Annotated in this window: 45 protein-coding genes, 2 rRNA genes and 2 pseudogenes (2 of these 49 running past the window's edge); 22 read left to right on the top strand and 27 right to left on the bottom strand. The window is 60.7% G+C overall.

Going from position 1 to position 56962, the window contains the following annotated elements:
• Positions 1-504, top strand: partial view of a PTS transporter subunit EIIC gene (locus ACTG1P_RS09160; RefSeq protein ID WP_440001070.1) — the end only. The gene continues 924 nt to the left of window position 1, outside the view; only the last 504 of its 1428 coding nucleotides appear in the window; its start codon lies off the left edge, out of view; its stop codon occupies positions 502-504.
• 1 nt (position 505) lies between these two features.
• On the opposite strand, the gene ACTG1P_RS09165 is transcribed toward ACTG1P_RS09160, so the two are convergent.
• On the bottom strand, positions 506-1378 hold the full coding sequence (locus ACTG1P_RS09165) for a LysR family transcriptional regulator (RefSeq protein WP_440001071.1): 873 nt from the start codon (positions 1376-1378) through the stop codon (positions 506-508).
• A 100-nt stretch (positions 1379-1478) separates the two neighbouring features.
• Between ACTG1P_RS09165 and ACTG1P_RS09170 the strand changes: the two genes are divergently transcribed.
• From ACTG1P_RS09170 to ACTG1P_RS09185, 4 genes are all read left to right on the top strand, one after another.
• Complete coding sequence (locus ACTG1P_RS09170; protein WP_440001072.1) at positions 1479-2495, top strand: zinc-binding alcohol dehydrogenase family protein; 1017 nt, start codon at positions 1479-1481, stop codon at positions 2493-2495.
• Positions 2496-3032: 537 nt separating this feature from the next.
• A complete protein-coding gene (gene prmA, locus ACTG1P_RS09175) occupies positions 3033-3911 on the top strand; it encodes a 50S ribosomal protein L11 methyltransferase (protein ID WP_440001073.1) in 879 nt (292 codons plus the stop codon).
• A 202-nt stretch (positions 3912-4113) separates the two neighbouring features.
• Entirely contained in the window at positions 4114-5091 is a 978-nt protein-coding gene (locus ACTG1P_RS09180) for a D-2-hydroxyacid dehydrogenase family protein (protein ID WP_440001074.1), read from the top strand.
• Positions 5092-5157: 66 nt separating this feature from the next.
• Positions 5158-5712 carry a sugar O-acetyltransferase gene (locus ACTG1P_RS09185; RefSeq protein WP_440001075.1) on the top strand — a complete coding sequence of 185 codons (555 nt, stop codon included), beginning with the start codon at positions 5158-5160 and terminating at the stop codon, positions 5710-5712.
• 381 nt (positions 5713-6093) lie between these two features.
• Here ACTG1P_RS09185 and ACTG1P_RS09190 read toward each other — a convergent pair whose 3' ends face one another.
• Positions 6094-6642: an NAD(P)H nitroreductase gene (locus ACTG1P_RS09190; RefSeq protein ID WP_257123640.1), complete on the bottom strand. Its 549-nt coding sequence runs from the start codon at positions 6640-6642 to the stop codon at positions 6094-6096.
• A gap of 114 nt (positions 6643-6756) precedes the next feature.
• Positions 6757-8784, bottom strand: coding sequence for an NADPH-dependent 2,4-dienoyl-CoA reductase (locus ACTG1P_RS09195; protein WP_139432475.1), 2028 nt, complete (start codon positions 8782-8784; stop codon positions 6757-6759).
• A 208-nt stretch (positions 8785-8992) separates the two neighbouring features.
• Here ACTG1P_RS09195 and sppA point away from each other — a divergent pair, with 208 nt between their 5' ends.
• Positions 8993-10837 (top strand): signal peptide peptidase SppA, encoded by a 1845-nt coding sequence (sppA, locus tag ACTG1P_RS09200; RefSeq protein WP_069526535.1) that lies wholly within the window; start codon positions 8993-8995, stop codon positions 10835-10837.
• Between the two features lie 91 nt (positions 10838-10928).
• Here sppA and ACTG1P_RS09205 read toward each other — a convergent pair whose 3' ends face one another.
• The 9 genes from ACTG1P_RS09205 to ACTG1P_RS09245 form a co-directional block, all read right to left on the bottom strand.
• Positions 10929-11849 carry a L,D-transpeptidase family protein gene (locus tag ACTG1P_RS09205; protein ID WP_005338927.1) on the bottom strand — a complete coding sequence of 307 codons (921 nt, stop codon included), beginning with the start codon at positions 11847-11849 and terminating at the stop codon, positions 10929-10931.
• A 511-nt stretch (positions 11850-12360) separates the two neighbouring features.
• Positions 12361-13602 carry a tetratricopeptide repeat protein gene (locus ACTG1P_RS09210; protein ID WP_440001076.1) on the bottom strand — a complete coding sequence of 414 codons (1242 nt, stop codon included), beginning with the start codon at positions 13600-13602 and terminating at the stop codon, positions 12361-12363.
• An 11-nt stretch (positions 13603-13613) separates the two neighbouring features.
• Complete coding sequence (locus ACTG1P_RS09215; protein WP_005343441.1) at positions 13614-14249, bottom strand: energy transducer TonB; 636 nt, start codon at positions 14247-14249, stop codon at positions 13614-13616.
• A 16-nt stretch (positions 14250-14265) separates the two neighbouring features.
• On the bottom strand, positions 14266-14673 hold the full coding sequence (locus tag ACTG1P_RS09220; protein WP_005338933.1) for an ExbD/TolR family protein: 408 nt from the start codon (positions 14671-14673) through the stop codon (positions 14266-14268).
• Between the two features lie 67 nt (positions 14674-14740).
• Positions 14741-15268, bottom strand: a complete 528-nt coding sequence (locus ACTG1P_RS09225) for a MotA/TolQ/ExbB proton channel family protein (RefSeq protein ID WP_005338936.1) — start codon at positions 15266-15268, stop codon at positions 14741-14743.
• 10 nt (positions 15269-15278) lie between these two features.
• Complete coding sequence (locus tag ACTG1P_RS09230) at positions 15279-16652, bottom strand: MotA/TolQ/ExbB proton channel family protein (protein WP_440001077.1); 1374 nt, start codon at positions 16650-16652, stop codon at positions 15279-15281.
• A complete protein-coding gene (locus tag ACTG1P_RS09235; RefSeq protein ID WP_440001078.1) occupies positions 16649-17413 on the bottom strand; it encodes a DUF3450 domain-containing protein in 765 nt (254 codons plus the stop codon). Before ACTG1P_RS09235 ends, ACTG1P_RS09230 begins: the two co-directional genes overlap by 4 nt.
• A 108-nt stretch (positions 17414-17521) precedes the next feature.
• Positions 17522-20077, bottom strand: coding sequence for a TonB-dependent receptor (locus ACTG1P_RS09240; protein ID WP_440001079.1), 2556 nt, complete (start codon positions 20075-20077; stop codon positions 17522-17524).
• A gap of 425 nt (positions 20078-20502) precedes the next feature.
• Positions 20503-20802, bottom strand: a complete 300-nt coding sequence (locus tag ACTG1P_RS09245) for a hypothetical protein (protein ID WP_440001080.1) — start codon at positions 20800-20802, stop codon at positions 20503-20505.
• 15 nt (positions 20803-20817) lie between these two features.
• On the opposite strand from ACTG1P_RS09245, the gene ACTG1P_RS09250 reads away from it, so the two are divergent.
• From ACTG1P_RS09250 to ACTG1P_RS09270, 5 genes are all read left to right on the top strand, one after another.
• Positions 20818-21843 (top strand): ABC transporter permease subunit, encoded by a 1026-nt coding sequence (locus ACTG1P_RS09250; protein ID WP_031227629.1) that lies wholly within the window; start codon positions 20818-20820, stop codon positions 21841-21843.
• A gap of 100 nt (positions 21844-21943) precedes the next feature.
• A complete protein-coding gene (locus tag ACTG1P_RS09255; protein ID WP_440001081.1) occupies positions 21944-22987 on the top strand; it encodes an ABC transporter permease in 1044 nt (347 codons plus the stop codon).
• 149 nt (positions 22988-23136) lie between these two features.
• Positions 23137-24954, top strand: coding sequence for an extracellular solute-binding protein (locus ACTG1P_RS09260; RefSeq protein ID WP_440001082.1), 1818 nt, complete (start codon positions 23137-23139; stop codon positions 24952-24954).
• A 31-nt stretch (positions 24955-24985) separates the two neighbouring features.
• On the top strand, positions 24986-26044 hold the full coding sequence (locus ACTG1P_RS09265; RefSeq protein ID WP_440001083.1) for an ABC transporter ATP-binding protein: 1059 nt from the start codon (positions 24986-24988) through the stop codon (positions 26042-26044).
• On the top strand, positions 26041-27087 hold the full coding sequence (locus tag ACTG1P_RS09270) for an ABC transporter ATP-binding protein (RefSeq protein WP_440001084.1): 1047 nt from the start codon (positions 26041-26043) through the stop codon (positions 27085-27087). The genes ACTG1P_RS09265 and ACTG1P_RS09270 overlap by 4 nt, the downstream gene beginning before the upstream one ends.
• 81 nt (positions 27088-27168) lie before the next feature.
• On the opposite strand, the gene ACTG1P_RS09275 is transcribed toward ACTG1P_RS09270, so the two are convergent.
• A complete protein-coding gene (locus ACTG1P_RS09275; RefSeq protein ID WP_139409491.1) occupies positions 27169-27780 on the bottom strand; it encodes a YitT family protein in 612 nt (203 codons plus the stop codon).
• 242 nt (positions 27781-28022) lie between these two features.
• Between ACTG1P_RS09275 and ACTG1P_RS09280 the strand changes: the two genes are divergently transcribed.
• Positions 28023-29402 (top strand): UDP-glucose dehydrogenase family protein, encoded by a 1380-nt coding sequence (locus tag ACTG1P_RS09280; protein WP_440001085.1) that lies wholly within the window; start codon positions 28023-28025, stop codon positions 29400-29402.
• Positions 29399-30412, top strand: a complete 1014-nt coding sequence (locus tag ACTG1P_RS09285; RefSeq protein ID WP_440001086.1) for an NAD-dependent epimerase — start codon at positions 29399-29401, stop codon at positions 30410-30412. Before ACTG1P_RS09280 ends, ACTG1P_RS09285 begins: the two co-directional genes overlap by 4 nt.
• Positions 30413-30418: 6 nt before the next feature.
• Here the strand turns inward: ACTG1P_RS09285 and ACTG1P_RS09290 are convergent, their stop codons facing one another.
• The 4 genes and pseudogenes from ACTG1P_RS09290 to xapA all read right to left on the bottom strand — a co-directional run.
• Positions 30419-31330 carry a DMT family transporter gene (locus tag ACTG1P_RS09290; protein ID WP_440001087.1) on the bottom strand — a complete coding sequence of 304 codons (912 nt, stop codon included), beginning with the start codon at positions 31328-31330 and terminating at the stop codon, positions 30419-30421.
• Positions 31331-31386: 56 nt separating this feature from the next.
• Positions 31387-32190 (bottom strand): deoxyribose-phosphate aldolase, encoded by an 804-nt coding sequence (deoC, locus tag ACTG1P_RS09295; protein WP_440001088.1) that lies wholly within the window; start codon positions 32188-32190, stop codon positions 31387-31389.
• Positions 32191-32252: 62 nt separating this feature from the next.
• Positions 32253-33512, bottom strand: coding sequence for a NupC/NupG family nucleoside CNT transporter (locus ACTG1P_RS09300; RefSeq protein ID WP_029301694.1), 1260 nt, complete (start codon positions 33510-33512; stop codon positions 32253-32255).
• A gap of 25 nt (positions 33513-33537) precedes the next feature.
• Positions 33538-34344: pseudogene (gene xapA, locus ACTG1P_RS09305) on the bottom strand (xanthosine phosphorylase); the annotation flags it as partial.
• Between the two features lie 352 nt (positions 34345-34696).
• On the opposite strand from xapA, the gene ACTG1P_RS09310 reads away from it, so the two are divergent.
• The 5 genes from ACTG1P_RS09310 to ACTG1P_RS09330 all read left to right on the top strand — a co-directional run bounded on the left by ACTG1P_RS09310 (position 34697) and on the right by ACTG1P_RS09330 (position 38664).
• Complete coding sequence (locus ACTG1P_RS09310) at positions 34697-35629, top strand: LysR family transcriptional regulator (protein ID WP_440001089.1); 933 nt, start codon at positions 34697-34699, stop codon at positions 35627-35629.
• Positions 35630-35711: 82 nt separating this feature from the next.
• Complete coding sequence (locus tag ACTG1P_RS09315; protein WP_440001090.1) at positions 35712-36317, top strand: DUF2076 domain-containing protein; 606 nt, start codon at positions 35712-35714, stop codon at positions 36315-36317.
• 204 nt (positions 36318-36521) lie between these two features.
• Positions 36522-36710, top strand: coding sequence for a hypothetical protein (locus tag ACTG1P_RS09320; RefSeq protein WP_440001091.1), 189 nt, complete (start codon positions 36522-36524; stop codon positions 36708-36710).
• Between the two features lie 155 nt (positions 36711-36865).
• Entirely contained in the window at positions 36866-37720 is an 855-nt protein-coding gene (locus tag ACTG1P_RS09325) for a lytic transglycosylase domain-containing protein (protein ID WP_440001092.1), read from the top strand.
• Between the two features lie 107 nt (positions 37721-37827).
• Positions 37828-38664 carry a phosphorylase family protein gene (locus tag ACTG1P_RS09330; RefSeq protein ID WP_429098013.1) on the top strand — a complete coding sequence of 279 codons (837 nt, stop codon included), beginning with the start codon at positions 37828-37830 and terminating at the stop codon, positions 38662-38664.
• 75 nt (positions 38665-38739) lie between these two features.
• Here the strand turns inward: ACTG1P_RS09330 and ACTG1P_RS09335 are convergent, their stop codons facing one another.
• Positions 38740-39249: a YgjV family protein gene (locus tag ACTG1P_RS09335; protein WP_440001093.1), complete on the bottom strand. Its 510-nt coding sequence runs from the start codon at positions 39247-39249 to the stop codon at positions 38740-38742.
• Positions 39250-39306: 57 nt separating this feature from the next.
• Complete coding sequence (locus ACTG1P_RS09340; RefSeq protein ID WP_440001094.1) at positions 39307-39882, bottom strand: Crp/Fnr family transcriptional regulator; 576 nt, start codon at positions 39880-39882, stop codon at positions 39307-39309.
• A gap of 242 nt (positions 39883-40124) precedes the next feature.
• Between ACTG1P_RS09340 and ettA the strand changes: the two genes are divergently transcribed.
• The 4 genes from ettA to glnE all read left to right on the top strand — a co-directional run bounded on the left by ettA (position 40125) and on the right by glnE (position 46855).
• Positions 40125-41792, top strand: a complete 1668-nt coding sequence (gene ettA / locus ACTG1P_RS09345; RefSeq protein ID WP_005338959.1) for an energy-dependent translational throttle protein EttA — start codon at positions 40125-40127, stop codon at positions 41790-41792.
• 93 nt (positions 41793-41885) lie between these two features.
• A complete protein-coding gene (locus ACTG1P_RS09350; protein ID WP_440001095.1) occupies positions 41886-42215 on the top strand; it encodes a hypothetical protein in 330 nt (109 codons plus the stop codon).
• Between the two features lie 264 nt (positions 42216-42479).
• Complete coding sequence (locus ACTG1P_RS09355) at positions 42480-43823, top strand: NCS2 family permease (RefSeq protein WP_323874617.1); 1344 nt, start codon at positions 42480-42482, stop codon at positions 43821-43823.
• A 158-nt stretch (positions 43824-43981) separates the two neighbouring features.
• Positions 43982-46855, top strand: a complete 2874-nt coding sequence (gene glnE / locus ACTG1P_RS09360) for a bifunctional [glutamate--ammonia ligase]-adenylyl-L-tyrosine phosphorylase/[glutamate--ammonia-ligase] adenylyltransferase (protein WP_440001096.1) — start codon at positions 43982-43984, stop codon at positions 46853-46855.
• Between the two features lie 90 nt (positions 46856-46945).
• Here glnE and ACTG1P_RS09365 read toward each other — a convergent pair whose 3' ends face one another.
• The 8 genes and pseudogenes from ACTG1P_RS09365 to ACTG1P_RS09400 form a co-directional block, all read right to left on the bottom strand.
• Entirely contained in the window at positions 46946-49138 is a 2193-nt protein-coding gene (locus tag ACTG1P_RS09365; RefSeq protein ID WP_440001097.1) for a glycoside hydrolase, read from the bottom strand.
• 108 nt (positions 49139-49246) lie between these two features.
• Positions 49247-50080, bottom strand: a complete 834-nt coding sequence (locus ACTG1P_RS09370; protein ID WP_440001098.1) for a DUF2861 family protein — start codon at positions 50078-50080, stop codon at positions 49247-49249.
• Entirely contained in the window at positions 50077-50724 is a 648-nt protein-coding gene (locus tag ACTG1P_RS09375; protein ID WP_040067997.1) for a response regulator transcription factor, read from the bottom strand. Before ACTG1P_RS09375 ends, ACTG1P_RS09370 begins: the two co-directional genes overlap by 4 nt.
• Entirely contained in the window at positions 50721-52103 is a 1383-nt protein-coding gene (locus tag ACTG1P_RS09380) for a DUF3404 domain-containing protein (RefSeq protein ID WP_440001100.1), read from the bottom strand. The genes ACTG1P_RS09375 and ACTG1P_RS09380 overlap by 4 nt, the downstream gene beginning before the upstream one ends.
• 145 nt (positions 52104-52248) lie before the next feature.
• Complete coding sequence (locus tag ACTG1P_RS09385; protein ID WP_440001102.1) at positions 52249-54411, bottom strand: AsmA family protein; 2163 nt, start codon at positions 54409-54411, stop codon at positions 52249-52251.
• A 132-nt stretch (positions 54412-54543) separates the two neighbouring features.
• A pseudogene (locus ACTG1P_RS09390) lies at positions 54544-55049 on the bottom strand (NUDIX domain-containing protein).
• A gap of 183 nt (positions 55050-55232) precedes the next feature.
• Positions 55233-55347 (bottom strand): 5S ribosomal RNA (gene rrf, locus ACTG1P_RS09395).
• A gap of 78 nt (positions 55348-55425) precedes the next feature.
• A 23S ribosomal RNA gene (locus ACTG1P_RS09400) occupies positions 55426-56962 on the bottom strand (it continues 1353 nt past the right edge of the window).

Consider the following 56962-nt stretch of genomic DNA (forward strand, 5'->3'; position numbering starts at 1 on the left):
AGTTACTTCTCCGCCGGTCTGCTGGATCTGGTGCTGAGCTATCAATCCGGTGAGCACAGCTTCTGGCTCATTCCGGTCGGTATTCTGTTCTTCGTCGCTTACACCCTGCTCTTTTACCAACTGCTGGAGCGCGCTCCTCTCAGCATGCCGAGCAAGCCTATCGCGGTGGAGCATCCGCGCCTTGCCAGCGTCGCCCCCTCCGATCCACAGATGCTGGCGATCCAATTTCTCAAGGTGCTGGGCGGCATGGACAATCTGGTGGCGATGAGCGTCTGCCTCACCCGCCTCAGCCTGCGGGTACGCGATATTTCGCTGGTGGATCAATCCCGTCTGCTGAGCCTGGGTTGTCTCTCCTGGGTCCAGCTCAACGACCACCAACTGGTGTTAGTGCTGGGCCCCAGTGCCAACCTGATTGAAGGGCAGATCCGCATGCTGGCAGAGCGCCAGTCGGTGCCCCTTGGCCTCAAACCCAATCAGGAATCGGCCAGCCAGAGCTGTTGGTAACTCAGGCGAACGGCAGCCGCTCGGCCACGAAATCCATCAAGGTGCGCAGGGCGGGAGCCAGATGCTCCCGACTCGGATAGATAAGGTAAAACGGGTTGGCCGGAATGGGCTGATCCGGTAACAACTTATGCAGCCGCCCCGCCACCAAATCCCCTTCACAAACATGGTGGGGCAACAGGGCAATCCCCCCTTCGTTGATCGCCAACTCCCGCAGCGCCAACAGGCTGTTGCTAATGCAAGCCCCCTGCGGCCGCCAGCCCCCCTCCTGCAATGGCCATACCGGCATGGCCGAGTGCACCAGACAAGCATAACGGCCCAGCTCGCTCAGCTGTTGCGGCATGCCGTGGGCCGCCAGATAGCCGGGCGCCGCCACCAGATAACGCGCCACCTGACCGATGCGCCGGCAGATCAGGCTGGAGTCTTTCAGCGGCGCCGCCCGCAGCGCCAGATCGTAACCTTCCCCCACCAGATCGAGCTGCTCGTCACTCAGGGTCAACTCCAGTACCACCTCGGGGTAAAGCGCACGAAACTCGGCGAGGATCCGGCCAAGCAGCAGGGTACCGGTCGCCTCGGGGGCGGTGATCCGCACCCGACCTGCCGGGGCCGAGCGCAACCTTGCCATCGCCAGATTGGCGCTGCGGGCCAGCGTCAGCAGCCCCTGACAATGCTCCACATAGACCTCCCCCTGCGGGGTCAGGCTCAACCTGCGGGTGGTGCGCTGCAGCAACCGCACGCCGAGCTGAGCTTCGAGTCGCGAGATCTTCTGGCTCACCGATGACTTGGGCATACCAAGCAGCTCGGCGGCCCGGGTAAAGCTCCCCTGCTCCACCACGGTGGCAAACAGTCCCATCAACTCCAGATCGACATTGTTCATATATTCAAACAGTATTTACCGATTACCCATCTTAATCTTGATAATCAACCAGACTAGAGTGAGTGGCAATCCCGAACACAGCGATTTGAAAGGAAAAACCATGAAAGCCATTGCTCTGACTCACTATCTGCCAAGCGACCACCCCGACTGCTTTATCGCCGCCAACCTGCCCGATCCGGTTCCGGGTCCGCGGGATCTGCTGGTGCGGGTCACCGCCACCTCCGTCAATCCGGTAGATACCAAGGTGCGTTCCCCCAAGGCCAAAATTGAAAGCTCGCCCCGGGTACTGGGCTGGGATGCGGTGGGGGAAGTGATCGCCACCGGCAGCGAAGTCACCCTGTTCAAGGCGGGCGACCGGGTCTGGTATGCCGGCGATATCAGCCGTCCGGGCAGCAACAGCGCCCTGCAACTGGTGGATGAGCGCATCGCCGCCATCGCCCCCACCAGCTTGAGCGATGTGGAGGCCGCCGCCCTGCCGCTCACCGCCATCACCGCCTGGGAGACCCTGTTCGAGCGCTTCGCTCTTACCCGCGAGAGCCGTGGCAAACTGCTGATCATCGGCGGCGCCGGTGGCGTGGGTTCCATCGCCATCCAGCTGGCCCGCCAGCTCACCGGCATGGAGGTGATTGCTACCGCCTCCCGCCCCGAGAGCCGCGAGTGGTGCCTCGAGATGGGGGCCCATCAGGTCGTAAACCACCATAAGTTGCAGGAGGAGCTGACCGCCCTTGGCATCACTCAGGTCGATGCCATCTTCTGCACCAACGCCACCGCCGAGCACTGGGCCACCATGGCAGGGCTGATCCGCCCGTTTGGCCATATCTGCACCATCGCCGAATCGAGCGAGCCGTGGGATCTCTCCCTGCTCAAGAGCAAGAGCGTCACCTTCAGCCAGGAGTTCATGTTCACCCGCTCTCTGTTCCAGACGCCGGACATGATCGAACAGCACCGCCTGCTCGGCCGGGTGGCGGCACTGGTCGATGAAGGGGTATTGCAGACCACCCTGACCAAAACCATCCCGTCACTGACCCCGGTCACGCTGGCTCAGGCCCATGCCGAGGTGGAGGCGGGCCGTATGGTAGGCAAGCTGGTGATCGACATGAGCGACTTTGCCAACTAAGCCCTCAAACGCACCATGATGGGATAAGTTCACCAAGGAGATGCCCCAAACGGGCACAACCAGCGGCACTCATGACTGCCTGTGGCAGGCCAACGTCCGACAATCAGCCAAAAAAGAGGCCATTTCGCGAGAAATGGCCTGAATACCTGAACATTGGGGTAACAATCACACACATATCCTTATGCAGGACATATTCGTCTTTGCATCTGGCATGCCAACAGCAGCATGAATGCGCCAAAACGGCGTCAGCCCGTCCTTGAGCAAGGTGCCAACCTTGCTCTTTTTTTATCTGGCAGACTGTTTACCAGGCAAACAAGTGCAGATAAAAAAATGCCACCCGAGGGTGGCAGTGAAAGATGACGGAACTTGAGCAAAGCGTTCAGCGAAAACCGGTCGTCTTCGCCTGCATAGAGCAATACAGGAACCGTGCCAATCCGGCAAAAGCCCCCGTATCCCTCCACGTCATGGGCAAACCACGACAGCACTGCCCCATGATGGTAGAATCTCGCGGTTTCACATTTATGAAGAGTCGACGCCATGCCCTGGATACAAATTCGAATCAACGCCACTGCCAAGACCGCAGACAAGGTGAGCAACATGCTGCTGGGGCGTGGAGCCCAGGCGGTGACCTTTATGGATGCCAAGGATGTGCCCGTCTACGAACCCATGCCCGGTGAAACCCCGCTCTGGGGCGAGACCGAAGTGATGGGTCTGTTCGATGCCGAAACCGATCCGGCCCCCACCATCGCCTTCTTCCAGCAGATCTTCGGCGAAAACGTCGGCTACAAGGTCGAGCAGCTGGAGGACAAGGACTGGGTGCGCGAGTGGATGGATCACTTCCACCCCATGCAGTTTGGCGAGCGCCTCTGGATCTGCCCGAGCTGGCGCGATGTGCCGAACCCCGATGCAGTCAACGTCATGCTGGATCCGGGTCTGGCCTTCGGTACCGGTACCCACCCCACCACCGCCCTCTGCCTGCAGTGGCTGGACGGGCTGGATCTAACCGGTAAAACCGTGGTCGATTTTGGCTGTGGCTCCGGCATTCTCGGCATCGCCGCCCTGAAACTGGGTGCCGCCCGCGTTATCGGTATCGACATCGACCCGCAGGCCATTCAGGCCAGCCGCGACAACGCCGCACGCAACTGCGTCGCCGACCAGATTGAGCTCTATCTGCCAGCCGACCAGCCGCAAGATGTCGAAGCTGACGTAGTGGTCGCCAACATCCTGGCCGGCCCGCTGCGCGAACTGGCTCCGCTGATCGCCGGCCACGGCAAAGCGGGCAGCCTGATGGCCCTCTCCGGCGTGCTGGAGAGCCAGGCCCCGGAGCTGGAAACTATCTACGGCCAGTGGTTCGAGATGGACCCGACCGCCGTCAAGGAAGAGTGGTGCCGCCTCTCCGGCCGCAAGCACGGCTAAGCGTGGGCAACATAGACGCCAACCTCATGCCATCAGGGCTCCCATTCGGGGGCCCTGATAGTTTTGGCCTGCCGGGCTCTTCCCGGTCCGTGGACATGGGCTTGATCGTCCTCCCTTCTGATTGTGTTCGTTTGAAAACAACAGACACCTTTTATTCCGGTAAGATAGCGGTCCGAGCCAACGCAACCGAGAAGGATTTCTTATGCGGATTGCCATTCTGGATGACTATCAGGATCAGGTGCGCCACCTCCCCTGCTTTGCCCTGCTGGCGGGTCATGACGTCACCATCCTCAACCAGAGCGAACCCGATACAACGCGCCTTGCCGCCCTGCTGGAAGGAATGGAAGCACTGGTGCTGACTCGCGAGCGTACCCGTATCGACGAACAGCTGCTGATACAGCTTCCCACCCTTAAACTCATCAGCCAGACCGGCAAAGTCAGCCAGCATATCGACCCGGCACTATGCCAACAGTACGACGTTGCCGTGGCAGAAGGAATCGGCAGCCCTATTGCTCCCGCCGAGCTCTGCTGGGCGCTCATCATGGCAGCCTCCCGCCATATACCTGCTTACAGCCAGGCGTTAAGCCAAGGCCAATGGCAGCAATCTGGTGACCTCGGTTTGGGACGCACACTGCATGGGCTGACGCTCGGCATCTGGGGCTACGGCAAGATAGGCCAGCGGATCGCCCGCTATGGCAAGGCATTTGGCATGTCGGTACTGATATGGGGCAGTGAGGCTTCGCGCAGGCAGGCCGAGCTGGATGGCTATGCCTGCGCCTCCAGCAAGGAGGCTCTCTTCAGTCAAGCCGATATCCTCACGCTGCATCTGCGCCTGAGCGAGACAACCCGCGGCGCTGTTACCCGCGCAGATCTGGCCCGCATGAAAGTTGACTCTCTGCTGGTCAATACCAGCCGTGCCGAACTTATCGAGCCGGGCGCCCTCTATGCAGAGCTCAGTAACCATCCTGGGAAACGGGCCGCGCTCGATGTATTTGACATCGAGCCGGCGACACAGGAAAGCGAACCCCTGCTGCGCCTGCCCAACGTCTTGGCGACGCCTCATCTCGGCTATGTGGAGCAAAACAGCTACGAACTCTACTTTCGCGTGGCGTTCGAGAATGTGCTGGCCTTTGCCGAAGGCAAACCTGCCAACCTGGTTCTGCCCATATCGGGTGGGTGATCACGTTACTTCTGCAGTATTGGCGCCAATATCCAAATCCCTGGCAGATAAAGGAAAGCAACCTTCATGAGCGAAAACCAGAAGATGATTAGCTGCCAACCTTACAACTGCATGGCACCCGAGTTGGCCCAGTTGCGCCGGGAGGCGGCACGGCGCTATCGCCATTTCAATCAGGCGGAAGAGGAGACAGAGCAGCGGGCACTACTGGCGGAGCTGATTGGCGAACTGGCAGAGAATGCCTTTATCTGCCCACCCCTCTACTGCACCTATGGCCGCCACATCCACCTAGGCAAGGACTCCTACATCAATATGGGGGCGACCCTGCTGGACAATGCCCCCATTCGCATCGGCGCCCATGTGATGATTGGGCCAAACGTGCAGATCTATACCGCAGCCCATGCGCTGGAGGCCGACGAACGGATTCAGGGCACTGAGACGGCGCTGCCGGTCACCATTGAAGACAAGGTCTGGATTGGGGGCGGCGCCATCTTGCTGCCCGGCGTAACCATAGGACGGGAGGCGATCGTCGGCGCAGGTGCTATCGTGACCAGAGATGTTCCGGCCGGAGCTCGGGTAGTCGGCAACCCGGCCCGGATCCTGCCAGCCAAAAACAGGGCATAAGGCTGCCAGCCGGGCTGCATGATGATGCCGCCATCGGCGCACCGCCGCCCCGACACCCCATAAAAAATAAAGCCCAATGTCACGAAGACGTTGGGCTGTTAAAAGGTGCTACGGAATTGCGACTCTCATCGCAGAAAAATTAGAAGGAGTGCCCTTCTAAACTGGCAGGGAGATATTAGCGAATGCGCAAACGTTTTACATAGTAAAATACAACTGGATTGCGAGGTACATCGCACTATTTAAATAATTACCTGCTATGGCGCGCGAAGCCTCTTTGAGCCATTTATTTTCCCCAATTTCTCTGGTTACTATTCACGGTTAAACAGAAAAGCCCCGATTTCTCGAGGCTTTGCTGCTCTCAACCGCAACGTGGCCGAAAAGTCAGAAACGGCGGACAAACTCATCGAGCGGCAGCTCGCGCAGTTTGCGTGCTTCCAGCATGGGAGTACCGAGATAGAGGAAACCCACCAGCTGATCCTCTGCCGCCAGTCCCAATCCCTTGTTGATCTGCTCATCGAAGATAAACCAGCCGGAGCGCCAGATACCGTTGAAGCCCTGTGCCTGCGCCGCCATCTGCATCGCCATCAGGGCACAACCGGCAGAGAGCTCCTGCTCCAGTTTCGGCACCTTGGGGTGATCCTGATAACGGGTTGCCACGGCGACGACCAAGGGCGCCCGCAGCGGCGCTTCGCTGCACTTCTTGATGCTCTCTTCATCTTCGCCACGAGCACGGGCCACCTCGGCCAGCAGCTTGCCCAGCCGCTCGCGCCCCTCTCCTTCAAACAGAATGAACTGCCAAGGGGTCAGGGTGCCGTGATCCGGCGCGCGCAGGCCCGCCTTGAGGATATTGTCGAGCACCTCACCGCTCGGGGCGGGATCGGCGAGACGGCCACAGGAGTGGCGATTGAGCAACAGGGTGAGGGCATCCATGGGCAATTCCTTCTCTGGGGCAATGATGGCGCTACCTTAGCACAGCACAGAATGAAGAAAACCCCTGAGGCTCAGGGGTTTATCGCACTAAAAAGGGCAAAAGGACACAGTTGGCTAGATGACCGCAGCCAGCTCGGCCCCTTGCCGAATGGCGCGTTTGGCATCCAGCTCGGCAGCCACGTCGGCTCCGCCGATGATATGCACCGGCTTGCCTGCCGCCTGCAACCCGGCCTGCAGCTCCTTGAGGGGCTCCTGCCCGGCGCAGACTATCACCTGATCCACCGGCAGACACTGCTTGGTCTCGCCCACCTGAATGTGCAAGCCCTCGTCATCGATCCCCAGATATTGCACCCCGGAGAGCATCTGCACCTTGCGGTTCTTGAGCACGGTACGGTGGATCCAGCCGGTGGTCTTGCCAAGTCCGTCACCCACCTTGCTCTCCTTGCGCTGGAGCAGCCAGATCTGGCGCTCGGGGGCGTCGATTTCAGGAGCCGTGAGGCCACCGCGCTCGCCAAGCTGTTTGTCGATGCCCCACTCCTTGAGCCAGTGATCACGGTGCCCATCGGCATCCATCTCCACTTTCTTCTCTACCAGATACTCAGCTACATCGAAGCCGATGCCGCCGGCACCGATCACCGCCACCTTCTGGCCGACCGGTTTGTGATCCCGCAATACATCGAGATAACTCATCACCTTGGGATGTTCAATGCCCGGAATATTGGGGGTGCGCGGACGAATACCGGTAGCGAGGATCACCTCGTCAAAACCGCCGCCGAGCAGGCTCTCGGCACTCTGGCGCTGGCCGAGATAGAGCTCGACGCCGCACTTCTCCAGCCGTTTGGCGAAATAGCGCAGGGTTTCGTGAAACTCCTCCTTGCCCGGGATCTGCTTGGCGAAGTTGAACTGGCCGCCGATTTCGCTGGCCTGATCGAACAGGCTCACCTGATGACCGCGCTCGGCAGCGTAACAGGCGAACGCCAGGCCAGCCGGGCCCGCCCCCACCACCGCCAGCTTTTTGGGCTGGGGCACGCGGCCAAAAGTCAGCTCGGTCTCGAAACAGGCGCGAGGATTGACCAGACAGGAGGCTCGCTTCTGCTTGAACACATGGTCAAGGCAGGCTTGATTGCAGGCGATGCAGGTGTTGATCTCGTCCGCCCGGTTCTCGGCCGCCTTGATGACAAATTCGGGATCAGCCAGGAAGGGGCGCGCCATGGAGACCATATCCGCCTCGCCACCCGCCAGAATCCGCTCGGCCACCTCGGGGGTGTTAATCCGGTTGGTAGTGATAAGCGGCACCTTGAGATGTTTTTTCAGCTCGGCAGTGACCCAGCTGAAGGCGCCGCGCGGCACACTGGTGGCGATGGTGGGAATACGCGCTTCGTGCCAACCGATACCGGTGTTGATCAGGGTCACCCCCACAGCTTCCAGCGCTTTGCCAAGGGCGATTACCTCTTCCAGGGTTGAGCCCTGCTCCACCAGATCCAGCATGGAGAGGCGGAAGATAATGATGAAATCGGTGCCGACCCGCTCGCGGATGGCGCGGACAATCTCCACCGGAAAGCGCATCCGGTTTTCGCTGCTGCCGCCCCAGCCATCGGTACGTTTGTTGGTACGCTCGCAGATGAACTGGTTGATGAGATAGCCTTCCGAGCCCATCACCTCGACGCCGTCATAACCGGCCGCCTTGGCCAACGCTGCTGTAGCCGCGAAGTCGCGAATGGTGCCGCGGATCTGCCGCTCGCTCATGGCGCGCGGTTTGAACGGGGAGATGGGGGCCTTGAGGGCGCTCGGGGCCAGACTGAAGGGATGATAGGCGTAACGACCGGCATGGAGGATCTGCAGCGCAATCTTGCCCCCCTCCTGGTGCACGGCGCTGGTCACCTTCTTGTGCTTGCTCACCTGCCAGGGGAAGCTCAGCTGGGATCCGTGAGGTACCAGCCGACCGCGCAGATTGGGGGCAATGCCGCCGGTGACGATAAGGCCAACGCCACCGCGGGCGCGCTCGGCATAAAAGGCGGCCAGCTTGTCAAAACCGCCCTTCTCCTCTTCGAGGCCGGTATGCATGGAGCCCATCAACACGCGATTGCGCAGCTGGGTAAAACCAAGGTCGAGCGGGGTCAGCAGGGTCGGATAGCGGCTCACGATGCCTCCAGTTAATTTTTTGTTATCAAACTGAGGCTAGAGTAAAGAATCGAAAATTCTTTTTCAAACAAATGTTTGGACAATTTTTCAGCGAACAGCCGTGCCCTGAACGAAGATAGGCGGGATCCGCCAGTAGGAAATGGCAATTTCGCCCGTAACTGGTTAATAATGGCTCTTCTCTACCCATTAACAGGGCGATAACGCGACTATGTCTATTTTCAAAGGTCTGGGTTGGTTGTTCCGCAGCCTGTGGCGCCTGCTCAATTTCACCCGGCTGATGCTGGTCAATCTGCTGTTTCTCATCGTAGTGCTGGTCATCGTCTTCAGCGTCAGCCAGAAAGAGGCCCCCAAGGCGCCCATCGAAGGGGCGCTGACCCTCAATCTCAACGGCGTGCTGGTGGAGCAACGCTCCCAGACAGATCCCACCGTACAACTGCTGCGCCAGATGGACAGCAGCGACGAGCAGCCGAGCGAGATCGTCCTCTCCGACCTGCTGTGGGCCATCAAGAGTGCCAAGGATGACGAGCGCATCAAGGCGCTGGTGATCAAGCCACAAGGGCTGCAGGGAGCCAACTTCACCAAACTGCAGGAGGTGGCGAGCGCCATCGACTCCTTCCGGGAGAGCGGCAAACCGGTGATCGCCATGGCCGACTTCTACACTCAGGGGCAATACCTGCTGGCGGCCCACGCCGATCACGTGCTGCTCAACCAGAGCGGCGCCGTGGTGATCGAGGGGCTTGGGGTCTACCAGACCTACTTCAAATCGGCGCTGGAGAAGCTCAACATCACCCCGCATGTATTCAAGGTCGGCACCTACAAATCCTTCGTCGAACCCTATACCCGCGACGAGATGTCCCCCGAGAGCAAAGAGGCGAATCAGCGCTGGCTGGATCAGCTGTGGCAATCCTATGTGGCCGATGTCGCCGAGCAGCGGGAGATCGAACCCGATGCGGTCGCGCCGGGCAAGGATCGCTTCCTCGAGCTGCTGCGCAAGGCCGGTGGCAATGCCGCCAACTACGCCCTCGACAACGGTCTGGTGGATCAGCTGGCCACCCGCGACGAGATGACCCAGGCGGTCATTAAAGAGGTGGGTGAAGCGGACGATCACGGCTGGAAAGGGGTCGGCCTGAAAGAGTATCTGGCTGCCATTCCGGAACAATATCCCCAGAGTGGCAAGGATGAGGTGGGTCTGGTGGTCGCCAGCGGCGCCATCATGGATGGCGTCCAGCCTGCCGGAACCATAGGCGGTGATAGCCTCTCCGACCTGCTGGCCGATGCCCGCCGCGATGACAAGGTCAAAGCCGTGGTCCTGCGGGTCGACAGCCCGGGCGGCAGCGCCTTCGCCGCCGAGCAGATCCGCGCCGAGCTGCTGGCCCTGAAACAGGCTGGCAAACCGGTAGTGGTCTCCATGGGCAGCTATGCCGCCTCCGGTGGCTACTGGATCTCCGCCGATGCGGACAAGATCTTCGCCTCCCCCACCACCCTCACCGGCTCCATCGGGGTGTTCGGCATGTTCGCCACCATCGACAAGGCATTGGCCCAGTTTGGCGTGCATACCGACGGGGTCGGCACCACCGATTACGTCGGCGTAGGCCCGACCCGCGCCCTGCCGGATCACGTCGGTCAGGCTATCCAGCTGAGCGTGGAAGATACCTACCAGCGCTTCATAGGTCTGGTCAGCAAGGGCCGCGGCCTGAGCCCGGAAGAGGCCGAGAAGGCGGCCGAAGGTCGGGTCTGGACCGGCGAAGATGCCAAGGCCCTAGGTCTGGTGGACGAGTTCGGCAATCTGGATGACGCCATCAAGGCAGCAGCCGAGCTGGCCAACCTCAAGGAGTGGCAGGTAACCCCCATCGAGCAGGAGGAGTCCACCAAGGACAAGTTCCTGCGCCAGCTGTTTGACAGCAGTGCCCAAGTGCTGGCCCCCCAGTTGCAAAGCTGGCTGCCGGCTGGATTTGGCAAGGCATTGGTGGAAGTGAACCGCAGTCTCGACCCGCTTACCCGCTTCAACGATCCGCAAGGCACCTACGCCTTCTGCCCGGTCTGCGTGCAGTAAGCAAGCTGCGAATGCCCCATCAAAAACGGCGACCAGATGGTCGCCGTTTTCTTTATTCAGCCAGTGCGCGCGGCACCGCCAACTTGCTCAATCAGGGATTGAGGCGGGTCGGCATACCGGTACGCTGTTCCAGCACCTGCTTGACCACGTTGGAATCAGACTCGGCGTGAGCGATGAAACGGGTGATAGCCGGAGTCATCGGGAGCGGCACGGAGGCGGTGGAGTTGAACTCCTCCTCGGTGCGCGACAGCGGCTCGTGCACTTCCATGTAGCGACCGCCATCCGGCTCGACCGTGGTCTTGACCGGCTGGTTGACGAACTGGACGCGGGTGCCGACCGGCACGTTGTCGAACAGATACTTGATGTCGTCAGCGCGCAGACGCACGCAGCCGCTGCTCACCCGCAGACCAATACCGAAGGTGGCATTGGTACCGTGGATGGCATAGAGGTTGCCAATGTAGAGGGCGTGCAGACCCATGGGGTTATCCGGACCGGCTGGCCAGACTGCCGGCAGAGTCTTGCCCTGGGCGGCATAGCGACGACGGATGTTCTCGGTCGGGGTCCAGGTCGGGTTAGCGCGCTTGCGCTCTACCTTGGTGATCCAGTTTTCCGGGGTGTTTACCCCCAGCTGACCGATGCCGATGGGCAGCACTTCCACCACGTTCTTCCCTTTCGGGTAGTAGTAGAGACGCATCTCGGCAACGTTGATGACGATCCCTTCGCGGGGCGCGTTGGGCAGGATCAGCTGGTGGGGGATGATCAGGGTGCTACCCGCTTTCGGCAGATAGGGATCAACGCCCGGGTTGGCTTCCATGATGTTGGTCAGACCCAGCTGGAAGTCAGCAGCGATCTGCTCCAGCGGACGGTTGTCCGCAGGCACCACGTATTCCTGATTTTCACCGATCAGGCGGCTGTTGGCCGCAGGCAGACGGTACTCGACGGCGGCAGCCTGCTGGCTGACCAGCGCAAAAGTGCATAAAAGGGCCGAAGCGGCAGTGCGAAGGGGATTCATAAAATTCCTGTGTGGTTTCCTGTACCAAATGGGCCGGGGGCCGTCTCATCCTCGGTCTGCCGGTGGCGGGTCAACCTGCCCCACGACGCCAATAACCGAGCGCGCATTCTTTCCTGAGTCGGCCAAAATTTCAACTTCCATATGTTGCTTTTCTTGTTAAAAGTAGCCGTTTTCGGTGTGACGCTTATCAACAAGGCAAAAGCCACACTGGCAAGTCGCAGCAAAGAGAAAGATGAATAGCACTGCCCGCCTGTCAGCGGGCCACCCGAGCTCCCGTCAACCACTGCGCAGCGCCCCCTTGCTTCACGGTTGCAGCCCTAGCTAAAACGTTTGTCTCAGTCGGGGGGATAGACCAATGTCGACGGAGGCTCTTTATTGGCATGAAGAGGGATAAAACCGCGCATCGGCCACCAGCCAGTACCGGTTTCAGCTATAAAAAAACCGCTCCGAAGAGCGGTTAATGGAGCCACCAGGCAACCATAAAAGGGACTACAGGTAGTTGTCATTGGAATTACTGGACGGCTGCCTCTCCGGTGCCACTCTGCTCTTTGAGGAAGCTGATCCAGGGGGATGCCCGACCGCTTACGTTGCCATTCTGAGCCGCCTGGGTGAAGGCGTTGAGGGCCTCCTTCGGCTTTTGTTGCTCAAAATAGGCGACCCCGGTCAGGAACTTGAGATCCGCCCGCTGTTCACCGCTGGCGCCCGGAGCCGGCTTGGCGGCCAGCGCCACCAGATCCTGATAGCGTTTGCTCTGGATCATCATGCGCGCCATTTTCAGCTGCAATTCGGCGCTCGGGGCCAGCTGGTAGGACTTGGCCAGGGTGTCGATGGCCGGATCCAGCTCCTTGGCCTGATGCCAGTAGTTGGCCAGGGTCTTGTAGTTGCCAGCGCTCTGCTCAATCACCCCATCCTTCATCCCCTTCTCCATCACCCGTGCGGCGCGATGGGGAATGCCGGTGAAGGCGAGGTAGTTGGCGAGGCGCTGCAGCTCGGCGGCCTCGGTCAACATGCCGAGGTTGTAGGCCGACTCCAGCGCCGCCAGCGCCTTGGCATCGTTGCCTGCCTGCATATGCATGGCCGACAGCTGGGTCCAGTACTTCTTCTTCTCCGGGAACATATTGACCAGAGAGGTCAGCACCTCGGTCGCCGGTTTGTACTGTTTCAGCTCGTAGTGAGCGCCCATCTTCAGCAGATACCAGGACTCCGGCGCTTTACCTGCCGACAGCTTGATCGCCTGATCCACTGCCGGGATCGCGTCACGGTACTGCTTGAGCTGCACGTGTGCGTTGGCTAGCGTGATATAGGCATGGGAGTTGGGCTTGTCATCCTTGCCCTGGTTGGCAAACCACTCCTTCATGGTCTTGATCGAGCCCTGATAATTACCCTCAGCCATATAGAGCTGGGCCAGGTTGTAACGCACCTGCTGGGCCACCGGTGGCGGCAGGCCGCCTGTCGCGATGGCCTCGGCAAAGTACTTGGTCGCCTGACCGTATTTCTCCTGCTGGGCGGCTACGAAACCGAGAGTCTGCAATATGACCCCCTTGTCGTAGACCCGCTCGCCCGCACCGGAGAGCGCGTCTTGCAGCTTGGCATTGGCCTCGCCGTATTTCTTCTCGGTGATCAGCTCCTGCGCCTTGTTGACCGCCCGATAGGCCCGATCCGACAGGGCCGGCTGCTCGGCGGCCCAACTGGCGGTGCTGAGCAGCACCGCCATGGCGACCGGGGCGAGGATCATCTTCTGTAACTTGTTCATCGCCACCTTCCTTAGTTGACCGCAAACTCGATCTCTTGCTGCATCCGGCTCGCCTGCGGCTTGCCATCCACCATGGCCGGTTTGAACGTCCACTTGGCGATGGTTTTGCGCGCTTCTTTGCCGAGGTCATAGCTGCGCGGCTCTTCCTTGACGATCCGCACGTTGCTGACGGTGCCGCGCTCGGTGACGGTGAACTCCACCAGCACCTTGCCGGAGGCCAGCCCCGCCAGCGCCGCCTTGCGGGGCATCATGGGCTCGAAGGTTGCCAGCGGAATGGCACCATTGTTGCCACCGACGCCGCCACCACCGCCGCCGGTGCTATAAGCACCCAGCGCGTTGCCACCACCGATGTTGACCGGGATGTCGAGCTTGGGCATGTCCATCGGCGCGCTCTCCATCTTCGGCCGATCCGTGCTGGCCACCTCCATCTCGGGAGGCGGTGGCGGACGCTTGGGCGGCGGCGGTTTGGGCAGCTCCCGCTGTTTCTCTTGCAGGGTCTCCTGGGGCTTGAGGCGGATGAAATCGGTCATGGTGACGTCATCCTTCTCCACCAGCTCCCGGTGATCCGGTGTGATCAGCTTGTTCATTCCCAGAAACAGAAAGAACACCACCACACAGGAGACCGCCAACGATATCAGGTATCTCATAGGTCTCTCTCCGGCATCAGCTGCTCTTGTCTGCCGCGATGGAGATGTTCTGGACACCGGCCATGCGGATCTGATCCATGACCTGCACCACCAGACCGGAACGGGATTCGTTATCGGCCTGGATCACCACGGCGCTCTCCGGGTTTTCGGCCCGCAGCCGCTCGATGTTGGCGCGCACCGCCCCCACCTCGACCACCCGCTTGTCGACCCAGACCTGACCGTTTTCGCGCACCGCGACCATGATATTGCCCTTCTTCACCGTCTCGGCCGTGCTGGCACTGGGACGGTTGATCTCGACACCGGACTCCTTGACGAAGGAGGTGGTGACGATGAAGAAGATCAGCATGATGAACACTATGTCCAGCATGGGGGTCAAATCGATAGCCGCCTCGTCAGCACCGCTGTCGCTGTAACGTTTTCTCATAGCAGAAACTCCTTGCTTGTTCTGTGCCCCCGGCAGGCCATGCCTCGCCGGGGGTATGCATCCTGCATCAACCGTGTTTCAGGTTGTCTTCCAGCTTTTGCACCGCCAGTTTGGCCTTGTGATCGAGCTGGTTGACAAAAAACAGGCCGGAAAGGGCGGCAATCATGCCCGCCATGGTCGGTACCGTTGCTTTGGAGATCCCCGATGCCATCGCCCGCGGCGAACCGGTGCCGGTGATGGCCAGGGTATCAAACACCTGCACCATCCCCACCACGGTACCGAGCAGCCCCATCAACGGGCAGAGAGCGATCAGCACCTTGATGACCGGCATCCCCTTGTCCACCGCCATGGCAACCCGTGAGACCAGCTCGCGCCGGATCTGCTTGGCAGACCAGGAGAGATGATCGGTGCGGGCCAGCCAGGTGGCCTTGGTCTGCTTAACCTGCTTGGGGTAAACCGCCATGAAGTAGAACCAGCGCTCCAGCAACAGGGCCCACATCATCAGGGTCAGGAAGAACAGGGCGACCAGTACATCGCCCCCCAATCCCAAAAACCGGCGGACCGACTCGACTTCTTCAATCAACCAGAACCACATGGGTGACTCCTTACGCTGCGGCTTTGGATGCGTGCAGACGTTCCTGATAACGGGCGACGAAACCGGCGCTCTGCTCTTCCAGCACCTGGATCAGACGACGGCTCTGGGTCTGCACAATGGTGTAGAGGAACAGCATGGGCACCGCGACGACCAGACCCTGCATGGTGGTCACCAGCGCCTCGGAGATACCGCCCGCCATCAGCTTGGGATCGCCAGTACCGAACAATGTGATGGCCTGGAAGGTGGCGATCATCCCCACTACGGTGCCGAGCAGCCCCAGCAGCGGCGCGACGGAAGCGATCAGCTTGATGATGCTGATACCCTTCTCGAACTTGGGCACGTTGCGCAGGATGATCTCGTCGAGCTTGGACTCCAGATCCTCGATGTTGTCACCGCGATGGCTCTGGTAGGCCCCCAGCATGTCACCAATGGGGTTGCCCTTGATGATCTGATCGGATTTCAGCTGCTTGCGCATGGACGAGCCGATCAGCGACAGCCGGATACCGCAGAAGATGGCCAGCAGGGTACCGAGCACGCCGAGCACCATGATGACGTAACCCACTTCACCACCCTGATCGATCCGCTCCTTGAGAGTCGGTGACTGCACCAGCAGGGAGAGGATCACGCCGCGAGACGGGTCGATAAAGATGGGTTTGACCCCGTCACCGCCCTGTTCAAACTCGGCGATCGGTTCCAGCACGCTCTTCTCCGGTTGACGGGAGAGCTGCTCGAATTTACCGGTCTCCGGCACGAAGGTGAGGTACTTGCCTTCGGAGACAGTGTTGAACTCGCCGATCTGGGTGACGGTCTTCTCGGCCTGGTTGCCCTCACCGTAGACCACGGTCGCCGGGATCTGGCTCACCTTGCCACCGTCCACCATGCGGCTGAGGGTGGTGGTCCAGAACGCTTCCAGATCATCGCTGGAGGGGAGCTCTTTACTCTCGGCCAGACGGGTCAACAGGGCGGATTGCTCCGGATGCTCGACCCGACGAGCAGAGGCGTTGAAGATCCCCTTGAACTCACCGGCGAACTGACGCAGCACACCAAACATCTCGCCCATGTTGCCAGAACGCTGGCGCAGGGTTTCGGTCAGTTCGGTCAACTGCTTGTCGTTGGCATCAAAGGTCGCCTTGAGCTGCTCGCCCTTGGCGGTTTCGGCTGCCAGCTCGGCCTTGGCCTTGGCCAGCAGCGCCCCCTGCTCGTTCTTGTCAGCCAGGAAGCGGGCTTCCCGCTCCTTGTTGAGTTGGGATTCGCTCAGGCTGGAGGCCTTGACCTGGTTCAGCAGCGCATTGAGATCCACCGGTTTTTCGGCGGCGGTCACCGGCAGGGTGACCAGGGTTGCTCCCGCAATCAGGGAGGCAATAGCAAGTTTGATTCCTTTCATGATGCTTTCTCCGCAGTTTGAACCGGCAGCTTGATCAGCGCAGGAGGCGCCTGCTTCTTGGCGATGCGAAGGCCCTGTTCAACCGCACTGCGATACTCCTGGGGCAACTCTTCCCACTGACGGGTCTTCTTGTTCCACATGCCGGTCTCATTGCCATCCGGGGACTGGTAAAGCAACGCGATACGGCCAACCCGCAGGAACTCGTAGGTCTTCTCGCTGCCATCCTTGTCCAGGCTCGCCTTGTAGGATTCGATGGTGCGGCTGAAGCCCTCCTCGATCTGGTAAGCCTCCAGGATCTTGCGGTATTTCTCGGAGATGGTGACATCGGCCCGGTTCATCAGGTCGGTCAGGGCCGCCATGCGGTCCTCGCGCTCGACCTTCTGGAACGGCAGATCCAGCGCCACAAACTGCTCGAGGGAGTCGATCATCTTGAGCATCAGGGGCACCACTTCGGTGCTGGTCTGGTCGATCTGGGCGATCTGCTTTTGCATCGACGCCAGCTCGGCGCTCTGGGACTCGACCATCTTGCTCACCTGCTCGTTGTAGGTGCGCAGACTGTCAACCTGACGCAGGGCAGCCTTGTACTGAGCCAGTGCGGATTCGGCAGATTCGGCATAGCTGTCGATCTTCTGCTGGGAAACTTTGGATGCGTTGTCGGTGGCGGCTTGAGCGTCCACGGCCTGACCGGCAGTGGCGGCACTCAGATTGAAGCTGGTCAACAAGGCGGCCGAAACCAGGCTGCCAAGGAGCGCTTTCTTCATTGTAATGGTCCTTGTCTTCATAGGATTACCCTATCTCCGTAACTTCCTTGGACGTTGGGCACAGCCGGCCCGACCGGGCCGGCTGAGGTTGTATATCAACGGGGTTGATTAGAACTTCTGGGTGTAGTCGATGTAGTAGACGCGACCGTCGATGCCGTAGAGGTATTCATCGTAAGTGAAACCATCGTTGGACAGAGAAGGCCCGCGGTTGAACATGTTCTTCACACCGGTCTGGATCTTGGCATTCCAGCTGGTATCAACCGCCACGTTCAGGTTCCAGATGGTGTTGGAAGCGATATGGCCCTCTTCCTTGTCATCCACATAGTCCTGACTCTGGGAGTCGATATAGTTGGTGCTCAGGTAGGTATCCAGATTCCACAGCTGCGGGAAGTTGGCACCGATCCCGGAGTTGAAGCGGAAGTCGGGTTTGCCATTCCAGCCCTTCTTGTCGACCATTGGGCCACCAGCAAACAGACCTTCCTCATATTTCAGGATGTAGCTGCTGCCAAAGTCGTAACGCAGGGTGAAGGAGTTGAAGTCGTACTTGTAGTCCGCCTTGAAGTCGATACCACTGGTCTTGAGCTGCCCCAGGTTGACCATGCCGGCATAGACCTTCTCGACATCGCCGTTGGCATCACGGATGACGTTCGGGTTGCTGCCGGTGTTGAGCTCCTGATAGAACTGGGTCTGGGTGGTAGCCAGCTGGATCACGTCATCAATCTTGATGTAGTAGTAATCGAGCGACAGGTTCAGGTTGTCCAGCGGGTTGTAAGCAGCACCGATGGTAAAGGTGTCAGCCGTCTCTTCCTTCAGGTTCTTGTTGGATTGACGTGTTGTCTCGTACTGCGCTTCGGAACAGTTGGCAATGCCATTGGCCTGGCAGTAGACATAGTCCTTGGCAAAGTCCGCTGACTGGGCATCAGCCGCGTAGAGATCGTTCAGACCCGGCGCGCGGAAAGACTGGGACCAGGAGGTACGGAACATCAGCTGGTCGAGCGGTTGATAACGCAGACTCGCTTTGGGCGAGAAGGCGCTGCCAAAATCGCTGTACTTGTCATAACGACCCGCCAGGTTCAGTTCGATCTGCTCGGTGATGGGGATCAGGCTCTCGATGTAGGTGGCAAACACATCGCGCACACCACCACCGGAGTTACCGGATGAACCCAGTACGTTACCCGCTTCGGACTGGCTGTCATAGGTATCGGAGTAAACCCAATCGTTATACTCGGCCCCAAGATACCAGCTGACCGGGCCAGCGGGCAGTTCGCCCATATCCCAACCTACACCACCGTACCACTGGAAGAAGTCCATCTTGGAATTGCGGCTGGTGGTATAGGAGAGATCCTTGGTCGCCGCATCAGAGAAGCTGCCATTAACAAACTTGCCGGTATTGACCTGAGTTTCCACGGCAGGTGCCAAGACATAACCATTGCCGGTGCTCTGGTTATCTGTTTTGGAATACATGTAACCGGCGTTCCACTCCAGATCGCCTACTGCTTCGGTCGGCACCACCCCTTCAAAACCCAGGTTCAGGGTACCGGTCAAGTCAGTCACATCGTTGTCACGGGGGCCGACGTTGTTGAAGCGGTAGTAAACAGTCGCGGCCTTGGCGGTGCTGAAGTTGTTGGCAGACAGGACTGCTGCGCTGTCGGGGGTAGAACCATCCACGGTGAAGGCACCAGCGGCTGGCGCGAAACGACCAAAACTGGTGACGCGAGAACCAATCATCTGTGGTACGAAGTCCACATTGTCGTTGATATGGTAGCGCCCGTTCAGATAGACGGTATCGCGGGTACGAGAGGCAGTCTTGGCAGCGACTTGAGCAAAGTCGAAGCGGCAAGCCGTGCCCTTGGTGACGAAACCGGCGCCAGTACCTTCACAGTCAACTCCATTCAGGGTACGGGTAACGGTCTTGCCGGTCGTGGCATCCACTCCCTTGATATTGCGGCCATAGAGACTCGGTGCAGTTGCCCCCTCTTTCGCCAGATAGTCGCGATCCTTGTAATAGATCTCGTCTTTCACATCGTGCTCGTAGACCATCATCAAGGAGCCTTTCTCACCCGAGATGCCGCTAACGATGGAACCACTCTGCTCGTCACCACCCTCTTCGGTCGGTGAACCAACGCGCCCCTGGAATGACAAACCTTCAAAACCCTCTTTGAGGATCACGTTGATAACGCCGCCGATGGCATCAGAGCCATAGAGTGCGGAGCCACCATCCAGGTTCACTTCCACCCGCTCAACCGCCGCCATGGGGATAGTGTTGAGGTTGATGGCGGTGCCGCCCATAGAGGGAGAACCGGCGATACGCTTGCCATTAAGCAGCACCAGCGTGCGATCTTCACCAAGGCCACGCAGCCCTACTGTGGCTTGTGACTGGGCAGAACTACCGGAGGATGGGGAGAAACCACCGAAGGAGTTGTAGGAGGCCTGTTTCAGATAATCGGCCACAGTCTGCTGACCAGACTGTTCAATTTGAGCCTTGCTGACAGAGACAACCGGAGTTGCCCCCTCAACATCAACACGGGAGATACGGGAGCCAGTGACTTTGATTTTCTGCAGTTTTTCGACGTTCTGCCCTTCTTCGGCAGATACGGATGGGGCCGCCGCAAGGCTCGCCAAGGCGAACGCAATCGCAGCAGAGATTCTGCTCTTCCTAAGCATCGCTTATATCCTTCCTGGTTGTTTATTGTTTGCTTCCTGATACCGCCCTCTTTGGAGCGATGTGTAAGGCTTATCAATCTTTGACTAGCGGCGTCAATGGAGCAGGGGGGCGGCGAGGTCGAACGCAGAATAAGCGAAGTGTATTAATTTTGACCGGCACAATTAGTGAATAATTCCGTAAAAAACAACCAGAGCGATGTAAAAATATTGTTAAATGGCGTAAATGGCGCTGAATTAAAATTTGATGAACTTATTAGTTAGTGTGCTGTCTTTTTATATCTTATTTCGATTTATCGACCTTAATAAGAATAAAACACTAACTTCATCACTGGTGAACCGCACCTTTTTGGTAGTGGGGATAGATATAGGTGCCGAGATGATATCGTTTTCCTTCAGCTTTACCAGCCAAGCAAAAATCACAAAAATCAATATGTTAAAATTAAATCAAGCCTGGATAAACAGCTGTTTATGTTTTTTAAAATTATGTTGAACGGTAGCGTTTTGTTTTGATTTTCACTTTTCAGATAAAAAACATCATTTTTCGGCGTTTTTGGTTTCAGCGGGTCATTTGTCCCAGTTTTCCATTTCCTTGTACTTGATTTTTGTTGCAGAGCTTTTACAGTGGCCAAGCGGATTGTCTGCTGTTTGGCAACCAATCCAGCGCGTAATGCCAGGAAGGACAGGCCTGTCACCGGATTTGACTGGTCGCAAAAAAAGAACAACAAGGACGAGGTTCTACCATGCTGTCGTATTTCCTACGCCGGATGCTGTTGATCATCCCGACGTTTCTCGGTATCACCCTGCTCGTCTTCACCATCACCCGTTTCGTGCCGGGCGGCCCGGTCGAACGCATGCTGCTGCAAGCCCAGGTGTCCCAGAATGAATCTGGCCGCTCCAGCGGCAGCAAGGGGGCGCAGGCCCTCTCCGATGAACAGATCGAGGAGCTCAAGGCCTTCTATGGCCTCGACAAGCCGATGCTGGTCGCCTACTGGGAGTGGCTGCAGAAGCTGGCGGTGCTGGATCTCGGTGAATCAACCCGCTACTACGAGCCGGTGTGGGATCTTATCAAGGAGCGGCTGCCCGTCACCGCCTTCTTCGGACTGGCGACCTTTCTGCTGAGCTATGCGGTCTCCATCCCGCTCGGGGTGGCCAAGGCGCTCAGGCACAACAGCCGCTTCGACTCGTTAAGCTCCATGCTTATCTACATGGCCTATGCCCTGCCCGCCTACGTGGTGGGGATCTTCCTCATCACCGTGTTCGCCTTCCATCTGGAGTGGCTGCCAATGGGCGGTTTTCCGGGGGACGATTTTGAGTACATGGAGAGCAGTTGGGATCAGATCCGCACCGTCTTTGCCCATGCCCTGCTGCCGCTTATCGCCTACGCCATCGGCGATTTCGCCATCCTCACCATGACCATGAAAAACAGCCTGATGGAGAACCTGTCGGCCGATTATGTGCGTACCGCCGTGGCCAAGGGGTTGCCGTTTCGCAAGGCGGTCACCGACCACGCCATGCGCAACAGCCTGATCCCCATCGCCAGTCACCTGGGGTCCGTGCTCACCGTTTTCTTTGGCGGCTCCTTCCTCATCGAGACCATCTTCAACATCGACGGCATCGGCCTGCTCGGTTACGAGGCGATCGTCGAGCGGGATTACCCCACCGTGATGGGCATTCTGGCCATCACCTCCATGCTGATGCTGATAGGCAATATCGTCTCCGATATCTGCGTTGCCCTGGTAGATCCGCGCGTGCGGTTTGGAGATTGAACATGAACCAGACCTCTATTGCCATGCCGATGCTGATATCACGCCATATCGTCTCCGATATCTGCGTGGCCCTGGTAGATCCGCGAGTACGGTTTGGAGATTGAACATGAACCCTGTCACCTTAAAAAAACTCAAGCGCTTCAAGTCGATCAAGCGCGGCTACTACTCCTTCATCATCTTCACCACCCTGGTACTGCTCTCCCTGCTGGCAGAGCTGCTGGTCAACAGCCGGGCACTGATGGTGAGCTATCAGGGCCAGCTGCATTTCCCCACCTATGGCGATGTGATCCCCGGTCAGCAGTTCGGGCTCGATTACCAGTACGAGACCAACTACCGCCAGCTCAAGGCCAAATTTGCGGCAGAGGGCCAGGGCGACTGGGTGCTGCTGCCGCCGGTACCCTGGAACCCCTACGAGCAGGATTTCAAGGAGGATGCCTACCCGCCCTACGCCCCCAGCGCTGCTGAGCGCCACTTCCTCGGCACCGACACCAGCGGACGCGACGTGCTGGCGCGGCTGGTCTACGGCTTTCGCATTGCCATCGGCTTTGCCTTTATCGCACTGGCGGCCAGTTATGCCATCGGAGTCACCATCGGCTGCCTGATGGGTTTTCTCGGTGGCCGCTTTGACCTAATCCTGCAACGCTTTATCGAGATCTGGTCCCAGGTGCCGTTTCTCTACGTCATCATGATCCTGGTGTCGCTGGCCAAGCCCAACTTCGGCCTGTTTGTCGCCATCAACGTGCTGTTCGGCTGGATGGGGATCACCTGGTATATGCGCACCCTCACCTACAAGGAGCGGGCTCGGGACTATGTGATGGCGGCGCGGGCACAAGGGGCGACCACCGGGCGGATCATCTTCAACCACATCCTGCCTAACACCCTGATGATGATCGTCACCCTGGCGCCGTTTGCCGTGGTGGGCAATATCTCCACCCTGACGGCGCTCGACTATCTGGGCTTCGGGCTGGCTCCGCCAACCCCGAGCTGGGGAGAGCTACTCTCCCAGGGCATCAACAATCTGGATGCCATCTGGATCGTCAGCTCAGTGGTGGCTGCGGTGAGTCTGGTGCTGATCATGGTCTCCTTTATCGGTGAGGCGATCCGCGAGGCGTTCGATCCACGCAAATTTACCCGTTACCAATAAGCCAGCCGATGCCAGCGCATCGGCAGGCGTCGGGTAACGAACAGTGATTAATGAAGGACGGGCCGCCGCCATCGGCGGTCCCGGGAGCAAGGGATAATCCCGTTATCAATCAAGACCCCCAGTGCAGGGGCCAGACCTGGAAGTCAAACATGAAAAATAAAATCAAATGGATAGGTGCTCTCTTTGTGCTGGTAAACGGATCCTGGGTCTGGGCGGCCAGCCTGCCCGCGGATCTCAAATGGGAGACCAACGACACGGATCCGGTGTTCGCCTCCCCCAAGGCGCTGTCGGGCGGCAGCCTCAATATGTTTGTGGAGAGCTTTCCGCTGACGTTCCGCACCGTGGGGCCTGACTCCAACGGATCGTTCCGCTCCTTCATTCTCGATAACCAGTTGCGACTCATCAGCTTCCACCCCAATACCGGCAACCCCATCCCCTCGCTGGCGACCCACTGGGCCATCGCGCCAGACAGCCAGACCGTCTACTTCAAGCTGGATCCCCGCGCCAAATGGTCGGATGGCAAGCCGGTCAATGCCGATGACTACACCTTCGGCTACGAGATGATGCGCTCCAAGCACATCAAGGGGCCCTGGTTCAACAACTACTACACCACTGAAGTGGTCGCGGTAGAGAAGATCGATGATCACACCATTATGGTCAAAGCGGGCAACCGCAAGGCCAAGATGGACCTGCTCAACACCACCGAGCTGTGGCCCCAGCCCAAGCACTACTACAAGCTGACCCCCAACTGGGTGAAGCAGTACAACTGGGCCGTGGTGCCCATCACAGGTCCCTACGTGATCAGCGACGTCAAGAAGGGCAAGTCGGTCACCTTCAGCAAGCAGAAGGATTGGTGGGCAAAGGATGATCGCTACAACCAGCACAGATTCAACATCGACACCATCAAGGTGCAGGTGATCCGCGACCACAACATCGCCTTCCGCCACTTCCTGAAAGGGGAGATCGATACCTTCGAGATGATCCTGCCCAACTGGTGGCATGAAAAAGCGGTCACCCCGGAGTACAAAAAAGGCTACGTGCAGAAGGTGATGGCCATGACCGACACCAAACAGGGCGGTCAGGGGGTGCACCTCAATGTGGCCAACCCCAAGCTGGCGGACGTGAACGTGCGCCTCGGCATCCAGCACGCCTTCAACATCGACAAGATGATCGAGACCGTGCTGCGCGGCGACTATGACAGAGCCACCACCTTTGACTCGGGTTTTGGCGAGTTCACTGACATCACGTTGCCTGAGCGGGCTTATGACATCGGCAAGGCGCGGGAGTACTTTGCCAAGGGCGGCTACAACAAGCCGGGGCCGGACGGCATCCTGCAAAATGAGAAGGGAGAGCGGCTGACGCTGGCGCTCACTTACACCAGTCAGGAGCACTCCAAGCGACTGACCGTGCTGAAAGAGGAGGCCAAGAAGGCGGGTCTGGATCTGGAGCTCAATCTGGTGGATGGCGCCACCGGCTTCAAGGTGATGCTGGAGAAGAAACACGAAGCGGCCTGGCTCGGTTGGGGCGGCGGCGGTCTCTATCCGCAATATTGGGAGTTTTTCCACTCCGCCAACGCCAACAAACCGCAGACCAACAACCTGTTCAACGTGGCTGACAAGGAGCTGGACGCGCTGATCGATGCCTACAACGTCGAATTCGACATGGCCAAACGGGCCAAGCTCTCCCAGCAGATCCAGCAGCGCATCTATGACCTCGCCATCTTCGTGCCCGGGGTGCAGCTCAACTATGTGCGGGCCAGCAGCTGGCGTTATGTGATGCTGCCGGAAGTGCCTGCCACCAAGAACACGCCGGATCTGCTCTACTGGCCGATGGATGGTTATCCTCACAGTAGTGGCGGTCTGCTCTGGCTAGATCCCAAGGTGAAGGAAGAGACCCGCAACGCCAAGGAGGCAGGGGAGGCTCTGGCGCCCATCAACCTGCTCGACAAGACCTATGCACGTCATTGATATTCAGGCCATTGCGAAGGGAGCAGCCGTTATGCCCAACACCCAGGCCCCCATTCTTGACGTACCGGATAACGGGGGGGAGTTCGCCGCTGATCACGGCCAGCACCAGGCCCCAATCCTCGAAGTACGCGATCTTGAGGTGGAGTTCGCCGTCGATGACGGCAAGATCAAGGTGCTCGACGGGGTCAGCTTCAAGGTGGCACCGGGTCAGACGCTGGGGATCGTCGGCGAGTCCGGCTGTGGCAAGAGTGTCACTTCACTCGCCATCATGGGGCTGCTGCCCAAGCCCCACGGTCAGGTAGTCGCCGGTTCCATCCGCTTTCAGGGGGAGGAGCTGCTGTCACTTGCGCCGGATCAGATGTACAAGGTGCGCGGCAACCGCATCTCGATGATCTTTCAGGAGCCGATGACTGCCCTCAACCCGGTGCAGACGGTGGGGGAGCAGCTGATGGAGGTGTTTCGCCTCCATCGCCCCGAGTATGACAAGGCCCAGCGTAAAGCCGCGGCCATCGCCATGCTGCAGAAGGTGGGGATCCCAGAACCGGCCCAGCGCTTTGCGGTCTATCCCCACAACCTCTCCGGCGGCATGCGCCAGCGAGTGATGATCGCCATGGCGCTCTCCTGCGAGCCAGACCTGCTTATCTGTGACGAGCCGACCACGGCGCTGGATGTCACCATTCAGGCCCAGATCCTCGAATTGATGAAAGAGCTGCAGGCCCAGACCGGGATGGCCATCATCTTTATTACCCACGATCTGGGGGTAGTGGCGGAGCTGTGCGACGAGGTGGTGGTGATGTACGCCGGGCGGGCAGTAGAGCAGGCCGACGTGTTCGAGCTGTTTGACCACCCCCGTCACCCCTATACCCACGGCCTGATGAGCTCGATCCCGCGCCTTGAGGATGAGCCCAAGAGCCTGCTCAAGACCATCAAGGGACAGGTGCCAGCCCTGCACGAGATGCCCGCTGGCTGCCGCTTCTCCAACCGCTGCCCCAATGCGACCGATCTCTGCATCAGCGCCACTCCGGCGGTGGAGCAACTCAATCCGCGCCACCATGTCGCCTGTCACTACTGGAAGGAGTTGACCGTATGAGCACTCTGTTATCGGTCAGGGATCTGAAACAGCATTTCCGGCTGGGAGGCGGGTTCCTGCGCAAGCAATATACGGTTCACGCGGTGGATGGCATCAGCTTCGACCTGAAACAGGGGGAGACGCTGGGGCTGGTGGGTGAGTCGGGCTGCGGCAAGTCCACCCTCGGACGCAGCCTGCTCAAGCTGTTCGAGCCGACCGCGGGCACCATCACCTTCGAGGGGCGCGATATCACCGCCCTCAGCCCGAAGGAGATGCGCTCCCTGCGTCAGGAGATGCAGATGGTGTTTCAGGATCCTGCAGAATCTCTCAACAGCCGTCACACCGTGGGCCAAATTTTGGAGGAGCCCTTTATCATCCACGGTAAAGGCAACACCGAGCAGCGGCGCGGGTGGGTGCAAGAGCTGCTGGCAAAAGTGGGCCTGCCGGGAAGTGCGGTGGATCGCTACCCCCACGAGTTTTCCGGCGGTCAGCGCCAGCGCATCGGCATCGCCCGCGCCATCGCCCTCAAGCCCAAGCTGCTGGTGTGCGACGAGGCGGTCTCGGCCCTCGATGTCTCGGTGCAGTCCCAGATCGTCAACCTGCTGCTCAGCCTGCAGCGGGAGATGAACCTCTCCATCATCTTCATCGCCCACGATCTGTCGGTGGTCAAACACATCTCGGATCGCATCGCGGTGATGTATCTGGGACGGATCGTCGAACTGGCGGATGCCCAGTCGCTCTATCTGGCGCCGCGCCACCCTTACACCCAGGCGCTGATCTCTGCCATTCCGGTACCGGATCCACGCAGGCGCAGCCAGCGCATCCTGCTGACCGGCGATGTGCCCTCCCCCATCTCGCCGCCAAGCGGCTGCCACTTCCACCAGCGCTGTCCCCATGCGACCGAGCTGTGCAAAAGCAAGGCGCCAAGGCTTGAGGCGTGTGATGAGGCCCATCATCAGGTGGCCTGCCACACCCCGCTCGCCGTCGGTAGTCACGCCATCAGCGGCAGTTCCATCAGCAGCAACGCTACGAGCGGTGACAGCAGGCTGGAACAGGCGAGCTAGGCGCAGCGAACAAACGCCAGGGTAGAAACAGACGAGGCGGCCATCAGGCCGCCTCGTGCTATCGGGTCAATCTGCCAACCGTCAGGCGATCTGGTAGCGCCCCGGCTTGTGGTTGAGTGTCAACACCAGATTACAGATAACCGCCGCCACGATGGAGAGGGCCAGAATCCAGGGTTGCACCACGAAGAACGAGGCGATGACGATGGCGCAATCGAGCCCCATCTGCAGCTTGCCCGCCCTAATGCCAAAGCGATCCTGAATAAAGAGCGCCAGAATATTGAAGCCCCCCAGACTCGACTTGTGGCGAAACATGATAAGCAGCCCCATACCGATCAGGGTGCCGCCGATCAGCGCCGCATAGAGGGGCTCTATCTTGCCGATCTGCAACACCCCGTTGAGGTGATCGGTCATGTAGGAGACCGCCGCCACCGAGACGAAGGTGTTGAAGGTAAAACGTGGCCCCATCCGCAGCCATGCCAGCGCATAGAAGGGCAGGTTGATGCCGAAAAACAGCAGGCCGAAGCTGATTCCGGTCACCTTTTGCAGCAGCAGCGCCAGCCCGGCAGTCCCGCCGGTGAGCAGGCCAACCTGATGAAACAGAAAGATGCCGAGGGAAACAAAGCCGGCCGCCGTCAGCAGGGCCAGCACATCCTCATAAATAGGATGGGCAGTGCGAATCGAGGTGTTGTCCATAACCTGTATCCAAGCGAAGTAAAGAGAGAGTGTCTGTCGCCTGCCGTTGCGGGCGGGCTGCGAGCCCTGTCCACAGGGCTTCGTTATGGGGTCCAGTCTATTTTTTGTGAAAAGGATCACAACAGTCAGGCTGAACGCCCCATTCTGGTGCCTGTCATCTAGCATTGACACTCGCTGCACCAAGATGCAGCATGCCGCGGTTTAAGCGCGCCATCCCCCATTCACAGCACGAGGCACTTTTCATGAAGGTCACCATTTTTGGCACAGGCTATGTCGGGCTGGTGCAGGCCGCCGTTCTGGCCGAGGTGGGCCATCAGGTCTGCTGCGTGGATGTGGATGACGAGCGGATCGCCGCCCTCAGGCAGGGGCAGATCCCCTTCTATGAGCCGGGGCTGGCCCCGCTGGTCGAGAGCCATCTGGCCAGCGGCCGCTTGAGCTTCACGGTCGATCCCGCCATTGGCGTGGCACACGCCGACCTACTGCTGATCGCCGTGGGTACCCCGGCTGACGAGGATGGCTCGGCCGACCTGCAACATGTGCTGGCGGTGGCCGACACAATAGGCCGACTGATGAGCAGCCCCAAGCTGGTGGTGACCAAGAGCACTGTGCCGGTCGGCACGGCGCAGCAAGTAAGAGAACACATTGAGCTACAGTTGGCCGAACGTGGGCTAACCCTCACCTGCGAGGTGGCGGCCAACCCCGAGTTTCTCAAGGAGGGAGCGGCGGTCAACGACTGCATGCGGCCGGATCGCATCATCATCGGCTGTGACAGTGAGCGGGCACTTGAGCAGTTGCGCGCCCTCTACGCCCCCTTCAACCGCAATCACGACCGGATCGTGGTGATGGATCTGCGCAGCGCCGAGCTCACCAAATACGCCGCCAACGCCATGCTGGCCACCAAGATCTCCTTTATGAACGAGATGGCGGCCCTCGCCGAGCAGCTGGGGGCAGATATCGAGGCGGTGCGCCAGGGGATGGGGGCCGATCCCCGCATCGGTTACCACTTTATCTACCCGGGCTGCGGCTATGGCGGTTCCTGCTTCCCCAAGGATATCAAGTCGTTGCGCCATACCGCGGCGAGTGTCGGCTGCGACGCCCCGCTGCTGGCAGCGGTCGAGCAGGTCAACCAGCGCCAGCAACAGAAGATGGCGCAAACCCTGCTGACCCGCTTTGGCCCGGACCTGCGCGGCCGCCCCTTCGCCCTGTGGGGGCTGGCGTTCAAACCCGGCACCGACGATATGCGCGATGCGCCGAGCCGCCCGCTACTGGCCGCCATCTGGGCTGCCGGTGGCCGGGTACAGGCCTTTGATCCCAAGGCGATGGCTCGCGCCCGTGAACTTTACGGCGAGCGACCGGATCTGCTGCTCTGCCCGACTCAGGAATCTGCATTGGAGGGGGCCGATGCCCTGCTCATCTGTACCGAGTGGCAGGCGTTTCGCGCCCCCGATTTCCAACAGCTAAAGGCCCTGCTCAACAAGCCCGTCATCATCGATGGCCGCAACCTCTATGACCCGCGCCAGCTCAGCGAGCTCGGGTTTGACTATCACGCCATCGGGCGGCCACATCTTCCCGCCAAAAAGCAGCCTGCCAACACCAGCTGCAACCCGGAGACTCAACCATGATCTATCTGGTCACCGGCGTCGCCGGCTTTATCGGTTTTCACGTGGCCAGCCAGTTATGCGCCGCAGGTCATCAGGTGGTGGGCATCGACAACCTCAACGACTACTACGAGGTGAGTCTGAAAGAGGCGCGGCTGGCAAAGCTGGCCAGTTTCCTCAATTTTCACTTCGAGCGGCTGGATCTGGCGGATCGCGAGGCGATGGCGACCCTGTTTGCCAGCCACGGTTTCGAGAGGGTGATCCATCTGGGGGCGCAAGCGGGGGTGCGTTACTCCATCGATAATCCGTTCGCCTATGCCGACAGCAACCTTACCGGCATGCTGACGGTGTTGGAGGGGTGTCGTCACCACGGGATTCAGCACCTCATCTACGCCTCCTCCAGCTCGGTCTATGGCATGGGGGATCAGATGCCCTACTCCACCGCGCAGAAGGTGGATCACCCCGTCTCCCTCTACGCCGCCACCAAGAAGAGCGGTGAGTTGATGGCCCACGCCTATTCGGCGCTCTATGGCCTGCCCACCACAGGGCTGCGCTTCTTTACCGTCTACGGCCCTTGGGGTCGCCCCGACATGGCCATCATCAAGTTCACCCGCGCCATCCTCGCGGGCGAGCCAATCGACGTCTATAACCACGGCGATCTAAGCCGTGACTTCACCTTTATCGACGACATAGTCGCGGGGATCCTCGCCGTGGCAGACCAGCTGCCCCGCCCCAATCCCGATTGGCACGCCAGCGAGCAGAGCCCGGCCGAGAGCGCAGCTCCCTACCGCATCCTCAATATCGGCAACGGCCAGCCGGTGCGGCTGCTCGACTTTATCGAGGCACTGGAAGAGGCTATCGGCAAACCCGCCATCAAGCGGATGTTGCCGATGCAAGCAGGCGACATGCACGCCACCTGGGCCGACAGCGAACCGCTACACACCCTCACTGGTCTGCGCCCCGCTACGCCCCTCAAGCAAGGTGTTGCCGAGTTCGTCCGCTGGTATCTCGACTACTACCGGCCCGACCGCTGACCTGCTTCAGGCGCGACGTGCCTGCCGAACAGGCACCAGTACCATGACTGCCATGGTCAGCAGCACGCCGAACACACCCCAGCCCACCTGCCGCCAGATAACCACCTCCCCGCTCAGCATGCCGGTCAACAACACCAGTACCGGGATCAGGTAGGTGTAGGCCGAGACCTGCTCCGGCTGCAGCACCACACTCCCCTGCTGAAACAAAAAGAAGCTGAGCGCCGTGGCAAACAACGCCAAATAGGCAAGACCAAGCCAGAGCGTCAGTGACACCTGCTGCCAGTCGGTCGCCAGCAGCCGCGGCGCTGCCACCAGAGTGAGCAACAGGGTGGCGCAGATCAGAGTCCAGCAGGTGAGATGGGCAAACGACTCCCCCCGGTAATAGCGCTTCACCACTATGGGGTTGAGGGCCATCCCCACACAGCCAAGTAGATAGATGCGATTGCTGGGGGTGAGGCTCAGACTCGCCAGCTGGCTCAACTCACCGCGAAAGATGATGAGAGCAGCCGCCACCATTCCCCCCAGCAATGCAAACGCCATCGACCAACCGATGCGGCGTTGTAACATAAGCATGCTGGCCAGCGCGCTAATGAGGGGAACCGTGGTGTAGAGCGCGCTGGCATCGAGGGCGCTGGTCTCCTGCAGCGCCACGAACATGGCGACGAAGTAGCAGAGGGCCGGCAGCGAGATGAGGGTATAACGCCCCAGATCCCGCAGCGAAGGCAGCACCAGACGACGTTGGCAAGCCAGCAGAGTCACGAAGGTAAGCGCCGCCAGCAAGTAGCGCGCCCAAGTGACCACCAGAGGGTCCAGCACCGCGGTGAGGGCACTACCGATGGGAAAGGAGAGACTGATGAGCAGGGTGAACAACAACACCTTGCCGTGAGCCTGCACGAAATGAAAACGGGGATGGGACATGGCATGCACCTGTGAAAAGGGGCGCCCCGCCGGGCGCCGCACTGGATTGGAATGATTCAATAACTACCGTCGGCAGCAACCGGCGTCTTGCCCTCGATAGTGGCCAGCAACTGGCCAAGCAGGCTGGAGGCACCGAAGCGAAAGCGCTCGGCAACCAGCCACTGATCGCCAAAGAGTGCGGCCGCCATGGCCAGATACTCCGCCGCCTCCTGCGCGCTTTTCACCCCGCCTGCCGCCTTGAAGCCCACCCGGTTCTGCGCACCGCGCTCGGCGATGGCTGCCAGCATGGTGCGGCACGCCGCAGGGGTGGCATTGACCGGCACCTTGCCGGTGGAGGTCTTGATGAAATCGGCCCCCTCCTCGATGGCAAGCAGGGAGGCGGCGCGGATAAGCGCGGGCTCCTGCAGCTCGCCGGATTCGATGATCACCTTGAGCAACCGCGTTCCGCATAATGCCTTGCAGCCGCGCACCAGCGCCCGGGCGGGTGCCTCGTCCCCCGCCTTGAGCGCACGCCAGGGGATCACCAGATCGATTTCGTCGGCGCCATCGAGGAGGGCTGCGCGGGTCTCGGCCAGCACGCTGGCCAGCTCATCGTCACCATGGGGGAAGTTGACCACGGTGGCGACCTTGATTGCGGGAGTGCCCTGCGCCGCCAGGGTGAGCCTGGCCAGCCCCACGAAACGCGGATAGATGCAGACCGCAGCGGTGTTGCCGACGGGGGTCTGCGCCTGGTGGCAGAGGGCGATGATGCGCGCGTCGTGGTCATCGTCATTGAGGCTGGTGAGATCCATCAAGCGGATGGCCCGGCTGGCGGCCTCGGTGGCGGCGCAGGCAGGTGCAAAAGCAGTAGCTGGAATCATGGAAGGCTCCTGTCGGGATAAGAAAGGGGCGCCGCAGCGCCCCGGGATAAAGGATGGGACGCTCAGGCCAGGGAGAAGAAGATCCCGGCGATGGCGGCGCTCATCAGGTTGGAACAGGTGGCAGCCAGCACGGTACGCAGGCCGTAGCGGGCGATGAAGTCGGTGCGGGAGGGGCAGAGGGTGCCCAGGCCACCGATCAGGATCCCCATGGAGGCCAGGTTGGCAAAGCCGCACAGGGCGAAGCTGATGATCACCTTGGACTTCTCCTCCAGCACCTGCAGGCCGGCGGCGGTCACAGTGCTGGCGTCTTTCAGGTAGGGGGAGAGGTCGCTGTAGGCCACGAACTCGTTCACCACCAGCTTCTTGCCGATCATGGCGCCAGCGATGCCGATGTCCGCCAGCGGCACCCCGAGCAGGAAGGCGAGCGGCGAGAAGATCCAGCCCAGGATGAGCTCGAGTGAGAGCGGCATGCCCACCATCTCCCCCACCCCGCCCAGCAGGGTGTTGACCAGGGTCACCAGCCCTATCATGGCGATCAGCATGGCGCCGATGGCCGCCGCCAGCTTGAGGCCGCTGCTGGCCCCCTCGCCTGCCGCCGCCAGCACGTTCTCCGGCTTCTTGCCGTCAAACTGGATGCTGTTGTCGAACACATAGTCCGGCTGGCTGGTTTCGGGGATGATCAGCTTGGCGAACAGGATCCCGCCCGGCGCCGCCATGAAGGAGGCGGCCAGCAGGTACTGCATGTCCACCCCCATCATGGCGTAGCCCGCCAGCACGGTGCCGGAAACCGAGGCCATGCCGCCGCACATGACGGCGAAGAACTCCGAATCGCTCATCTTGGGCATGTAGGGTTTGACCACCAGCGGTGCCTCGCTCTGACCGACGAAGACGTTGGCCACCGCCGACATGGATTCGGTCTGGGAGGTGCCGAGCAGGCGGGCCATGGCGCCGCCGATGAAGCGGATCACCAGCTGCATGATGCCGAGGTAGTAGAGCACGGCGATCAGCGCCGAGAAGAACACCACCAGCGGCAGCACGTTGAGGGCAAACACGAAGCCGATGCCGTCCACCGAGAAGTTGACCAGGTTGCCAAACAGGAAGTGGATGCCCGCCTTGCCGCTTGCCAGCACGGCGTCGACCCCGTGGGCCATTCCCTCCAGCGCCCGGCGCCCCAGCGGTACATAGAGCACCAGGGCACCGATGGCGACCTGCAAGGCTAGCGCCAACCCCACGGTGCGCAGGCGAATGGCCCTGCGGTTGGTCGATGCGAGCACGGCGATGAGGATCAGCGCCGCCATACCGAGAAATCCTGCTGCAAACATAACTGACCTCCTGGTCGTTCCCTGCTTACTGGAAGTGGTGCTTGATAAAGGCGTTGATGAGGCGGATGAAGTCCGTTTCCGCCAGCTTGGCGCACTTGAGGGTCTGCTCATGGGAGAGCTGCACGTCGCCAAGCCCCTCCGCCATGTTGGTGATGGCGCAGATGGCCAGCACCGGCAGCGCACAGTGGGCGGCGCTGACCACTTCCGGTACCACCGACATTCCCACCACGTCGCCACCAATGATCTGCATCATGCGGATCTCGGCCGCGGTCTCGAAACAGGGGCCGCTGTAGGAGACGAACACCCCCTGATTGACGGCGATCCCCTCCCGCTCGGCCAGCGCCAGCGCCTCGCTGCGCAATCCCTTGTCATAGGCATTGGCCAGGCTGAAGAAGCGCGGGCCGTAGGCCTCGTCATTGGCGCCCGTCATGGGAGTGCCCGGCATGGTGTTGATGTGATCGTTGAAGATGACCAGGGAGCCGACCCCGATCCGCTCCGGGCGCAGCGAGCCGGCCGCATTGGTCACCAGCAGCAGCTCGCAGCCCAGCTGCTTGAAGGTGCGCACCGGGGTAGTCATCACCTTCATGGTTTCGTGTTCGTAGTAGTGGCCGCGCCCCTTCATGCAGACCACATCCACCCCGTGCAGCTTGCCGAGCACCAGCTCGCCGCTGTGGCCGGCCACCGTACTGACCGGGAAGCCATCCAGCTCCTCGTAGGGAATGGTGGCCTTCTCCTCCAGCGCATCGGCCAGCACACCGAGGCCGGAGCCCAGGATCATGGCGGCACGGGGGGCGAAACCCGGCTTGCGGGCGAGAATGGTGGCGACGGCGTTGAGTACCGGATTTGTTGCATGAGCTGCACCTCTTGAGGCTGTAAATGGGACATGGCGCTCACTTTAGGAGAGGTATTGGGCGATAAAAATCTCTAAAATCGGCCTGACTATCCTGATTTTCAGCACAATTTCCTGTCGGGAAATGGCTGCAAACCGCAGGAATCGGCATGAATGGCGCTGATTGGCCCCGTTTTGCCGCCAACCAGCCCCGGCACGATCAAAACGGGCCGGCAAAGGTGTGAGCCGGATCGACCATCCGCCGCGCAGCGGCGCTGCTGCTATCCGCTCGGACAGTGAAAACTTTGACGGGGATCGCCCCCCCGGCTCTCTATCAGCAACCGAAGGAGGTCACTTGGCCCTCGACTGTCACTGGCGCGATCGCGTCACCCTCAAGATGCTGCGTTACTTCCATGCTGTGGCCAGTCATGGTCACTTCAGCCGGGCTGCCCAGCAGCTCAATGTCTCCAAGTCACCGCTCAGCGCCCAGATAAAGGAACTCGAATCCCTGCTGGGGCTGGCACTGTTCGAGCGCCATACCCGCCAGGTGAGCCTCACCGCCACCGGCCGTCTGCTGCAAGCCGAGTGCACTTTGCTGTTTGACGTGCTGGAAAGTGGCCTTAACCGGGTGGTTCAGGCGGGGCGCATGGAGCACAACCAGATCCGCATCGGACTGGTCAGCTCCATCTTCTGGGCCGGCTTTGGCGAGGTGATCCGCCAGTGCCACCAGCGCTACCCCGAGTTCGAAATCACCTTCACCGAGCTCTCCCCCGAGCTGCAGAAACAGGCGCTCACGCGCAAGGAGATAGATCTCGGCCTCGCCCGCTTCGCCGACACCGTCAACATCCACCCACTGCTGGCCGAGACTGTCTATCGCGAATCCATGGTGCTGGTAGTATCGGACGAGCATCCGCTGCGAGATCGCAAACTGGTCTCCTTGCCCGAGCTTGCCGGGGAGCAGTTCGTGCTGATGAGCCGCACCAACTCCTCCTCTACCGACCTCATCATCAACGCCTGCCTGGTAGAGGGTTTCTACCCCCACCTCAATCAGGAAGTGGTTGAACCCAACACCCTGATGGCGGTGGTGGCCACCAGCCAGCAGGTGGCGTTGGTGCCTGCCAGCTACGCGCGCCAGAAGTGGCCCCACGTCCGCTTCATCCGCCTCGAACAGGCGATCCCCGCCGATCTCTGTGTGCTCTGTGCCCCGCCCGGTGACGGGCAATCAGCGGCGATCCGCCACTTCATCGACACCATGAGCGAACAGATGAATCTGCCTTCCGGTCATTGATGAGTTAATCCGGTACCACTGGCTTGCCACGCGCTTTAGGATGGCTGAACGCACTGTCTGCGCACCATAGCGAGGATTTGAGATGCAATCACAGGAACAGGGTCTGATCGATGGACTGTTCGACCGCCTCAAGCAAGCGCAAGCCAGGGATAGCAAGCGAGACCCACAAGCGGATCTGCTGATCCGCCAGCATCTGGCAGAACTGCCCGATGCCCCCTACTACATGACCCAGGCGCTGCTAATTCAGCAGGCTGCCCTTACTCGCCTCAACGAGCGGGTCAAGGAGCTGGAAGCTAGCCAGAGCGCCCCAAATGGTGGCAGTTTTCTCTCCGGCCTGTTTGGTAGTGAAAGCAGCCCTCCTCCGCGCTTTACGCCGCCACCGGCATCCGCTCCTGCCCAGCTAGCACCCCGTGCCAGCTCCTTTTTGGGCGGCGCCCTGCAAACCGCTGCCGGGGTTGCCGGCGGCGTCATGCTGGCCGATATGATCGGCGGACTGTTTCACAACAACCGCCCCGAGGAGATCATCGGCATCATAGAGCCAGCGCCCATCGCCAATCCGGTCGATGCGGAACCGGTACGCTGGGATGGCTGGGATTCACCTCCCGATGCTGGCAGCAATTTTCTCGACGACGATAGCCAGAGTGGCGGCTGGGCCGACAGTGACGATAACAACGGCGGTTTCTTCTGACCGTCAAACCATTACTGGCCCCGCATCTGGCGGGGCCCAACTCGATACGAAACCCATGACTATGGAAAGTGTGATGACACCACGGATCGGCAGCGGCATGACGCGATATACTCAGCCCGCTTCGTGCCACCCGGGAACAACTCCCGACCCCAGGCGCTCTGTCCGTGGCCACGCCCCCCCCCCATGACGACAAGGAGCCACCTGATGATCCGAACCCTGCTTTTGACCGGTGCCGCCATTGCGGCCTATGCCCTGACCCAGAGCCACTCTCTGCTTCCCCTGCTCAGCCTGCTGGCCCTGCTTTCGCTCTGGGTTGTCAGCGAAATTGGCAGCTTCTATCGCGCGCTTCCTCCCGCCATGCTGGATGAGCAGGAGTATCACCACGACTTTTAACCGGATGAAAAATGGTGTGAAACTGTCGAGATGCCGTTAGTTCCATACCGTTTTGCTCTCTGAAATCCCCCCGCTATAACAACAGGATCCACTGGGTTCGTGGCGATGGCAGCCATGTTCCTCTATATCTTCTGTACTCAAACAGGAGATAACCCATGAGGCACATCAGCGAAAACGGACTGTTTTTGCTGCTTTTTTTGTCGTTGTTGCTGGCAGGTACGCCGCGGGCGATGGCACAAGGCAGGGATTTCAGACAGGCCCCCAAGGCACTGACGGCGATCAAGCAGGGCCAAGTTGCCCAGCAACACGGTCATCTGCAAAAAGCCATCGCCCTCTACTGTGTCGCCGCCAGCACCGGCAACCCGGAAGGATATTTCCGGATCGGCCGCCTGCTCGCCACCGGCCCCGCCTCGGTACGCAGCGCGAAAATGGCCAACAGCTATCTCGCCATGGCGATGCGCCTTGGCAACCAGCAGGCCAGCCGCTACTACAACCCGCGGGTCGGCAATGCCCCCATGGGCGATCAGTGCGGTGTCGGCATGCGCGGCGGACAAGGGAGTTATTTCGCCCTGCCCAGCACACCGTTCAATGTCGAGGCCTATCTGGCACGCCAGCCCCCCGCCAAGCAAAAGCTGGTCACCATGCTCCGTCACGCCGCCAAACACCATAAGGTGGATGCCCGGCTGGTGCTGGCCATCGCCATCGCCGAATCCAATCTCAACAGCCGCGCCGTTTCACCCAAAAATGCTCAGGGGCTGATGCAGCTGATCCCCGAAACCCAGCAGCGTTTTGGTGTCACTCAACCCTTTGATCCTGCTCAGAACATCAAGGGTGGCGTCAGTTATCTCAAGTGGCTGGATCGCCGTTTCGATGGCGACTGGGTTCTGATCTCGGCAGCCTACAACGCTGGTGAAAAGGCGGTTGAGCGCTATGGCGGTATACCGCCATATGACGAGACCCGAGAGTATGTCAAACGGGTGCTCTACTTCGCTGGCCACAAGCAGCCCTGAACCTGTTCGACCAGCTGCACGCTATTGACAAAAAACGTACCAACATTGCGCAATCGTTTTCCTTTCGGTAGGATCCGGCGCTTTATTGCCAGACCAACAGGTATCCCATGAATTTCATCAAACGTTGCTCGCGCCTGCTCACGCTGTTTGCACTCTTTTCCTCCTCCATCATGGCGGCCACTCCGGCGCCAGCCCCCATCCTGATCCAGGGGGCAATGGACGTCGAAGTCGAGACGCTGGTGGCCGCCCTCAAGGACAAGCAGGAGCTGACCGTAGGCGCCTGGACCTACTGGCAGGGCACCATCTCGGGTTATCCGGTAGTTGTCTCTCGTACCGAAGTGGGGCTGGCCAATGCAGCTGCTGCCACCACTCTCGCCATGGAGCGCTTCCATCCGCGCCTCGTCATCAATCAGGGCACGGCTGGCGGCCATGACCCGGCGCTGCACCGGGGCGATATCGTTATCGGTACCAAAAGCTTCAATATGGGGGCCTATCGCAGTGACCTGACGTCGGCCGAGCAGGGTGTCGACCCGAGCAAATGGCACAACTTCGATGTCACCATGCGCCTGCGCGACAACGGCAAGCTGGTGGAGCACTCCTCCTTTGCCGGCGATCCCGAGCTGGTTGGCCGCGCCCTTGGCATGGCCGACAGTTATCGCCACGGCCGCGTAGTTGCCGGCATCATAGGCACTGCCGATGAGTGGAACCGGCAGGTGGCCCGCATCAACTGGCTGCATCAGACCTACAACACGGCCGCAGAAGAGATGGAGACCTCCTCCGCCGCGCTGGTAGCCGAGGCCTACAAGGTGCCATTTGTCGGGATCCGGGTGCTCTCCAACACCGATCTGCATGGCGAGGAGTTCGATCCGAAGACCGCCATCCACTGCCAGCAGTTCGTCATTGATTACGCAAAAGCACTCATCAACAGCTTCAACAAAGCCTGATGAGCCAGAGAGGCCGCCACTATGGTGGCCTCTCTGCTTTCGGGGCTTGCCCCACGCTCTCTTCCTCAGCCGATATCAACTCTCCGGACATGCCCTGCGCCCATAGTGGCGGTAGTAACCCACCAGATTGCTGACCAGAAACAGCCCCTCCATCAGCGCGGCCACCGGAGAGCCCACCAGCAGGTTGTTGACCAGCCAGCAGAGGGTGCCGAGCAGCATCCAGCGCCGCAGTTGGCGATCATCCGGGCAAAACGCGGCCCTGGTTTGCAGCAGGCTCGCCAGCAGCCCGATCAATGAGAGTACGCCCTGATAGGTCGCCAGCGCCGCCGCCCAGGCCAACCCCATGAAAAACCACATCAAGATGCGGCGAACCAGCCAGATGCTCACCAGAAAGCGCATACTGGCCAGCAGCAACAGGCTGGCGGCCGACCACTGCCCGAGCAGGGCAAAGTGACCGGCATTGAGGGCGCAGGAGAGGGCCAGACAGGCCAGGATCCTGCGGCGATCCCGCAACTGAAACGACAACAGATCGAGCAACAAGGCCAGGCTAACCACCAGTTGCGACCACAGAAACAGCGACATCATCCACACCTCATCCGTCATTTGGATGGCGCAGCATGAGGGGATGGTCGGAGAGCGGCATTAACCCGTGTTAATGCGCCTGCGGATCCGTGACAGAGTGACCGGAGTGATACCGATATAGTTGGCGAGCTGCACCTGAGTGAGCCGCGCAGGCCAGTGAGGGAAGGTGTGGCAGAGCTCCCGATAACGCTCCTCGGGAGAGTGGAGCAGCAAAAACGCCTCCTTGCGCTCCTTGTAACCGAGCTGCTGGCGCAGCAGGGCCATGCAGACCGGCTGCCAGGCGGGCTCATCCAGCAGGGTGAGCGGTACCCGCACCACCTGCAGCTCCGTCAGCGCCTCCAGCTGGTAGCGGGCGGGCGACCCCGTGAGCCAGCTGTCATAGAGCAGGCAGAGCTCCCCTTCGAAGTAGAACTCCTTGCAGCGCTCCTGTCCGTCCCGGGTGTAGTGGCAGGCGCGAGCGATGCCCGCTTCGATATAGAAGGCAGCTTCCTGCTCCGCCCCTTGCGCCAACAGTGCCTGACCGGCGCGCAGCGTCTGCCGTGGCAAGCGCAGGCTGATGGCTTCGCTCAGCGCGACGTCTAATCCCATTGTGCAGAGAAAGGCGGCCAGCGAGGGGGCTTGAGGAGATGGGTTCATGACGGCTCCGGAACAAAACGGCAGCCCACATCATGCCCAAATTGCACGGCTGATGCAGCAAGGCGTGACCGCTGCGGCAAAGGGGGGGCATAGCCGGGTGCCACCTTTGCCCCCCCTCGTCCGTTGGTTTACAATCGACGGGTTTTTTGGAACCCGGTTGACCTGTGTCGACCTGGCCCCACCACGACATCAGTCTGTTAATGCCAAGACATTAACCTGCTGAAAAGGAAGAGAATTAGCCAATGGCTCAATTTATTTACACCATGAACAGGGTCGGCAAGGTAGTGCCGCCCAAGCGTCATATTCTCAAGAACATCTCCTTGAGCTTCTTCCCGGGCGCCAAGATCGGCGTGCTGGGTCTGAACGGCGCCGGTAAATCGACCCTGCTGCGCATCATGGCAGGCATCGACACCGAGATCGAAGGGGAAGCCCGTCCGCAGCCCGGCATCAAGATCGGCTACCTGCCGCAGGAGCCGAAGCTGGAGCCGGAGCAGACCGTACGCGAAGCGGTCGAAGAGGCCGTTGGCGAAGTGAAGCGCGCCATGGCCCGTCTGGACGAGGTCTATGCGGCCTACGCCGACCCTGATGCCGACTTTGACAAGCTGGCCCGCGAACAGGGCGAGCTGGAAGCCATCATCCAGGCCCAGGGTGGCCACAACATGGAGAACCAGCTGGAGCGTGCGGCCGATGCCCTGCGCCTGCCGGCCTGGGATGCCAAGATCAAGCACCTCTCCGGTGGTGAGCGCCGTCGGGTGGCACTCTGCCGTCTGCTGCTGGAAAAGCCGGACATGCTGCTGCTGGACGAACCGACCAACCACCTGGATGCGGAATCCGTGGCCTGGCTGGAGCGCTTCCTGCACGACTACGAAGGCACTGTTGTGGCCATCACCCACGACCGTTACTTCCTCGACAACGTGGCAGGCTGGATCCTGGAACTGGACCGCGGCGAAGGTATCCCGTGGGAAGGCAACTACTCCTCCTGGCTGGAGCAGAAGGACGCCCGTCTGGCACAGGAAGCAAGTTCCGAAGCTGCCCGTCGCAAGTCCATCGAGAAAGAGCTGGAGTGGGTTCGTCAAAACCCGAAAGGGCGTCAGGCCAAGTCCAAGGCACGTATGGCTCGCTTCGAAGAGCTCAACACCAACGACTACCAGAAGCGCAACGAGACCAACGAGCTGTTCATTCCGCCCGGACCGCGCCTCGGCGACAAGGTGGTGGAAGTGGCCAACCTGCGCAAATCCTATGGTGATCGGGTGCTGATCGACGATCTGTCGTTTGCCATTCCGAAGGGTGCCATCGTCGGCATCATCGGCCCGAACGGTGCCGGTAAGTCGACCCTGTTCCGCATGATGTCGGGTCAGGAGCAGCCGGATTCCGGCGCCATCACCCTGGGTGAAACCGTGGTGCTGGCCTCTGTCGATCAGTTCCGCGACAGCATGGATGACAAGAAGACGGTATTCGAGGAAGTCGCTGACGGTCAGGATATCCTGCGCATCGGCAACTACGAGTTCCCGAGCCGCGCCTATATCGGCCGCTTCAACTTCAAGGGTTCCGACCAGCAGAAACGGGTTGGCGAGCTCTCCGGTGGTGAGCGCGGTCGTCTGCACCTGGCCAAGCTGTTGCAGACCGGCGGCAACGTGCTGCTGCTGGATGAACCGACCAACGATCTGGATATCGAAACCCTGCGCGCCCTCGAGAACGCCCTGCTGGAGTTCCCGGGTTGTGCCATGGTCATCTCCCACGACCGCTGGTTCCTCGACCGTATCGCCACTCACATCCTCGACTATCAGGATGAGGGCAAGATCGAGTTCTTCGAAGGTAACTTTACCGAATACGAAGAGTGGAAGAAGAAGACCTACGGCGCCGAGGCGATCCAGCCGCACCGCGCTAAATACAAGCGCATCGCCAAGTAAGGCTGACTGCGTGTTGAGGGGAGCTTCGGCTCCCCTTTCTCTTGCCTTTTGATTTACAATCCTAGACGGATGCCTTTGCATGGATGTAGCACGATGACGACCCCCATAGAGAAAAAACTCACCATCCAGATCCGGGTTGAACCGGGTTGCCTCGGGCCGGATGGCAAGGCGCACATCGAGACCTTCTGTGCCGCTGCCGCCAAGATTTTTGCCGCCGTGGAGCCCGAACTGGTGAGCTGGGAGCTGATCCCCCGCTACGACAAACAGTTGCCGGAGCAGGAGTTCTTTATCGAGGGGCGCAAACTGACCGAAGAGCAGGCCAGCCTCTTTCTGCGCCGCTTCGGCCGCGAGCTGGGTGAAGTGCAAGACCGGCTCGACTCGGTGCTGGCCCAGCTGGTCGAGCGCTACTTCAAAACCCTTTAAGCCCCCAATTTTCGATAAAAGGTTCTCCGCTGAGAACCTTTTTTCATGCTCAAAAAGCAAACGTTTGAATTTTTGCTCTATTCATTGATCTGCTTCGCAGATCCGGGGTTTGTAAACGGCGCCGCCTGTGTAAAAATGTGCGCGCTGTCACGGTATCAGGACGAGTCTGGTTACTTAACCACCAGAAACAGGGCAATTTACCCCGCATGGATGGGATAGCCCGTTCCCCTGCTGCTTATTTCACGTCACCTATTGGAATCCAACATGAATCAACAACACCAAGCTGCCAATCAGGCCGCCGGGCAAGGATTGCTTGAGCGCCTGTTTGCCCTGCAAGGCCATGGCACTACCGCACGCACCGAAGTGATCGCCGGTATCACCACCTTCCTGACCATGGTCTACATCGTGTTCGTCAACCCGCAGATCCTCTCTGCTGCGGGCATGGACACCCAGGCCGTGTTCGTCACCACCTGCCTCATCGCCGGTATCGGCAGCATCCTGATGGGCCTGTTGGCCAACCTGCCGATCGCGCTGGCCCCCGCCATGGGCCTCAACGCCTTCTTCGCCTTCGTGGTGGTCGCGGGCATGGGTTACTCCTGGCAAGTGGGCATGGGCACCATCTTCTGGGGCGCCATGGGTCTGTTGATCCTCACCCTGCTGCGGGTGCGTTATTGGCTGATCGGCAACATCCCGCTCACCCTGCGGGTCGGCATCACCGCCGGTATCGGTCTGCTGATCGCCCTGCTCGGCCTGCACAACGCAGGGATCGTCGTGGCCAGCCCCGCGACTATGGTGACCGTGGGCAATCTCACCTCCCTGCCCTGCCTGCTGGGTCTGCTCGGTTTCTTCCTGATCTGCATCTTCTCCGCCCGCGGCGTCCACTCCGCCGTGCTGATCGCCATCGTGGTCACCACGGGTCTGGGCTGGCTGTTTGGCGATGTCACCTTCAAGGGCTTTGTCTCCATACCCCCCAGCATCGAGCCGGTGTTCGGCCAACTGGATCTGATGGGATCGCTCGATATCAGCCTCGCCGGGATCATCTTCTCCTTTATGCTGGTCAACCTGTTCGACTCTTCCGGCACCCTGATCGGTGTCACCAACCGCGCCAAGCTGGCCGATGACAAGGGCCACTTCCCACGCATGAAACAGGCGCTGATGGTCGATAGCGTGAGCTCAGTCGGCGGCGCCTTCATGGGCACCTCCTCGGTTACCGCCTTTATCGAGAGCAGCTCCGGCGTCGCCGTCGGCGGCCGTACCGGTCTGACCGCCATTGTGGTCGGCCTGCTGTTCCTGCTGGCGATCTTCTTCTCTCCGGTCGCCGCCATGGTGCCGGCCTACGCCGCCGCTGGCGCCCTTATCTATGTGGGCGTGCTGATGTGCTCCGAGCTGACTCGGGTCAAGTGGGAAGATCTGACCGAAGCGGTACCGGCCTTTATGACCGCGGTGATGATGCCGTTCAGCTTCTCCATCACCGAGGGGATCGCCGTGGGCTTCATCTCCTACTGCGTGATGAAGGCAGGTACCGGCCGCTGGCGCGAGATCAACCCTTGCGTGCTGGTGGTTGCCCTGCTGTTCGTGCTCAAGTTCGTCTGGGTCGACAGCCACTGATAATGACCAGCGCAATCCGATGGGCTCCCGACAGGGAGCCCATTTTTATTTGCCGGATCATGCTTCTCGCCCCTGCGCTGTGACGCGGGGGCCTGACAGTGCTAGATTGGCAGCCAGCTTTTTATCCGGCAGTTTCGTTAACCACAAGGACGGCAACCGTGGCCCAGCACTCCCCCTCTTTCTCCGCCCTCTCCCCCCTGCTGCAAGAACAGGCCGAGCGCCAATGGCAGCGTCTGGTCGAGCTGACCCCCGACTATGGCGCGCAACCCGAGCCGGTTCGCCAGACCCTGCTGACCCTGCTCGGCCTCTCCGATTTTGTCGCCGACTCCCTCTTCAAACAGCCGGCGTTGCTGACCGAGCTGCTCGCCTCCGGTGATCTCGAACGAACCGAACGCTGGCCCGCTTACCAGCGCGATCTGACCGCCCTGCTCGCCGAGGTAAGCGATGAAGAGGCGCTCAAGCGCATCCTGCGCCAGTTCCGCCGCAGCCGCATGCTGGTGATCGCCTGGCGCGAACTGCTGGGCCACTCTGAAGTGGAAGAGAGCTTTATCCATCTCACCAAACTGGCAGATGCCCTCATCTGCTCCGCTCGCGACTGGCTCTACGCCAAACAGTGCAGCGAGCTGGGCACCCCGATGGATGGCAACGGTAATCCGCAACCGCTACTGATCCTCGGCATGGGCAAGCTCGGGGGCGGCGAGCTGAACTTCTCCTCGGATATCGACCTTATCTTCACCTTCCCCGAAAACGGCTACACGGTTGGCGGGCGGCGCGAGCTGGCCAACCAGCAGTTCTTCATCAAGCTCGGTCAGCGCATCATCAACGCCCTCCACCAGCCCACCCAGGATGGTCAGGTGTTCCGGGTCGATATGCGACTGCGCCCCTTTGGCGATGCGGGGCCGCTCGCCATCTCCTTCGCCGCCATGGAGGATTACTACCAGCACCACGGTCGCAACTGGGAGCGCTACGCCATGGTCAAGGCGCGGGTACTGGGGCCCCAGTGCGAGCACGCTGTGGAGCTGGCCGAAATGTTGCGCCCCTTCGTGTTTCGCCGCTATATCGACTTTGGCGTTATCGACGGCCTGCGCCAGATGAAGGCGATGATCGCCGCCGAGGTGCGCCGCAAGGGGCTGGAGGGCAACATCAAGCTGGGGGCTGGCGGCATCCGTGAAGTGGAGTTTATCGCCCAGGCGCTGCAGCTTATTCGCGGCGGGCGCGAACCGGCACTGCGGGTGCGCCACCTGCCTGAAGCGCTGGCCGCCATCGCCCAATGTGGCGCCCTCGAATCTGCCCATTGCGATCGCTTGCTGGATGCCTATCGATTCCTGCGCCGGGTCGAGAACATCTTGCAGGAGATCGGCGATCAGCAGACCCAGACCCTGCCCACCGAGGAGCGGGATCGCCAGCGGCTCGTCGCCGCCCTCGGCTTTACCGACTGGGCTGCCTTTATGACTCATCTTGATGAGGAGATGGCCGCCGTCCATCAGGAGTTCGCCGCCGTGGTGGGGGAAGAGAAAGAGGCACCCGCCCATCTGGAGCAGCTCTGGCTCGATCTCTGGCGCACCGAGCTCGACGCCGCCGAGCTGGAAAAATTGCTGACCGCGCAGGGAGTGGCCGAGCCCGCCCCGCTCTGCGCCGCGCTACTGCGTTTCAAGGAGGAGTACAAGCGCCGTCAGGTCGGCCCGCAGGGGCGCATCGCGCTGGACTGGCTGATGCCGGAGCTGCTGCGGCTGGTGGTCGCCAGCGAGCAACCTGCCCGCCTGTTCGAGCGGGTGTGCGAGCTGCTGACCCGCATCTTCACCCGCAGCGCCTATCTGCAGCTGCTGGCGGAAAACCCGGGTGCCCTGCGCCAGCTGGTGCGGCTGTGCGACGCCAGCCATCTGGTGAGTGAACAGCTGGCCCGCTACCCTATCCTGCTGGATGAGCTGCTCGATCCCCAGCACCTCTACCACCCCACCCCGCTCGATCAGTACAAGCCCCAACTGCGCCAGTTCCTGCTGCGCATCCCCGAAGAGGACGTGGAGCAGCAGATGGAGGCGCTGCGCCAGTTCAAGCAGGTGCAGCTGCTGCGCATCGTGGCGGCCGATATCGCCGGCGCCCTGCCGCTGATGAAGGTGAGCGACCACCTCACCTGGCTGGCGGAGGCGATCACCGAAGAGGTGGTCAATCAGGCCTGGGCCCAGATGAGCGAGCGCTACGGGGTGCCACCCGAGGTGGCGGTGAGCGATCAGCGCGGCTTTGCGGTGGTGGCCTACGGCAAGCTGGGCGGCATCGAGCTCGGTTACGGCTCGGATCTCGATCTGGTGTTCCTGCACGGCGGCGACCCCAACAGCTACACAGATGGCCGCAAGCCCATCGACAGCCGCCAGTTCTATCTGCGTCTGGCCCAGCGGATCCTGCACCTGTTCAGCACCCGAACCCCCTCCGGGATCCTCTACGAGATCGATATGCGGCTGCGTCCCTCCGGCGACTCCGGCCTGCTGGTCTCGTCCCTCTCGGCCTATGAGCAGTATCAGCAAAACGAGGCGTGGACCTGGGAACATCAAGCGCTGGTGCGGGCCCGCCCCATCTATGGCGATGATGCCATCGTTGCCGAGTTTGCCCGTATCCGCCGCGATGTGCTGGCCAAGGAGCGGGAGCTGCCGAGCCTGGCCCGCGAGGTGCGCGAGATGCGCCACAAGATGCGGGATCACCTGCTGAAAGCGGGGGCTGGCGAGTTCGACCTCAAGCAGTCCCCCGGCGGCATGGTGGATATCGAGTTTATCGCCCAGTATCTGGTGCTGGCCCACGCCTGCGGCGAGCCCGATGCCCTCACCCGCTGGTCCGATAACGTGCGCATCTTCGACGAGTGCGTGATGGCGGGGGTGCTGACGCTGGAGCAGGCGGAGGGGCTGAAGCAGGCCTATCTGGAGATCCGCAACCTCGGCCATCGCCTCAACCTCTCGGAGATCTCCCGCAAGGTAAGCGACGCTCAGCTGCAGAGTGAGCGCAGCCATGTCCTCGCCGTCTGGCAAACCCTGCTGGGGGAGTAATTCCCGCCAGTGGCAATGAGAAAGGGCCCGCCTGAATTGCTTCAGGCGGGCCCATATCGTCTCTATCGCTGTCGATTAGTGCACAGCCACTCAATCGTGCAGCGAGACAAACTGCAACTGCCTGCCATCGGGTAGCAGCGCCAACACGCTTTGAGCGGCCAGTTTGATCCCTGCCAGCTCGGTGGCCGGGCCGAAATTGGCTATCAGTCGAGTGCCATCGGCAAACTGGCTCTGCTGCACCACACCTCTTTTATCGAGCCAGCGAAAACCGGTTAGCGGCTGGTTGTAGAGCCGCTCATGCAGCGGACGGAAGAAGGCATCGAGCCCCTTGAGGTAAGGAATGCGCACGCTGGCGCTATCCAGACTGAGATTGAGCAGCGGCGGCACGTTGTAGAGCTGCTGCAACAGCTCGGTCACCTGGCGGCTCTCCTTGAACTTGAGGCTGTCCATCGTCCAGTGATGGGTAGTCACTATGCTGTCGTGAAAGACACTCTGGAACAGCGGTAGCCGCAGCACCGGATCGAAGTAGAGCCCCTGATACTCAGGTTTTAGGTGGCTCTGGCGAAAGAAGTAATCGGGCTGATAGTCGGGATGCCAGGCCCCCAGATAGTAGGGGGATCGCTTGTTGCGGCGCATATCGGGATCCTGCCAGCCAAAGCCGCTGGTCTGGGGGCCGTGGGCAAAGGCAGCGGTGCGATTGGCTACCGCCCCGCCCTCCTCGGAGCCCACCAGCACACCCTGACTCTTGGCAATCCACGCCATCCCCGCCATCCGGTTCTGCGCATCCTGCGCCTGAGTGGTCGGCTTGGCCGGATCGAAGTCGTCAAACACCATGCCGGTCGCCGCCACATCGAGGAACCAGCTGTTGTAGTGGCTCGCCTGCTGCACCCAGGGCACGCGCTGCTCCATCACCGGGCGCACGCAAGCCTGATTGGTGTAGACGCCGCTGTTTTGAAAGCCGCTCTTGCGCCGTCCGTTCTCCTGCATGATGCCGCAGCGCAGGTAGATATCCTGCCCCATCTGGGCGGTGAGCCAGCTCTGCTGGCGATTCCCCTCCGGCAACGCGGTATCGTAGGAGTCGTAGGGTGCAATGAGATAACCCGCCTGTTTGGCAAGTTTAATCCCCTCTGGCGCGGCAAAGCCGGCGGTCCACTGGGGCAGCCCCAGCCAGAGTCTGGGCAAGCCAGCCTGCGTGAGAGCGGCGATCATCTTGGCCGAGCTGCCATCACCCCAGCTTTGCGGATCGTTGAGCGCAGCGCCCAGTTGCCTTGCTGCCAGTGCGCGCCGGGCGCTGAAATCGACCGGTTGCTGACCCGGATGGCGCAGCGCGAGCGCCTGCTCTACCCCGGCCAGCACCAGATTTTGCAGGTAGCGGTTGCGGGCCAGATCGGGCGCTTGCAGCGCACTCTTGCTCTCACCCTTGAGCCAGTCGGCGGGGATCAGGCGGCGCAGAGCGGGCCAGCTCTTCACATCCTGTGGCACCAGCAGTCGCTCGCCCCAAAGGTAGAGGTGAGAGGCACCGATCAGCCGTTTGCCATCCGGCACCGCCGCCAGCTTGCTCTCGAGCGAGACCAGCTCGCCCCGCTCCTGCAACCAGCTGCGATAGGCCTTGGCCGCCGCCAGCCAGTCGTTGCCTGGCTGCAGCGATACCTCCACCTCATAGGGGTCAGCCTGATTAAGGCGATTGACGCTGTGGGTCGCCGTGAGGGCAATGCCATCTTGCTTCGGAGCAAAGGTGAGCCGGTTGTTGAAAGGGTTGGCAAAGAGGATCGCCAACTGCTGATCGCCGTGATCCAGCCCAACCACCGGCAGGGTCAGATTATCCGTGGTGTTGATCCCCTGATACTCCTGCGCCAGCGCCTTGCGCCACGCAGTGTGCGTAGCCGGAATGCGGAATCCCTCGTGGATCGGCAGCATCAGCGCCTGTGCCCCTGCCGGAACCCGCGGCCATACCAGCTCGCCAGTGGTCGCGCGGCTCAGGGTGAGGATCAGGCGGTTGCCCTCAAGGCGAGCCAACGCCCGCACCTCGCCATCGGCACGGGTCAGCCAGCTGGCGCGCTCCCCCTCCTGCTGCAAGGCGGTGACCGGCTGGCGCGGGCCGGGGGAAGAGATGGCCAAGTGCTGGCCCGATGGCAGCACAGCCTCGGCTGCCAGAGTGGCGGGATCCAGCTCGATACGCCACTGCTCGTTGGCCAGGGTCAGCGCCTCGGCAGGCAGGGAGAACAGCGGCGCCAACAGCAGCAGCGGGCGGATCCGGCTCGTTAGCACGGGAAGAAGAGTCATGGTCTGTGATTCCTGATAAGACAAGGGAATCGCCATTTCAGCAGATCGGCCGCCTGCGATTGTCAGGCCAATGTCAGGATTGCGGGCACCTGCCTATCACGATGCGCATTAATCCACTGGCCCCGCCTGACTGTGGCTCAGCTGCAACACCAGCTGGCCACGCTGACTGGTCTGCACCAGCGAAAGGGTACGCCAGCTGTCGGGCGTGGCAGCAGGCCAACCCACCTTGCCATCGAGAGGCAGACGGTTCCACCACAGCAGGGAATATTGCGGGCGGGCCAGCACCGCCTGATCGAGCCAGAGCTGCGTACAGGAAACGGGATTGGCGGGGGGATTAGCCACCGCCAGCGGCGAGCGGGAGAGCCAGTCCAGATCCTGCACCGCAGGCAGCGGCAGCGCCACCTGCCACTCCTTGCCCGCCACCGCCAGCCGCAGCTGATAGAGTCCGGCTGGCAAAGGCGTCGGTAGATCGGCTCCCACGACCCTGACCCCTTTATTCTCTTCCGCCTCCCACTGGGCGCCTGCCAGTCGGTCACGGCCAGCGGGATCGACAAGTTCAGCGGCGGTGATGGACCCCTCCCCGGTCAACTGCACCCGATAATCCCGCAGCAGCGGCGCATCGCGCTGGATCAGCTCAAGGCGCAGCTCGCTCACCCCATCAGGCAGAGTCAGCGGGAAATCCTTGCCGCAGTGCTGGGCACTCAGCGCGGCCAGCATCCCCTGCCAGCTACGGCGCTCGGCATCGCTGTTGAGCGCAGGCCAAGCCTGCTGCAAAGATTGCCAGGCGTGCCGGTTATCCCCCTGCAACAGCGCCAAGGTAGCCGGTTGCAGCGGGTCGGCGCGTTCGGTGTCCAGGAGGCGTTCGGTTGCCATCACGCAGCTTGCGTTTAGCAAGCCGACGCTCAGAGCCAACAGCGGTCCAGCCAGCGTTGCACGCTTCACGCTGGCACCTCCAGCCGGTAGCCGATGCCGCGCACCGTCTCGATGGCCAACCCGGGCAGCTTCTGGCGCAGTTGCAGAATATGGGTATCGACGGTGCGGGTGGAGGGGAACGCCTGATAGCCCCACACCCGGTTGAGGATCTCCTCCCGGCTCAGTACCCGCCCCGCCATTCGCACCAGCAGGGTGAGCAAGGCAAACTCGGTGGGGGTGAAGCTCACCTCCGCATCCTGCCAGCTCGCCTGCATCCGGGCGGGATGCAGCTGCAAGCCGCCCACCGCCTGAGTGCCATCCCCCAGCTGACGCAGCTGAGCCCGGATCCGCGCCAGCAGCTCATCGTGGGAGAAGGGCTTGGTCAGGTAGTCGCGCGCCCCTGCATCGAGCCCAGCCACCCGATCGCTCACCTCCACCCTGGCGGTCAGCACGATCACCGGCAGCGCCTTGCGCGCCAGCCACAGGGGTAGCCAGTCGAGGGCATCCCCCTCCGGCATGGTGCGATCCAGCAGCACCAGATCCGCCGCCAGCCACTGCTGCTCCGCCGCTGTCAGGGTGTCGCACCAGAGGCAGCGATACCCTTCGCGGGTCAGATAGCGTTGCAGGTTCTCCGCCAGCAGCGCCTCGTCTTCGACAAGCAGAATGGTCTTCATGATTCGGGGTCGCTCCAGAGTTGGCAGGGCAGCGTCAGGGTGAAGGTGGTGGGCGGGCCGGATAGGGCGAGGCGCCCGCCAAGACGGCGCAGCAGATGGCGCACGATGGCAAGCCCCAGCCCCAAACCCTCGGCACGGGCACCGCGGCGCAGCAGGGTGGCGAGCCGGTAACCCAGCAGCTCGCCGCCATCGCTGACCGCGAGGATCAAACGCCCCGCCTGCCAGCTGGCACAGATCCGAACCGGCGCGCGGCCATGCTGGCTGGCGTTACGCAGCAGGTTGTCGAGGGCGAGATCGAGCCAGTAGAAGGGGAGCGCCAGAGTCATCTCCCGCTCAAGGCAGAAGGTGGCGTCATGCCGCTCGCAAGCCAGGGTGAGCCACTCGGCCAGACTGACCGCCACCCGCTCATCTTCCAGAGTCTCAGCCGCCAGATAGTGGCGACTGGCCTGCGCCAGCTGATGCAGGCGGGCGACACTGCCCAGCAGCTGCCCCACGCTCTGTTGGGCGGAAGGGGGCAGCCGGTCGAAATCGTGGCGCAGCTCCTCGCTGATGCCGGAGAGCGCCATGATGGGGGTCCGCAGCTCGTGGGTCAGCATCTGCAATGCGACACGCCGCTCCCGCAGCAGGAGCCAGCGCTGCCAGCTGGCCCACCCCAGCAGCAGGATGAAACCAAGAGAGCTGGCCAGCGCCAGCCACTGCCAATGCAACGTGGGGCGAGTATTGAAGCAGATCGCTCCGACTCGCTCTTCACAAGTACCAGCGGTACGACTATCCAGCGTCATGCCAAGCCGCTCGGCCAGCGGCTGCCACTGCCCGGCGCCGTAACGACGCCACTGCCCATCGGCAAGCAGCCAGAGCTGACCCGATTGCAGCAGCCAGCGCCCCCCCCGCAGCAGGGCATCGAGGTTGTCATCGCCGAGCTCCCCAAGCAGCCCCAGCTGATCACGCCGCTCCCGCACATGGAGCAGAGCGTCGAGCCCGGCCGCCGGATGACCAGCCTGCCAGCGCGCCGCACTGGAGCCGCCCAGCGGATAGACGGGGTGTGCGGCAAACCAGCGGGTCGAGGGCGTAGTCCCTTGGCCACAAAGCGCCCGCAGCAGTGGCAGCCACTCGGCGGGCAAGTCTTTCTCTGTCCCGCACTCCTGCTGATAGCGATAGATGGCCTGCAACTGGCGCAGCGGATAACGCTGCCAGGCGGGATGAAGGGAGTCGGGAGCAATCAGGCGCCGGTCGAGCCGCTGCACCTCGTCAAGAGGCAGCGCCTGTTCGGGAGCCAGTCTGGCCAGCTCATCCGCCAGGCTATCTGCCAGCGGCCCGGCCAGCACGGGAGATGCCATGCCGTAGCAGATCAGGGAGCAGAGCAGCAGGATCAGGCGCATGGGTTCAACTCGAGATGACTCCGGATCAAGGCACAGCAGATCACTGCGCCATAAAAAATGTCAGCGCCATTTTTCAATGGCGCTGACATCCGGTCAACCGCTAACAGCATTGGCGCGGCTTCCGCCAGCCCATATGAACCATCACCTATTTGAACAGTCCCTTGAGCAGCTGGTCAGCCACCCCTTTGACGGCATCGTTGTCGGCCTTGTCACCCAGCAGCTTCTTGAGGCCGCGCTCAGCCTCCTTGCGAGCCTTATCCTCCAGCAGCTTGTTGTTGCTGAGCAGTGCCTTCACATCGAGCTGGTAGCTGGGCGCCTGCCAGTGACCGCCGATCCGCACCGGAATGGTGATCTCCTTCAGCTCGTCCACATCCTTGCCCCCCTGCCCCTTGCTGCTCTCGACGATGGAGGTGAGGAACAGGAAGTCGAGGCTCTCCGGCACCAGCGCCGTCTGCCCCTCGCCCTTGACCCGCAGGGCTGGGGCAAAGAGCTGGATGTCGTTGCTGCGAGCAATGCCATCGGCAATCTGGAAGCTGGCGGTCAGGGCGCTGAAGTCGGTCTTGCGCGCCTCCTTCACCTGCTCGGCTCCCTTGCCGGTGAGGGTGGCCCGCGCCTCGCGGATCATCTCCGGCAGGTTGATGCCGTGCAGGGCGCCGTCACTCAGCTTCAAGGTAACCTTGCCCTGCATCCCGTTGCGCAGCGCCAACTCAGAGAGACCACGTCCTTGCACCTGCACATCGAGATCGCCTTTGCCCTCCAGCAGCTCACTCTGAGCCAGAGTCTGCAACAAGGGACGAATGTTCACTCCGGCCACCTGTTTGTGCACCTTGTAGGTGGCGGGTTGCTGGCGCGCGTCGAGTACCCCGTTCGCGTTTACCTGACCACCTGCCACGGTCGCGCTGAACTGTTTGAGCGTCAGCAGCCCTTTGGCCAGAGCCACCTGAAGATCGACAGCACCGAGATCCAGCCCTTTCAGACGCAGGCTGCCGAGTTGCAGCCGACCATCCAGATCCACCCCTTTGAGAGCGCCCAGATCCGGTTCGACCGCGGAGAGGGCTTCGCTCTTGCCGGTTGCCGCTTTATTGCCACTTACCGCGGTATTGGCAACACCGGCCGCCGGTTTCTCCTCTTTCGCCTGCGCAGGTGTGGTCGGTGCCGATTTGGCGAGCCATTTGTCGAGATCCAGCTTCTCCCCCTTGAGATCGAAGCTGATTGCGGGAACAGCGCCAAGCTGCACGGTTCCATCACCACTCAGTAGCGCCTCATCAGCACTCATCACCAGCTTGCTCAGGGTAATCAACTGCTTGTCGAGCTCGGCACGGGCAAACCCGGCCAGTTTCAGCTTCATCTGCGGGCGTGGCAGCGCATCACCTTCCAGCGCTGCCGTCAGCAGCACATCGGAGAGCTCGGCCAGCTTCATCTCTTTATCGAGCCGTCCCTTGAGCGTTCCTTCCAGCGAGCCAGCCAGTGAAGCTTGCTGCCCCTCTACCTTGGCTCCTTTCAGCGCTAACGTGAGGTTGCTCCACTCACCAAGGGCCAGTCGGTCTCCCTTGATGGAGAAACTGTCGAGTCGCAGGGACGGGTCACTCAGGCTGCCACTGAGGCTCAGATCTTTCAGTTCACTTTCCATCACCTCCTGCGCCAGCTTGATCTGGGTCTGCCCTTTAACGTCGAAAGCGAGCTTGTCGGCACTCCCCTTGGCGGCCAGCGTCACGGGTACCCACTGACCGGTGGCCAGCTGCCCCATATCGAGATCGAGGCGATCCAGTCGCAGCGAGGTGCCGCTGCGATCATCCTGTACCAGCGCACTGGCCTGGGAGAGCGCGACACCCTGCAAGCTGATCTGCCAGGGCTTGCTATCAGCGGTTGGCGCTGGGGTTGCGGGGACGACCGGTTCGCTTGCATCAGCAGTGGCATCTTTGATCAGTCCGCTCAGATTGGAGCTGCCATCCGCCTTGGTCTGGATAAAGAGATGGGCGCCACTCAAGGTCACCTTGCCGATCTCCAGACGATGGGAGAGCAGCGGCAACAGGGCCACCGAGGCCTCGCCCTGTTCGAAACGAACCAGATCAGGCTCGGCAAAACCGGCCGGATTGCGCAAAGCAACCTTCTCCAGCGAGAGGCCAAGACTCGGCCAGAAACGCCAGTCAATCTCCCCTGCCATCACCAGCTCCCGACCCGTGCTCTTGCGCACCTGTTCAGCCAGTTGGGGCTTGAATTGATTGGGGTCGATAAGGCTTATCAGCGTCACTATGGCCAGCAAGGCCGCCACGGCGATGCCGAGCAAGATGAGAACTATCTTCTTCACGATATGCTCCTTGAATCCGGATCCACTGCAGACTATACCACTCACCGTCTGACGAATGGCGTCTGCGGGACAAAAGCGGACAAGGATGAGACAGGGATGGTCGCAGCCAATCCCCATCGTCATCAGCAGGGATCAGGCTTGCAAAGGGGATTGCTGCAACCGCGCCATCGCTGTGCGCGTCGATTCGAAAGCAAAGCGGGACAAGGGGATATCGCTGATCTTCAACCACTGACAGGCGGCCACATCGTCAGCTGGCTGGATGACCGGTTTTTCACTCAGCCTGATGGTGAAAAAGGTGTCACAGGTGTGATAGGTGATGCCATCGTAGGGGTAGATATTGGGGAAGGAACCGAGATAGGTAAAGGTTGAGCGCTGACATCGAACCCCAGCTCCTCCTGCAACTCGCGCACCAGCGCCCCCTCCAGCGACTCGCCGGGATCGACAAATCCGCCTGGCAGATCCAGCAACCCCTTGCCCGGATTGCGGGCGCGCACCGCAACCAGCACCTCATCCTGCCAGCAAAGCGCCACCATCACAGCCGTCGCCACATTCTGGAAAAAATGAAAACCGCAGCCACAGCGAAACTCTTTGGGGCTGACGCTCTGCAAGGTTTGACCGCCGCATTTTGGACAAAACATGGGCTATCTCCGACGAAATAAAGCGCCATTTTAAGCTGTTGCGACCGTTTTTTATGAGTGAAACCGACTGGGAAGACGAGGAATTCAAAGGGAGAGGAATAAAACGGAGCAATTATCAGGCGATTTGCTGGATTGCAGCCAATAAAAAACCCCGCTCGATGAGCGGGGTTTCTTGTATTGGGTGCCTGGCAGTGTCCTACTCTCGCATGGCGAATGCCACACTACCATCGGCGCTACCGCGTTTCACTTCTGAGTTCGGCATGGGATCAGGTGGTTCCACGGCGCTATGGCCGCCAGGCAAATTCTTCAATCTGTGAAAGCTGATGTAAGTAGTTTCGTATTCGTTACAAGGCTCGAAACACTTCTTGGGTGTTGTATGGTTAAGCCTCACGGGTAATTAGTATGGGTTAGCTCAACACATCACTGCGCTTACACACCCCACCTATCAACGTTGTGGTCTCCAACGGCCCTTTAGGACCCTCAAGGGGTCAGGGATGACTCATCTCAGGGCTCGCTTCCCGCTTAGATGCTTTCAGCGGTTATCGATTCCGAACTTAGCTACCGGGCAGTGCCACTGGCGTGACAACCCGAACACCAGAGGTTCGTTCACTCCGGTCCTCTCGTACTAGGAGCAACTCCCTTCAATCATCCAACGCCCACGGCAGATAGGGACCGAACTGTCTCACGACGTTCTGAACCCAGCTCGCGTACCACTTTAAATGGCGAACAGCCATACCCTTGGGACCGACTTCAGCCCCAGGATGTGATGAGCCGACATCGAGGTGCCAAACACCGCCGTCGATATGAACTCTTGGGCGGTATCAGCCTGTTATCCCCGGAGTACCTTTTATCCGTTGAGCGATGGCCCTTCCATTCAGAACCACCGGATCACTATGACCTACTTTCGTACCTGCTCGACCTGTCCGTCTCGCAGTTAAGCTGGCTTATGCCATTGCACTAACCTCCTGATGTCCGACCAGGATTAGCCAACCTTCGTGCTCCTCCGTTACTCTTTGGGAGGAGACCGCCCCAGTCAAACTACCCACCAGGCACTGTCCGCGAGCCCGATTCAGGGCCCTGCGTTAGAACATCAAACATACAAGGGTGGTATTTCAAGGACGGCTCCAGCGCAACTGGCGTCACGCCTTCAAAGCCTCCCACCTATCCTACACATGTAGGTTCAATGTTCAGTGCCAAGCTGTAGTAAAGGTTCACGGGGTCTTTCCGTCTAGCCGCGGGTACACCGCATCTTCACGGCGAATTCGATTTCACTGAGTCTCGGGTGGAGACAGCATGGCCATGGTTACACCATTCGTGCAGGTCGGAACTTACCCGACAAGGAATTTCGCTACCTTAGGACCGTTATAGTTACGGCCGCCGTTTACCGGGGCTTCGATCAAGAGCTTCGCTTGCGCTAACCCCATCAATTAACCTTCCGGCACCGGGCAGGTGTCACACCCTATACGTCCACTTTCGTGTTTGCAGAGTGCTGTGTTTTTGATAAACAGTCCCAGCCATCTGGTCACTGCGACTCCCAACTGCTCCATCCGCAAGGGACTTCACTGTCAAGAGCGAACCTTCTCCCGAAGTTACGGTTCTATTTTGCCTAGTTCCTTCACCCGAGTTCTCTCAAGCGCCTTGGTATTCTCTACCCGACCACCTGTGTCGGTTTGGGGTACGATGACTTGTAATCTGAAGCTTAGAGGCTTTTCCTGGAAGCAGGGCATCAATGGCTTCCACACCGTAGTGTGTTCGTCTCGTGTCTCAGTGTTGTGTCTGCGGATTTGCCTACAAACACCACCTACGCACTTTCACCAGGACAACCGTCGCCTGGCCCACCTAGCCTTCTCCGTCCCCCCATCGCAATTACAAGTCGTGCAGGAATATTAACCTGCTTCCCATCGACTACGCCT

The sequence above is a fragment of the Aeromonas sp. 11P genome (assembly GCF_051920165.1).
In the GTDB taxonomy this organism is placed as follows: domain Bacteria; phylum Pseudomonadota; class Gammaproteobacteria; order Enterobacterales; family Aeromonadaceae; genus Aeromonas; species Aeromonas veronii.

What these genes read in the sequence shown, in the direction of transcription:
- ettA (WP_005338959.1), top strand. Translation starts at nt 40,125, where the DNA reads ATGGCTCAATTTATTTACACCATGAACAGGGTCGGCAAGGTAGTGCCG.
- ACTG1P_RS09210 (WP_440001076.1), bottom strand. Translation starts at nt 13,602, where the DNA reads ATGAACAAGTTACAGAAGATGATCCTCGCCCCGGTCGCCATGGCGGTG.
- ACTG1P_RS09265 (WP_440001083.1), top strand. Translation starts at nt 24,986, where the DNA reads ATGCCCAACACCCAGGCCCCCATTCTTGACGTACCGGATAACGGGGGG.
- ACTG1P_RS09260 (WP_440001082.1), top strand. Translation starts at nt 23,137, where the DNA reads ATGAAAAATAAAATCAAATGGATAGGTGCTCTCTTTGTGCTGGTAAAC.
- ACTG1P_RS09220 (WP_005338933.1), bottom strand. Translation starts at nt 14,673, where the DNA reads ATGAGAAAACGTTACAGCGACAGCGGTGCTGACGAGGCGGCTATCGAT.
- ACTG1P_RS09330 (WP_429098013.1), top strand. Translation starts at nt 37,828, where the DNA reads ATGAATTTCATCAAACGTTGCTCGCGCCTGCTCACGCTGTTTGCACTC.
- ACTG1P_RS09180 (WP_440001074.1), top strand. Translation starts at nt 4,114, where the DNA reads ATGCGGATTGCCATTCTGGATGACTATCAGGATCAGGTGCGCCACCTC.
- ACTG1P_RS09335 (WP_440001093.1), bottom strand. Translation starts at nt 39,249, where the DNA reads ATGATGTCGCTGTTTCTGTGGTCGCAACTGGTGGTTAGCCTGGCCTTG.
- ACTG1P_RS09205 (WP_005338927.1), bottom strand. Translation starts at nt 11,849, where the DNA reads ATGAATCCCCTTCGCACTGCCGCTTCGGCCCTTTTATGCACTTTTGCG.
- ACTG1P_RS09380 (WP_440001100.1), bottom strand. Translation starts at nt 52,103, where the DNA reads ATGCGCCTGATCCTGCTGCTCTGCTCCCTGATCTGCTACGGCATGGCA.
- ACTG1P_RS09365 (WP_440001097.1), bottom strand. Translation starts at nt 49,138, where the DNA reads ATGACTCTTCTTCCCGTGCTAACGAGCCGGATCCGCCCGCTGCTGCTG.
- ACTG1P_RS09285 (WP_440001086.1), top strand. Translation starts at nt 29,399, where the DNA reads ATGATCTATCTGGTCACCGGCGTCGCCGGCTTTATCGGTTTTCACGTG.
- ACTG1P_RS09250 (WP_031227629.1), top strand. Translation starts at nt 20,818, where the DNA reads ATGCTGTCGTATTTCCTACGCCGGATGCTGTTGATCATCCCGACGTTT.
- ACTG1P_RS09320 (WP_440001091.1), top strand. Translation starts at nt 36,522, where the DNA reads ATGATCCGAACCCTGCTTTTGACCGGTGCCGCCATTGCGGCCTATGCC.
- ACTG1P_RS09325 (WP_440001092.1), top strand. Translation starts at nt 36,866, where the DNA reads ATGAGGCACATCAGCGAAAACGGACTGTTTTTGCTGCTTTTTTTGTCG.
- ACTG1P_RS09300 (WP_029301694.1), bottom strand. Translation starts at nt 33,512, where the DNA reads ATGTTTGCAGCAGGATTTCTCGGTATGGCGGCGCTGATCCTCATCGCC.
- ACTG1P_RS09275 (WP_139409491.1), bottom strand. Translation starts at nt 27,780, where the DNA reads ATGGACAACACCTCGATTCGCACTGCCCATCCTATTTATGAGGATGTG.
- ACTG1P_RS09375 (WP_040067997.1), bottom strand. Translation starts at nt 50,724, where the DNA reads ATGAAGACCATTCTGCTTGTCGAAGACGAGGCGCTGCTGGCGGAGAAC.
- ACTG1P_RS09280 (WP_440001085.1), top strand. Translation starts at nt 28,023, where the DNA reads ATGAAGGTCACCATTTTTGGCACAGGCTATGTCGGGCTGGTGCAGGCC.
- ACTG1P_RS09230 (WP_440001077.1), bottom strand. Translation starts at nt 16,652, where the DNA reads ATGAAAGGAATCAAACTTGCTATTGCCTCCCTGATTGCGGGAGCAACC.
- ACTG1P_RS09225 (WP_005338936.1), bottom strand. Translation starts at nt 15,268, where the DNA reads ATGTGGTTCTGGTTGATTGAAGAAGTCGAGTCGGTCCGCCGGTTTTTG.
- ACTG1P_RS09240 (WP_440001079.1), bottom strand. Translation starts at nt 20,077, where the DNA reads ATGCTTAGGAAGAGCAGAATCTCTGCTGCGATTGCGTTCGCCTTGGCG.
- ACTG1P_RS09190 (WP_257123640.1), bottom strand. Translation starts at nt 6,642, where the DNA reads ATGGATGCCCTCACCCTGTTGCTCAATCGCCACTCCTGTGGCCGTCTC.
- ACTG1P_RS09270 (WP_440001084.1), top strand. Translation starts at nt 26,041, where the DNA reads ATGAGCACTCTGTTATCGGTCAGGGATCTGAAACAGCATTTCCGGCTG.
- ACTG1P_RS09340 (WP_440001094.1), bottom strand. Translation starts at nt 39,882, where the DNA reads ATGAACCCATCTCCTCAAGCCCCCTCGCTGGCCGCCTTTCTCTGCACA.
- prmA (WP_440001073.1), top strand. Translation starts at nt 3,033, where the DNA reads ATGCCCTGGATACAAATTCGAATCAACGCCACTGCCAAGACCGCAGAC.
- ACTG1P_RS09215 (WP_005343441.1), bottom strand. Translation starts at nt 14,249, where the DNA reads ATGAGATACCTGATATCGTTGGCGGTCTCCTGTGTGGTGGTGTTCTTT.
- ACTG1P_RS09165 (WP_440001071.1), bottom strand. Translation starts at nt 1,378, where the DNA reads ATGAACAATGTCGATCTGGAGTTGATGGGACTGTTTGCCACCGTGGTG.
- deoC (WP_440001088.1), bottom strand. Translation starts at nt 32,190, where the DNA reads ATGATTCCAGCTACTGCTTTTGCACCTGCCTGCGCCGCCACCGAGGCC.
- ACTG1P_RS09315 (WP_440001090.1), top strand. Translation starts at nt 35,712, where the DNA reads ATGCAATCACAGGAACAGGGTCTGATCGATGGACTGTTCGACCGCCTC.
- ACTG1P_RS09235 (WP_440001078.1), bottom strand. Translation starts at nt 17,413, where the DNA reads ATGAAGAAAGCGCTCCTTGGCAGCCTGGTTTCGGCCGCCTTGTTGACC.
- ACTG1P_RS09290 (WP_440001087.1), bottom strand. Translation starts at nt 31,330, where the DNA reads ATGTCCCATCCCCGTTTTCATTTCGTGCAGGCTCACGGCAAGGTGTTG.
- ACTG1P_RS09170 (WP_440001072.1), top strand. Translation starts at nt 1,479, where the DNA reads ATGAAAGCCATTGCTCTGACTCACTATCTGCCAAGCGACCACCCCGAC.
- ACTG1P_RS09355 (WP_323874617.1), top strand. Translation starts at nt 42,480, where the DNA reads ATGAATCAACAACACCAAGCTGCCAATCAGGCCGCCGGGCAAGGATTG.
- ACTG1P_RS09185 (WP_440001075.1), top strand. Translation starts at nt 5,158, where the DNA reads ATGAGCGAAAACCAGAAGATGATTAGCTGCCAACCTTACAACTGCATG.
- ACTG1P_RS09350 (WP_440001095.1), top strand. Translation starts at nt 41,886, where the DNA reads ATGACGACCCCCATAGAGAAAAAACTCACCATCCAGATCCGGGTTGAA.
- sppA (WP_069526535.1), top strand. Translation starts at nt 8,993, where the DNA reads ATGTCTATTTTCAAAGGTCTGGGTTGGTTGTTCCGCAGCCTGTGGCGC.